Origin of the sequence: uncultured Psychroserpens sp. (genome assembly GCF_947501425.1) — a bacterium.
Taxonomy (GTDB): Bacteria; Bacteroidota; Bacteroidia; order Flavobacteriales; family Flavobacteriaceae; genus Psychroserpens.
Genome location: NZ_CANMVN010000001.1, coordinates 461,370 through 519,040 on the forward strand (window position 1 = coordinate 461,370; position 57,671 = coordinate 519,040).

Annotated in this window: 41 protein-coding genes and 1 tRNA gene (1 of these 42 only partly in view); 18 read left to right on the plus strand and 24 right to left on the minus strand. The window is 35.4% G+C overall.

Going from position 1 to position 57,671, the window contains the following annotated elements; genetic code table 11:
- Positions 1–296: 296 nt before the first annotated feature.
- The gene (gene rpsI, locus Q0951_RS02085) at positions 297–683 is read right to left on the minus strand and encodes a 30S ribosomal protein S9 (RefSeq protein ID WP_230934934.1); all 387 of its coding nucleotides are present in this window, start codon (positions 681–683) and stop codon (positions 297–299) included.
- On the minus strand, positions 683–1,138 hold the full coding sequence (rplM, locus tag Q0951_RS02090) for a 50S ribosomal protein L13 (protein ID WP_230934935.1): 456 nt from the start codon (positions 1,136–1,138) through the stop codon (positions 683–685). Before rplM ends, rpsI begins: the two co-directional genes overlap by 1 nt.
- Positions 1,139–1,328: 190 nt before the next feature.
- On the opposite strand from rplM, the gene Q0951_RS02095 reads away from it, so the two are divergent.
- Positions 1,329–1,466 (plus strand): hypothetical protein, encoded by a 138-nt coding sequence (locus Q0951_RS02095; RefSeq protein WP_299333639.1) that lies wholly within the window; start codon positions 1,329–1,331, stop codon positions 1,464–1,466.
- Between the two features lie 17 nt (positions 1,467–1,483).
- Here Q0951_RS02095 and Q0951_RS02100 read toward each other — a convergent pair whose 3' ends face one another.
- Positions 1,484–2,179, minus strand: a complete 696-nt coding sequence (locus Q0951_RS02100) for a fibrobacter succinogenes major paralogous domain-containing protein (protein WP_299333642.1) — start codon at positions 2,177–2,179, stop codon at positions 1,484–1,486.
- A 175-nt stretch (positions 2,180–2,354) separates the two neighbouring features.
- A complete protein-coding gene (locus Q0951_RS02105; RefSeq protein ID WP_299333645.1) occupies positions 2,355–3,317 on the minus strand; it encodes an L-threonylcarbamoyladenylate synthase in 963 nt (320 codons plus the stop codon).
- 106 nt (positions 3,318–3,423) lie between these two features.
- Here Q0951_RS02105 and Q0951_RS02110 point away from each other — a divergent pair, with 106 nt between their 5' ends.
- Positions 3,424–5,382 (plus strand): YgiQ family radical SAM protein, encoded by a 1,959-nt coding sequence (locus Q0951_RS02110; RefSeq protein ID WP_299333648.1) that lies wholly within the window; start codon positions 3,424–3,426, stop codon positions 5,380–5,382.
- Between the two features lie 9 nt (positions 5,383–5,391).
- Here the strand turns inward: Q0951_RS02110 and Q0951_RS02115 are convergent, their stop codons facing one another.
- From Q0951_RS02115 to Q0951_RS02155, 9 genes are all read right to left on the minus strand, one after another.
- Positions 5,392–8,757 (minus strand): DEAD/DEAH box helicase, encoded by a 3,366-nt coding sequence (locus tag Q0951_RS02115; protein ID WP_299333651.1) that lies wholly within the window; start codon positions 8,755–8,757, stop codon positions 5,392–5,394.
- Positions 8,741–9,148, minus strand: coding sequence for a (deoxy)nucleoside triphosphate pyrophosphohydrolase (locus Q0951_RS02120; RefSeq protein ID WP_299333654.1), 408 nt, complete (start codon positions 9,146–9,148; stop codon positions 8,741–8,743). Before Q0951_RS02120 ends, Q0951_RS02115 begins: the two co-directional genes overlap by 17 nt.
- A gap of 10 nt (positions 9,149–9,158) precedes the next feature.
- Positions 9,159–12,023 carry a DNA polymerase I gene (gene polA / locus Q0951_RS02125; protein WP_299333657.1) on the minus strand — a complete coding sequence of 955 codons (2,865 nt, stop codon included), beginning with the start codon at positions 12,021–12,023 and terminating at the stop codon, positions 9,159–9,161.
- A gap of 143 nt (positions 12,024–12,166) precedes the next feature.
- On the minus strand, positions 12,167–12,706 hold the full coding sequence (locus tag Q0951_RS02130; protein ID WP_299333659.1) for a cupin domain-containing protein: 540 nt from the start codon (positions 12,704–12,706) through the stop codon (positions 12,167–12,169).
- A 119-nt stretch (positions 12,707–12,825) separates the two neighbouring features.
- The gene (locus Q0951_RS02135) at positions 12,826–15,096 is read right to left on the minus strand and encodes a hypothetical protein (protein ID WP_299333662.1); all 2,271 of its coding nucleotides are present in this window, start codon (positions 15,094–15,096) and stop codon (positions 12,826–12,828) included.
- A gap of 56 nt (positions 15,097–15,152) precedes the next feature.
- Positions 15,153–15,947 carry a T9SS type A sorting domain-containing protein gene (locus Q0951_RS02140; RefSeq protein ID WP_299333665.1) on the minus strand — a complete coding sequence of 265 codons (795 nt, stop codon included), beginning with the start codon at positions 15,945–15,947 and terminating at the stop codon, positions 15,153–15,155.
- Between the two features lie 14 nt (positions 15,948–15,961).
- Positions 15,962–17,119: a hemagglutinin protein gene (locus Q0951_RS02145; RefSeq protein WP_299333668.1), complete on the minus strand. Its 1,158-nt coding sequence runs from the start codon at positions 17,117–17,119 to the stop codon at positions 15,962–15,964.
- A 9-nt stretch (positions 17,120–17,128) separates the two neighbouring features.
- Positions 17,129–18,601 (minus strand): SUMF1/EgtB/PvdO family nonheme iron enzyme, encoded by a 1,473-nt coding sequence (locus Q0951_RS02150; RefSeq protein WP_299333671.1) that lies wholly within the window; start codon positions 18,599–18,601, stop codon positions 17,129–17,131.
- Between the two features lie 161 nt (positions 18,602–18,762).
- Positions 18,763–22,776, minus strand: coding sequence for an ATP-binding protein (locus Q0951_RS02155; protein WP_299333674.1), 4,014 nt, complete (start codon positions 22,774–22,776; stop codon positions 18,763–18,765).
- A 153-nt stretch (positions 22,777–22,929) separates the two neighbouring features.
- On the opposite strand from Q0951_RS02155, the gene Q0951_RS02160 reads away from it, so the two are divergent.
- Entirely contained in the window at positions 22,930–23,859 is a 930-nt protein-coding gene (locus tag Q0951_RS02160) for an isoaspartyl peptidase/L-asparaginase family protein (protein ID WP_299333677.1), read from the plus strand.
- Here Q0951_RS02160 and Q0951_RS02165 read toward each other — a convergent pair whose 3' ends face one another.
- Genes Q0951_RS02165 through Q0951_RS02175 form a run of 3 tightly spaced genes read right to left on the minus strand, consistent with a single transcriptional unit; the run spans position 23,860 to position 26,201 of the window.
- Positions 23,860–24,972 carry an HTTM domain-containing protein gene (locus tag Q0951_RS02165; RefSeq protein ID WP_299333679.1) on the minus strand — a complete coding sequence of 371 codons (1,113 nt, stop codon included), beginning with the start codon at positions 24,970–24,972 and terminating at the stop codon, positions 23,860–23,862.
- Complete coding sequence (locus Q0951_RS02170; RefSeq protein ID WP_299333682.1) at positions 24,954–25,295, minus strand: hypothetical protein; 342 nt, start codon at positions 25,293–25,295, stop codon at positions 24,954–24,956. The genes Q0951_RS02165 and Q0951_RS02170 overlap by 19 nt, the downstream gene beginning before the upstream one ends.
- 42 nt (positions 25,296–25,337) lie before the next feature.
- Positions 25,338–26,201 carry a cyanophycinase gene (locus Q0951_RS02175; protein WP_299333685.1) on the minus strand — a complete coding sequence of 288 codons (864 nt, stop codon included), beginning with the start codon at positions 26,199–26,201 and terminating at the stop codon, positions 25,338–25,340.
- A gap of 97 nt (positions 26,202–26,298) precedes the next feature.
- Between Q0951_RS02175 and cphA the strand changes: the two genes are divergently transcribed.
- Positions 26,299–28,938, plus strand: a complete 2,640-nt coding sequence (gene cphA, locus Q0951_RS02180; protein WP_299333688.1) for a cyanophycin synthetase — start codon at positions 26,299–26,301, stop codon at positions 28,936–28,938.
- Between the two features lie 61 nt (positions 28,939–28,999).
- On the opposite strand, the gene Q0951_RS02185 is transcribed toward cphA, so the two are convergent.
- A complete protein-coding gene (locus Q0951_RS02185; protein ID WP_299333691.1) occupies positions 29,000–29,272 on the minus strand; it encodes a hypothetical protein in 273 nt (90 codons plus the stop codon).
- 172 nt (positions 29,273–29,444) lie between these two features.
- On the opposite strand from Q0951_RS02185, the gene Q0951_RS02190 reads away from it, so the two are divergent.
- Positions 29,445–30,857, plus strand: a complete 1,413-nt coding sequence (locus Q0951_RS02190; RefSeq protein WP_299333693.1) for an aldehyde dehydrogenase family protein — start codon at positions 29,445–29,447, stop codon at positions 30,855–30,857.
- Here the strand turns inward: Q0951_RS02190 and Q0951_RS02195 are convergent.
- The 3 genes from Q0951_RS02195 to Q0951_RS02205 are packed head-to-tail and all read right to left on the minus strand — an operon-like array spanning position 30,844 to position 36,137.
- Entirely contained in the window at positions 30,844–31,866 is a 1,023-nt protein-coding gene (locus Q0951_RS02195) for a N(4)-(beta-N-acetylglucosaminyl)-L-asparaginase (RefSeq protein ID WP_299333696.1), read from the minus strand. The two genes, Q0951_RS02190 and Q0951_RS02195, sit on opposite strands and share 14 nt — an antisense overlap.
- Positions 31,863–33,170, minus strand: coding sequence for a sugar MFS transporter (locus Q0951_RS02200; protein WP_299333699.1), 1,308 nt, complete (start codon positions 33,168–33,170; stop codon positions 31,863–31,865). The genes Q0951_RS02195 and Q0951_RS02200 overlap by 4 nt, the downstream gene beginning before the upstream one ends.
- Before the next feature lie 15 nt (positions 33,171–33,185).
- On the minus strand, positions 33,186–36,137 hold the full coding sequence (locus Q0951_RS02205; RefSeq protein ID WP_299333702.1) for a GH92 family glycosyl hydrolase: 2,952 nt from the start codon (positions 36,135–36,137) through the stop codon (positions 33,186–33,188).
- Positions 36,138–36,248: 111 nt separating this feature from the next.
- Here Q0951_RS02205 and Q0951_RS02210 point away from each other — a divergent pair, with 111 nt between their 5' ends.
- Positions 36,249–37,475: a metallophosphoesterase gene (locus Q0951_RS02210; RefSeq protein WP_299333705.1), complete on the plus strand. Its 1,227-nt coding sequence runs from the start codon at positions 36,249–36,251 to the stop codon at positions 37,473–37,475.
- 144 nt (positions 37,476–37,619) lie between these two features.
- Positions 37,620–37,916: a co-chaperone YbbN gene (locus Q0951_RS02215; protein WP_028871703.1), complete on the plus strand. Its 297-nt coding sequence runs from the start codon at positions 37,620–37,622 to the stop codon at positions 37,914–37,916.
- Here Q0951_RS02215 and Q0951_RS02220 read toward each other — a convergent pair.
- Together Q0951_RS02220 and Q0951_RS02225 are read right to left on the minus strand one after the other, a co-directional pair.
- A complete protein-coding gene (locus tag Q0951_RS02220; protein ID WP_299333708.1) occupies positions 37,913–38,566 on the minus strand; it encodes a polysaccharide deacetylase family protein in 654 nt (217 codons plus the stop codon). The genes Q0951_RS02215 and Q0951_RS02220 overlap by 4 nt on opposite strands.
- Before the next feature lie 5 nt (positions 38,567–38,571).
- Positions 38,572–41,895, minus strand: coding sequence for a DUF2723 domain-containing protein (locus tag Q0951_RS02225; protein WP_299333711.1), 3,324 nt, complete (start codon positions 41,893–41,895; stop codon positions 38,572–38,574).
- A 150-nt stretch (positions 41,896–42,045) separates the two neighbouring features.
- Here Q0951_RS02225 and Q0951_RS02230 point away from each other — a divergent pair.
- Positions 42,046–42,118 (plus strand) — tRNA-Gln (locus Q0951_RS02230).
- 162 nt (positions 42,119–42,280) lie between these two features.
- On the opposite strand, the gene Q0951_RS02235 is transcribed toward Q0951_RS02230, so the two are convergent.
- Positions 42,281–43,105 carry a universal stress protein gene (locus tag Q0951_RS02235; RefSeq protein ID WP_299333714.1) on the minus strand — a complete coding sequence of 275 codons (825 nt, stop codon included), beginning with the start codon at positions 43,103–43,105 and terminating at the stop codon, positions 42,281–42,283.
- A gap of 153 nt (positions 43,106–43,258) precedes the next feature.
- Between Q0951_RS02235 and rimP the strand changes: the two genes are divergently transcribed.
- The 3 genes from rimP to infB all read left to right on the plus strand — a co-directional run bounded on the left by rimP (position 43,259) and on the right by infB (position 47,748).
- Positions 43,259–43,723 (plus strand): ribosome assembly cofactor RimP, encoded by a 465-nt coding sequence (gene rimP / locus Q0951_RS02240; protein WP_299333718.1) that lies wholly within the window; start codon positions 43,259–43,261, stop codon positions 43,721–43,723.
- Between the two features lie 9 nt (positions 43,724–43,732).
- Complete coding sequence (gene nusA / locus Q0951_RS02245) at positions 43,733–44,965, plus strand: transcription termination factor NusA (RefSeq protein WP_299333721.1); 1,233 nt, start codon at positions 43,733–43,735, stop codon at positions 44,963–44,965.
- A gap of 65 nt (positions 44,966–45,030) precedes the next feature.
- On the plus strand, positions 45,031–47,748 hold the full coding sequence (gene infB, locus Q0951_RS02250; protein WP_299333724.1) for a translation initiation factor IF-2: 2,718 nt from the start codon (positions 45,031–45,033) through the stop codon (positions 47,746–47,748).
- 67 nt (positions 47,749–47,815) lie between these two features.
- Here infB and Q0951_RS02255 read toward each other — a convergent pair whose 3' ends face one another.
- Positions 47,816–48,196, minus strand: a complete 381-nt coding sequence (locus Q0951_RS02255; RefSeq protein ID WP_299333726.1) for an SPOR domain-containing protein — start codon at positions 48,194–48,196, stop codon at positions 47,816–47,818.
- A 244-nt stretch (positions 48,197–48,440) separates the two neighbouring features.
- Here Q0951_RS02255 and Q0951_RS02260 point away from each other — a divergent pair, with 244 nt between their 5' ends.
- The 7 genes in view from Q0951_RS02260 to Q0951_RS02290 are tightly spaced (at most 31 nt apart) and all read left to right on the plus strand, a layout consistent with a single transcriptional unit that may run on beyond the window.
- Positions 48,441–49,742 (plus strand): c-type cytochrome, encoded by a 1,302-nt coding sequence (locus Q0951_RS02260; RefSeq protein WP_299333865.1) that lies wholly within the window; start codon positions 48,441–48,443, stop codon positions 49,740–49,742.
- 31 nt (positions 49,743–49,773) lie between these two features.
- Positions 49,774–52,914, plus strand: coding sequence for a TAT-variant-translocated molybdopterin oxidoreductase (locus Q0951_RS02265; RefSeq protein WP_299333728.1), 3,141 nt, complete (start codon positions 49,774–49,776; stop codon positions 52,912–52,914).
- A gap of 30 nt (positions 52,915–52,944) precedes the next feature.
- A complete protein-coding gene (nrfD, locus tag Q0951_RS02270) occupies positions 52,945–54,681 on the plus strand; it encodes an NrfD/PsrC family molybdoenzyme membrane anchor subunit (protein WP_299333730.1) in 1,737 nt (578 codons plus the stop codon).
- A 9-nt stretch (positions 54,682–54,690) separates the two neighbouring features.
- A complete protein-coding gene (locus Q0951_RS02275; RefSeq protein WP_299333731.1) occupies positions 54,691–55,221 on the plus strand; it encodes a DUF3341 domain-containing protein in 531 nt (176 codons plus the stop codon).
- Positions 55,222–55,230: 9 nt separating this feature from the next.
- Positions 55,231–55,791, plus strand: a complete 561-nt coding sequence (locus tag Q0951_RS02280) for a cytochrome c (RefSeq protein WP_299333733.1) — start codon at positions 55,231–55,233, stop codon at positions 55,789–55,791.
- 24 nt (positions 55,792–55,815) lie between these two features.
- Positions 55,816–57,195, plus strand: coding sequence for a quinol:cytochrome C oxidoreductase (locus tag Q0951_RS02285; protein ID WP_299333734.1), 1,380 nt, complete (start codon positions 55,816–55,818; stop codon positions 57,193–57,195).
- A gap of 27 nt (positions 57,196–57,222) precedes the next feature.
- A protein-coding gene (locus Q0951_RS02290) for a cytochrome c oxidase subunit II (protein ID WP_299333735.1) crosses the window boundary here: on the plus strand, positions 57,223–57,671 show its 5' portion. 613 nt of this gene lie beyond the right edge of the window; 449 of the gene's 1,062 nt are visible here — the first part of the coding sequence; its start codon is at positions 57,223–57,225; its stop codon lies beyond the right edge, outside the window.

The following is a 57,671-nucleotide window of genomic DNA, read 5'->3' on the forward strand; positions in this document are numbered from 1 at the left end:
TTAAATTAGCAATGGTTGAGTGGTTGCTCTCGATAATCGAGGTTTAATTACTTCTTAAATTATTTCAAAACCTTAAGGTTGTTTTTTTTAAACATTCTCAATGTTTTATCTAAAGTAACTCGCTCGCCTTAACCATTTAGATGCTAAACTGTACCTGAACTCGTTTCAGGATTTTTTTAATTGTTGCTGAATGCAAATTCAGCGGTTTTAATTTAAAGCTGTTCTGATGGTTGACCAGAACAGCTTTGAGATTTTTATATTCCGAAGAAAATTCAGAATAATAAAAAAGGATAGGATTAACGTTTCGAGAACTGGAATTTCTTACGCGCTTTCTTCTGTCCGAATTTCTTACGCTCAACCATTCTAGGGTCTCTTGTTAATAATCCTTCTGGCTTTAATATTAGTCTGTTTTCTGCATCAAGCTCACACATAGCGCGAGATAATGCTAAACGGATCGCTTCGGCTTGGCCTGTAATACCTCCACCGTAAACGTTTACTGTAATATCAAAGTTGCCATCATTGTTAGTCATAGCTAAAGGTTGGTTTACCTTATACTGCAATGTTGCAGTAGGAAAATAAACCGCCATGTCTTTTTTGTTCACCGTGATGTTCCCTTTTCCTTTGGCAACATACACACGAGCAACAGCCGTCTTTCTACGGCCAATTTTGTGAATTACTTCCATTAGTTAACTTTGTTTAAGTCTATTGCTTTTGGCTTTTGAGCTTCGTGTTTGTGCTCAGAACCAACAACAACATTTAAATTACGGAATAAATCTGCACCTAATTTGTTTTTAGGGAGCATTCCTTTTACTGATTTTTCTACGATTCTTGCAGGATCTTTTCCAAACAATTCATTCGCAGTTAAACTTCTTTGACCACCTGGATAACCTGTGTGACGAATGTACGTTTTGTCATTCCACTTGTTTCCTGATAAGTTGATCTTCTCTGCGTTGATAACAATAACGTTATCTCCACAATCAACATGTGGTGTGAAGTTAGGCTTGTGTTTACCTCTTAAAAGTATTGCTACTTTAGAAGCTAAACGACCTAGCGTTTGATTTTCAGCGTCAACTAAAACCCACTCTTTATTAACAGTAGCTTTGTTTGCTGAAATCGTTTTGTAGCTTAATGTGTCCACACTTATTAATATTAGTTGTCTGTACACGACAGACGGTTAAACTTTCTCTCTCGAAAAGAGTTTGCAAATTTACGATTAAATATTTGATTACCAAATCCTATTTATGCATAATTTTAAGTATTGTATAAATTAGTTTTGTTTTCCTATTCCCTTGGCGATTAAGGAATTCGTTAAATTTTTCTGAAACATCATGTTAGACTCTAACAATCTGTCTAATTTGAAGTCTTTACAACACGAACTCATCAATCAAATTAATGGGTATGTTCTTATTAATCAGAAACCTGAAAACACATTTTTAATTAAAGCAACCTATCGCTTTGTACTTTAAATTGAGATCAATGGCAATTAATCAAGTACACATCGACAAGGTAGTCCATCGTTTTTAGATGCTGTACCAGTAGAAGTTTCAGTACCTGAAGACACTTTTAAATAATTAGCTCGAGTATCATCATTGCTGTCTTCTGTGGAAGTAAAAAACCATACATTTTCTCCCATTCCTAAGAACCCACCAAAAATATCTCTATTTCCTGATGGAACAACAGAAAGTCCACTACTATTGGATGCATTGTCAGGGGAATTATTCCAACCCGTTGTAAATTTCATAGCCTCACCAGCAATAGAAGCTCCTCCAAGATTGTTTACAAGGGTATTCCACTCATTAGAAGATGCTACATGCCATCCTTCAGGGCATAATTGTTCTGTTTCTATGGCAAACCAATTGTAGAGTTTTCCATGAGCAACCCCAAGTGTAATATCATTATTGTAATAGGACCAAGCACCTTCAGTAGTATTGACCCATTCTGTTTGATCTGTAATGTTTGGTATCATAGAGCCGTCATTATATTTAGAAACGTCTAAATTCTGAACAGTCCAACATTGTCCATCAATATTAACAGTGCTATAGGTATTGCCATCTACATCAACAATGGAGTCACCACAAGACCAGGCATTTGTAGTATTATTGTCGTCACTATCACTACATGAAAATAAAGCTAAAGTAGCCATAAAAATGATTGTGAAATATACGGTTTGAGTTTTCATAGTGTGGGGATTTTAAGTTTTAATATTTGCTAAATATAAAAAAAATGATAACTCATGTATTAATAAGCAGGTTATATTTAGGTATTACATCTTTAAATGGTAAGATATAATCACTTAATAGCTGTCTGCACTTCGGCATTTAACCTTTTGTAGTTAGTTTTTTGAAAGACAAAGACTAACTACTAACAGTAGCACGCTGAAGCCTATCATTAATCGATGTTCCTAATCCAACATCAGGACAACGTTCAGCAATGATGATGTCTAAATCTTGCTTGTCTAATTGGTGTAAAGCATCATAAAGTTTTGACGCAGCTTCTGATAAATCGTTAGCTTCAGATAATACAATTTGAAATGTAATCGCATCGTGTTTATGAGCGTTCTGAAATGCTAAAACACCAATACGTTTATCTTGATGTAATTCAATAGCTTCGGAAATATCAGTCGTCAAGATGGTTAAGGTTGAAGGTGCATAATGTCTGTCAAGCATACCAGGTGCATCTGGCGCAATCTCTTTCTTATTTTTAATGTCAACAGGACCAACAATCGCTTCAATGGCTTCAATGGAAGTGGATCCTAAACGATAGATAACGGGCTCATCGCCTTCAAAACCAATAATTGTAGATTCAATACCGCGTTGACAAGGGCCACCATCTAAAACCATTTGAATTTTTTCTTTGAAATAGTCGTCGACGTGTTGTGCAGTCGTCGGACTGATACTTCCAAACGGATTGGCGCTTGGTGCAGCCAACGGAAAATCTAAAGCTTCCAGTAATTCTAATGTGGTTGGGTGATTTGGCACGCGAACAGCAACCGTATCTTTTCCAGCAGTGATCAAATCAGGGATTCTGGAATTCTTCTTTAGAACCAAAGTCAGAGGTCCAGGCCAAAACGCATCAGCAAGTTGTGTTGCTTTTTCAGGAACATAACTCACAATATTTTCTAACGCTTCAACAGATGGGATATGTACAATCAACGGATTAAAAAACGGACGTTGTTTCGTCTCAAATATACATTTGATCGCTTTTTCAGAATAGATATTTCCTGCTAATCCATAGACCGTTTCGGTTGGAATAGCGACCAATTCTTCCGCAGTTAATAAGTCGGCAGCTTTTGATATGTCTTTTGAAATGATACTCATATAAGGTTACAATGTGCAATATTACTTCAAAAAATTAATATAAGTCATATGTTGATATCTCTGATATTGCTAGAAGCACAGCAATTTTAGTTACTTTTGCAAAGGTATGAGTGAATTAAGACTTTCAGATTGGTTGCCTACTACGAATAAAGAGGTTAAAATTCGTGGATGGGATGCGCTAGATGTTATTTTGTTTAGTGGTGATGCCTATGTAGATCATCCAACCTTTGGTCCTGCCGTTATCGGACGACTACTTGAAAGTATGGGATTACGTGTGGCTATTGTTCCGCAACCTAATGTGAATGACAATCTTCAGGATTTTGTAAAACTTGGTGCACCAAAATTATTTTTCGGTGTGACTGGAGGCTGTATGGATCCTATGATTAGCAATTATAACGCTAATAAAAAGCGTCGTGATAAAGATGCGTATACACCAAATGGTGATATCGGATTTCGACCTGATTATGCTACTACAGTATATTCCAATATTTTAAAAGACAAATGGCCTGATGTGCCTGTGCTGCTGGGTGGAATTGAAGCCTCATTACGTCGTGTGACGCATTACGATTATTGGAGTGACAAATTAATGCCTACCATTTTAGAAAGCTCGAAAGCCGATTTGTTAGTGTATGGTATGGGAGAACAGCCTTTAAGAGAGGTTGTTCGTTTAATGCAGAAAGGGGTACCGTTTTCGAGCATTACTACAGTGAAGCAAACTGCTGTGCTTTTAGATAGAGATGCTAAAATTCCGAAGAATAGTAATTGGGATGATGTGGAAATTGCATCACATGAAGTGTGCTTAAAAGACAAGAAAAAATACGCGTCTAACTTTAAAATCATTGAGCAGGAATCTAATAAATTGGCAGCGCGACGTATTTTTCAAAACGTTGGAGATAGAACCTTGATGATTAACCCGCCGTATCCAACCATGACTGAGAAAGAAATTGATGCCTCTTTCGATTTACCTTACACACGATTACCACATCCAAAATATAACAAGCGTGGACCAATTCCTGCTTATGAAATGATTAAGACTTCTATCAACATTCATCGTGGATGTTTTGGAGGTTGTAGTTTTTGTACTATTTCGGCACATCAAGGAAAATTTATAGCAAGTCGTAGTAAAGAATCGATATTAAAAGAAGTTGATAAAGTGGCGAATATGCCAGATTTTAAAGGCTATTTATCTGACATTGGTGGACCAAGTGCTAACATGTATCAAATGAAAGGGAAAGTCCAATCTATTTGCGACAAGTGTGTGGCGCCTAGTTGTATTTCGCCAGTGATTTGTAGTAATCTAGATACGTCGCACAAACCCTTAACCGAATTGTATCAGGCTGTTGATAGTCATCCGAAAGTCAAGAAATCCTTTATTGGTTCTGGAATTCGTCATGACATGCTCGTGCCCGAATTTAATAAAAATGCAGATCCAAAAGAATTAGATGATTACACCGAAGAAGTGATGACCAAGCATGTGTCTGGGCGACTCAAAGTAGCGCCAGAACATACGAGTGATCCTGTATTGAAACTTATGCGGAAACCATCGTTTTCGTATTTCCATAAATTTAAAGAGCGCTTTGACCGAATTAATATTAAGAAAGGCTTAAAACTACAATTGATACCTTATTTTATTTCCAATCATCCAGCCTGTGAAGTGGAAGATATGGCCAATCTCGCTGCCGAAACCAAAGATATGGGCTTTCAGTTAGAGCAGGTACAAGGGTTTACACCAACACCTATGACGGTTGCGACGGTGATTTATTACAGTGGCTATCATCCATATACTTTAAAAAAGGTCAATACGCCAAAAACACGTAAAGAAAAAGATGAGCAACATCGTTTTTTCTTCTGGTATAAAAATGAAAACAAGGCCTGGATTAAAAAGACCTTAAATAAACTCGGTCGTCAAGATCTGTTGGATGTTTTATTACCTAAGAAAGACGAAAAGTGGCGCAAGAACAAACCGAAAGGTGAAGCTAAAAACACCTTTAATGATGCGGTGCCTTTTAATCAGCGGAAGACTAAGGTGACGTTTAAGAAGGGGAAGAATAAAAAAAGACGATAATTATTTTAATTAATTTTCTAAAACTTTTACAAATTCTCCAATGACTCTCATTTCTTTACTGTTTTCTTTATCAAGAATTATACTTTCAAAACTTTTATCATAAGAGTTAGGTTTCAACATTATAGAATTATGCTGATAGCCTTCTTCTGTTACAGTTTTATCACTTACATATGTTTTCACAGTAAATGCTGAATTGAAATCTGGGTCATAAGTATCTCTGTTTTCTATGAGAAGAATTTTACCGCTACGAGAACCTGCATAATACTTTTTGAATATACAAATTGAATTATTGGGAATTACCTTATTCATTGATTCGCCAATTACTTTACAAGCAAAATAATCGTCATTAGCATATCTTTCAGGAACATTTATTAGCTCATATTCTTTTTCATCTTGCATTTCACTGAAGCTTCCAGCAGCTGCGTAAAAGTCGTATAAAGGAATTCTGAATTTAGTTGTTTCTTCAACATTCTCTGTTAATTGTATTTCAGACTTAAGATTTATTTGAGGTAGTTTTTCTCTATTAACAGCAGTTATATAATTATATAAATCATCTTTAACCGGTTGTTCTAATTGAAATTTAAAATGAACGACTGGTTTGCCAGACTCAGGCATTTCTGCTTCTTGGATTGAATTTTTTATTATTGATGCGTCACCCATGTAATAAAAGTCTGTACCTTCAGCATCTTCTTTTTTTACAAAAAGTAATATGCGTTTAGAATTAATTACATTTTGAATCTCAGGACTATTTAATTTTCTATTAGACCTAGATTCCCAGGCAAAAATTGAAGGTGAAATAAAATGGTCGTTGTATTTAATAGTATCATCAATGTCATCTGACTTATGATAAGTTACAAAACAGGGAGTTACTTCATTTCTGGTTCTGTAACCGTAAACTGTGCTGCTGATATCATTCTCCCAGTTCAATAATCTACAAACATCTTTTCGACTATATTTATTAAAAAGCAATAGGCCGTCTTTATAATTTTTTTTGTTAAAAGTACTGTCGAAGGTATATATTGAATAATTTATTGAATCAAGTAGAAAATCTTTGAAGATATCATTTTCAAGTAATTTTATAAATTCATGATGGAATTTGAAAGAATTATTTTCCAAGTAGATAACTTTCTTTTCCTTTCTAATAAAACTAAAATTAATATTAGAAATACTAGATTCTATAGTTTCTGTACTTGGAGTGTAATTATACTTTTTAAAAATTAATTCATTAAGTTGAGAAATGCTTAATTCATTATCGCTTAATAATTCCTTTAAAATTAAACTTTCTTCGATTCTTTTAGAATTGTTTATTTCCATTGAAAAAAGTTCTAATAAACTTGATAAATTTTTATCTAAAACTTTATCAAAAGTATTATCAACTTTATTAATAAAATTAAAATAAGACTTTGAATAATCAACGAATGAGAATGGGTCTCTTGCATTATTTTTAACAAAATCCATCATCATTGGTATTCGACCAAGTCTACTCTTTAAATTATTATAGTCAATCTTTAGGTCTGTAAGCAATTGCATGTTAGCAGAATCAATTGAAGTGTATATTCTTTCTTTTGTAATTTCATCAAAGTTAATAGTGGATTCGCCGGGTATCATGCTACTGCCTTCAGAAATTAACTTTCTTATTTTGTCCTTATTGAAGGAAGTATCTCCATATAAGGCAATAGGAATCAGATAATTGTTTTTGTAATTACCAATAAAATCAATGACTGTTAAATAGTGTTTTTCATTAGTTTTTCTCAATCCTCTTCCTAATTGCTGAATGAAAATAATAGCAGATTGTGTTGGACGTATCATTACAACTTGATTAATTTTAGGAATATCTATTCCTTCATTAAATATATCAACAGTAAATATGTAGTCTAATTTTATTGATAAGTTGTTACTCTCTAATTTTTCAATGGCTAATGCTCTTTCTTCTTCTGAACTGTCTCCAGTCAAAGCAACAGTATTGTAACCTCTTTGATTAAATTTATCAGATAATTCTTTTGCTTCTGCTTTTTTTGAACAAAAAATCAAACCTCTGGTTATCCCATTATCGGAACCATAAAATTCAATTTTTTCAATGATTTTTTTTACTCTTTCGTCAGCAGTTAATAACCTAAAGTCAGATTCATTTTCAAGTATTTCATCATTAACAGATAAATCTGTAACACCATAGTAGTGAAAAGGAATAAGCATGTCTTCTTCCATAGCTTTACTTAATCTAATTTCATAAGCTATGTTGTGGTCAAATAGGCTATAAATATCATTTCCATCAGTTCTGTCAGGTGTTGCAGTCATGCCAAGAAGAAACTTTGGTTGGAAATAATCTATTAATCGAATGTATGATTCAGCTCCAGAGCGATGAGATTCATCGATAATGATATAGTCAAAACAAGCTCTGTCAAATTGTTTTAAATGAGTTGATTTAGATATTGTTTGAACGGTAGAAAAAACAAAGTCACAATCTAATTCTCTTTTGTTACCAGAGTACAAACCCATTGTTTTTGTGTTACCAAAAATTATTTGGAACGTCTCCATTGCTTTTTTTGCAATGTTTAATCTATGGACTACAAATAAAAGTTTTTTAGGATTAAATGCTTTTGCATCAAAAGCGGCTAAAAATGTTTTTCCTGTACCTGTTGCAGAAATTATTAAAGCTTTGTTATTATTTACCCTTATTACCTCTAAGTTTTTCAATGCTTCACTTTGCATTGAGTTAGGAGTTATTTCTAAAGGAAGCTCTTCAGATAATTCTTCCTGACTTTTTCTGTAAACGAGATATTGCTTTTTATAAACTTCTTCATATTTTTTTATGTAAGCTTCATTTACAATTTCTCCAACACTAAAATCACTCTCAAATTCATTGATTACTTTATTTACAATCGAACTAGAGTTTCTAGCCGAAACTTTCATGTTCCATTCTTTATTTGTCGATAATGCTGATGAGGTTAAATTACTACTTCCAACAATTAAATTATAATATTCAGAATGTTTAAAAATGTAACCTTTAGAATGTGAATTTTCTTTTGTTATTATTTTTAATTCAATGTTTTTGAATTGTGATAATCTTTTTAAAGCTTCAGGCTGTGTAAAATTAAGATATTGGGAAACAAGAATTTTACCTTTTATTCCATTTTCGTCAAGACTTTTGAAAGTATTTATTAAAGTAGCTACACCATTTGTGGTAACAAAAGCAACAGATATGTAAAAGCTTTCACAGGTTTCTAATTCCTTTATAATTGTGGATAGTACTTTTTTTCTTGGTATTTTCCTATTAACAAGTAATTCAGGTTGAAATAGAGAATCTGATTCTAATGACTTATCAACGAATCCTGTTAGTATACTATCTTTAAAATTATCGTTAAACGATTTCTCCATCCTCAATTAATCTATTTACTATTGGAATATCTGCCTCAGCCCAATCAAGTTTACTTAAGTCCTTTATTGTTAGCCATTCAGACGATATGTGTTCATTTAATTGAATGTCTTTAGTTTTAGCATAACATTTAAAGCAATGCATAGTTAATTCAAAGTCAGGATACCTATGAACAACTGTTAGAAATAAATCGCCAATTGCAGTAGGAACAAAATTCAGCTCTTCAATTAATTCTCTTTTTAAAGCATCTTTTTTAGATTCTTCTTTTTCAATCTTACCTCCTGGGAATTCGAATTTTTCCGAAATATATGTCAACTTGTTTTTAGGTCTTTGAACACATAAAATTTCATTTCCAAAATATATTATTCCAGCAACAACTTCTATTTTTTTCATAATCGAAATCTTAATGCGCCTCCAACCAGTTATCACCAATATCTAAATCGACATCTAGAGGGACTTCTAGTTTATAGGCATTTTCCATTTCCGTTTTGATAAGCGATTTCATGGTTTCTAGTTCTGGTTTATAGATATCAAATACCAATTCATCATGCACTTGTAACAGCATTTTTGATTTGTAATTGCCTTCCTGTAGCTTATCATAAATCTTAATCATGGCAATTTTAATGATATCAGCTGCGCTACCTTGTATTGGTGCATTGACCGCATTTCGCTCGGCAGCGCCTCTAACCACTGCATTACGAGAATTGATATCTTTTAAATAACGTCGTCGTCCTAAAACGGTTTGTACATAACCGTTATCTCTGGCAAAATCGACTTGCTCATGAATGTAACTGCGCAATTTCGGATAGGTGGCATAATAGGTGTCAATAAGCTCTTTGGATTCAGAACGTGATAAGTTGGTTTGGTTGCTTAATCCAAATGCAGATACACCATAGATGATTCCGAAGTTAACCGTTTTGGCATTACTACGTTGCTCACGAGTGACTTCAGAAATAGGAACATTAAAGACTTTAGAAGCAGTAGAGGCGTGAATATCTTCACCATTCTTAAAGGCTTCAATCATGGTTTCTTCTTTACTCAATGCTGCTATAATACGCAGTTCTATTTGTGAATAATCGGCAGCGAGTAAAGTGTAGTCGTCGTTTCTCGGCACAAAGGCTTTACGCACTTGTCGTCCACGCTCAGTACGAATTGGAATGTTCTGCAAATTCGGATTATTACTACTGAGTCGTCCTGTAGCTGCAACGGTTTGCATATAATCGGTATGCACACGTCCTGTAGATTCATCGACCTGTTGAGGTAAAGCATCTACATAAGTACTCTTCAGTTTTGCTAGTCCGCGATATTCCAAAATATTACGAATAATCTCATGGTCTTTTGCTAAATAGCTTAAGACATCTTCCGAAGTAGAGTATTGACCAGTTTTTGTCTTTTTGGGTTTGTCTACCAATTTCATTTTTTCAAACAAAATGATTCCCATTTGTTTCGGTGAAGCAATATTGAATTCTTCACCTGCAGCTTCGTAGATTTTTTGTTCAAGACTAGCAATGTCTGAATTGAGCTGTTCAGATAAGGAATTTAAAAAGTCTTTATCCAAATTGATACCTTCTAATTCCATGGCTGCTAATACACGAAGCAGTGGGATTTCAATCTCGTCAAATAATTTTTTGGTATTGGCTTCTCCGAGTTCCTTTTCGAAATGTTCTTTTAATTGAAGCGTGATGTCTGCATCTTCAACAGCATATTCAGTTTGTTTCTCGAGTGGAACGTCGCGCATGGAGAGCTGATTCTTTCCTTTTTTACCAATCAATTCCGTAATAGAAATTGGTGTATAGTTCAAATAGGTTTCTGCCAACACATCCATATTATGTCGCATGTCTGGATTAATCAAATAATGCGCTAACATGGTATCAAAAAGTTTGCCTTTGACCTCAACATTGTATTTAGCAAGAACTTTAATATCGTATTTTAAATTCTGACCGATTTTTTCAATGGCTTCATTTTCAAAGAATGGACGTAAGACTTCAATAAGCTCTTGTGCTTCGTTTTTATCTTGCGGAAATGGGATGTAAAAGCCTTTGCCAGCTTCCCATGAAAACGCTATGCCAACGAGTTCAGCGGTTAACGGATTTAATCCAGTGGTTTCCGTATCGAAACATACCGACGTTTGATGCATTAGGTTCTTGACAAACAATTTTGTGGCCATTCCGGAAGCCACACTTTGATAAAAGTGCGATGTGGTTTCGGCCGTTTTTCTAGTATATTCTGAAACGGTTTCAGAAGCATCTGAAGGGTCGCCTCCAAAAAGCGAGAATTGTCCAGCTCCAGCTGATTTAGCATCCTTAGCTTTAGCGCTGGATGTTTTTTGTTCTTTTGGTGTCGGTTTATTGTTATTATTAGCTGTCGCTTCAGGTGTTTCAGTTTCCGAAGGGAATGCTTTTAAGAAGTTATCAGTGAGTCGTCTAAATTCTAATTCCTGAAAGATCTCCTTTACTTTTTCTACATCTGGATGGTTTAATTCAAAATCGGTGGCATCAAACGTTACAGGCACATCCAACATGATCTTGGCTAACTTTTTAGACAATCGTCCAAGATCGGCATTGGCTTCTACTTTTTCTTTCATTTTACCTTTGAGCTGGTCTGTATTGGCAAGCAAACCTTCCATACTACCAAATTGCTTAATGAATTTTTTAGCTGTTTTTTCACCTACGCCTGGAAGTCCTGGAATATTATCTGAAGCATCTCCCATCATGCCTAAAAAGTCAATGACCTGATCAGGTGTTTCGACTTCGAATTTTTTCTGAACTTCAGGAATTCCCCAGGTTTCATAGCCACCACCAAAGACAGGTCTGTATATGAAAATATTATCAGTTACCAGTTGTGCAAAATCCTTATCAGGAGTTACCATGTAGGTCTTGTAACCTTCTTTTTCTGCCTGACGAGACAATGTCCCAATAACATCGTCGGCCTCATAACCTTCCTTTACCATAATAGGAATATGCATGGCTTTTAGAATATTGTAGATGTGCGGAATGGCTGTTCTAATCCCTTCAGGAGTTTCATCGCGATTGGCTTTATACGCTTCAAATAGTTCCACACGATCTGCACTTCCGCCTTTATCAAAACAAACGGCTAAATGATCAGGACGTTCACGTTTTATGACATCCAATAAAGAATTCATAAAGCCCATGATGGCTGAAGTGTCTTCGCCTTTGGAGTTAATTCTAGGGTTTTTTATAAAGGCATAATATCCACGAAAGATAAGAGCATAAGCATCTACGAGGAATAAACGTTTTTGGTCTGACATTGTTATCAAATTTTGAAGTTTATAAAACTACAAAACTTAAGACTTCAAACGAAGTATAAGCGCTTTAAAAAATTAACAAAAAAGAAAAGCCGCTCCCCACGAACGGCTTTTCTACTCAAAAACATAGTTATTACTAAATTTAACTATACTATAAATGTGATACCATATTTGCCACATATTTCGGCTACTTTGTTAAAATCTGGAGGGCCTTGAGGCAATTTGTGAAGCTCATTAAACATAAACTCTATTCCAGCAGGAAAGGCAGTAGTTATCATTTGTGCTTTTTCAACACCTACGACTTTCCATGAATGTGGTATGTTTTTAGGAGCAAAGGCTGTGTCGCCAGCTTCTAAAACAGTGATTTTATTATCTATCATTAGTTCAATTTGTCCTTTTATAACTCTAAAAATTTCATCCTCTTTCGTATGAACATGAGGTGGTATTCCAACACCTGGTTCTACGTTATCTACCCATTCTACAATTTGATTATTGGTGTCACTTCCAACTAACTTATGCGTTTGTATATCACCAATTACATTGAGTAATTTCCCGTCATTTTTTCTAATAATCTTTGGTTTTAAATCTTTTAAAAATGTTGTTATAGTTCTGGCAAATGTGTTTTGCGGTATTAATGATAAGATCCCTAATCCGGTTAATGATTTAATAAAATGTTGTCTCTTCATAATTTTAAAATTTTAATGTGCTTACAAGGCTAATTTTTGGTTTACTTTTTTCAGTTCTTGAATAGAAAGTCAATACCAACTTTTCTACTCAAAGCATAGTTAGCACTAAATTTGACTAGTTATCTAATGCGTTCAACTTCGAAGGACGTTCTTGTATTATTACTAGTTATGGTCATGGCGCCATTGACAAAGACATAAATTTCAACGTAATCATTTGCAGAGAGCTCTTGGATTGAACTCACTGATAGATTGAGTATTCCAGAGCCACTATGATTTTCTTGAGTAGTTTTAACGATTACTCCATTGACTCGTATTTGAATTCCAAAAACAGAGGTCGATGTATTTGTTAAATCACATAGGCTTGCATCTATTCTGTAGTATCCTGCTTGAGTTACTTCGAAACGATCAAGTGTTGTATTGAAATTGGAGTTGGTGTCAAATTCTACAGTATCAAAGTTTACTTTATTACTTGCACCTATTATTGCTGGTACCTGATCTGCCGACATACGTATTTTCGCAAGCGCAAAATTATTCACATTAAAAGAGAGGTTTGAAAGGTCTACCGTTTGAACAGGTTGACCATCGTCTTCTATTGAAATTCCAATGGTATCACCAATAAGTCCGAAAGTGTCTACTGTTTGATCGTCAGTTCCTATTCCATCGCCTACACTATTTTGAAACGTTATATTTCCAGCGCCATCGGTTGTCATAACTTGGCCAGACGTTCCATCTAATATAGGTAAGACATAACCTGATAGTATTGGATTTCCTATTTGAAGTTCGCCATTAACACGTAACATGTTACCAATAGTTGTATTATCGGAACCGAAATCGCCATAGATTAATGCATTATCTTCATTTGCATCTGAATTTTCAATAAAAAGCTTGTTATTAACAACAGCTTGATTAAAACCTGAATTTGCTCCCAAAAACACGTTGCCTGTACCTCTAGCTTGCCAACCAGCATAAAATCCTACAGCTGTATTATTATCTCCTGTATCATTTGCTAACAATGCATTTCTCCCAATAGCCGTATTATTTATGCCAGTAGTATTGCCACCTGCACTTAGATAACCAATGGCTGTATTGCTATTCGCAATATTTGCTGAAAGACTTCCCCAACCAACAGCCACGTTTAAAGTGCCTGAAATATTTGAGGTTAGTGCGTCATAACCAATACCTACATTAAAATTATTAGAGCTGTCATCTGAAGCACCAGCATTCAAGCCAAAGAAAATTGAAGAACCATCGTCTGTTCCATCACTATCTGATTTAGCATCTATTAAATCGTCAATTTTTTCGACTCCTGTTGGAATAGAAGTAAAACTTAGTTGTCCGAAACCATCTGTAGTGATGACTTGATTTGTTGATCCATCTTGTGTTGGCATGACATAGCGATCAATACCTTCGGTTCCAAAAGAGACACGGCCTCTGAAGTAAGCAGCAAAACCAGATACGTTTCTTACGTCACTAAATATGCCATAGTGAGTTCCTCCAGCAGTACTACTAATATCTACAAAATAACCGTATTTATTACCAGACCCTAAACCTGCGAGTTCGGTTCTAACACCATAATGTTGACTATTTCCATTAGATCTTATATTATTATTAATGCCATGCACTGTGCCAGTAATACTCCAAGCAGCAGGCATGTTATTATCTAAGCCAAATACAGTGCCATTACCACCTTCAAATCGATTATACACCCCTTTCTTATTACCATTAGGAGCGCTTAAATCAAATTCATTATATAACCCTACTTTTTCTCCCGTACCATTATTAATAAAGAAATTTTCAAATCCGTAATGTGCTGCGTTATGAGTACCACTATTGATATTATAAAAGTTCGAAAAACGAATGGCGTTTGAAATAGTAGATTGGTTATAAATTCCATAGCCTATTTTTCCTGCATCACTTCCTGAATGTAAAAGCTCAAGACCTGTAAAGTTTGAACTTAAATCACTTGTTACTCTAAGGCTTGAGGTATTTGTAGCACTAACACTCCCAATTTGGACTTGGCCAAGGGTGTAAATATTGTCGGTAATGTTATTTGCTGGTGCTCCTGTTCCAGATCCTAGCCAATCTGTATCTTGAATTCCTTGAATGTTTACCCAAGATGTCGTTCCATTATTCCAATAATAAAAGCCTTTTGCAGGAACTCCATTTCCTGTAACAAATACCATCATTCCATCTTGATCTGTTCCAGGATTTGTGCTTGGGAAATTATCTATTTTCGGAATCAGTAAACCGTCTGTATTTGAAGGGTTAGTCATATCACTTGAAGCGACATCTAGACTAGCCTTAGGTTCGGTTGTCCCTATACCTACTTGAGCTGACACCCAATGTATAGCAAAAGAAAATATAATCACAAATAGTAATTTAGTCTTCATTTTTATAGTTTTTGAGAGTTTAAATGTTCAGATTCTTCAAATCATTATGTTAGGGTTTAATGTTTAATAATAGTTTTCGTTATTTGAGTATCTTCTGTACTTATCTTTAGGATATACATACCATTAGGTAAATTATTAACAGGGATTGTACTTTTCATTGAGAACGAAAGTACTTTCTTCCCCAAGACATCATAGAGGTCGATACTTGTAATCTGTTTTGAAGATTTAATTGAGATGTAGTCTTTAGCTGGATTTGGATACACAAGAATAGTATTACTCCCATTTTCAATTTCTGGACTGCTTAGCGTTTCCAAAGAAAAACTGTCTTGACCAGAAATGAGTCCGCCAAAATAATTTTGTGTTGAGGTATTATCAATATTAGCATTAAAGAAGCCATCAACAACGCCACCTAAACCAATGGCAATAGGATCTGTATTACTTAAAATTTCTAAAAGACCAGAATCAGGCATATTTGTTAATTCAAAACTTAGGAGTGTAATGCTCGAACCATCGGCATGTGAGAGTATGGTTTGACCTGGAGGTAAATTCATAGCAAATGCATCACGAGAACCATCACCTAATCCAAGACCAGACAATTGGGCTGCAGAGACTTCGGTTAGTGACCATGGACGGCCATTAAAGCTTGTAAGGTTGCTAATATTAACGTCACCAGCAGGTAGCATAAGTGCAAAACCTACATCGGAAATATCTACATTGCTTGCATTAAAATTTGGAACTGCTATGACAGAAAAACTATATCCGCCATCATGCACCAAACCAAATTGATAGTTCTGAGACCAGGTAAGTGATGAGAACATTAAAAATAAAAGAAAAGTGTAAATATGTTTCATAGTATACATGAGATTTAATTATTTGGAAGTTGTTCGGTTATTATAAATGTGGATAAGCCAAGAAAGTTTCCTGGATGACTAAGTATGTTGTCTTTAATTGGGTTACTGTCATTTGGAGCTCCTGAAAATCGAGCTGTACCATTAAGGTCAATATCACCATTGAGGTATCCTGAGGAAGAAAAGGTGATAAAATTTAAAACATTCAGAGGATCAGACAGAATAGAATCTTTAATGGCGTTGGTATCGTTATTAGACCCTGAGAATTTTAAAGATTTATCGCTATTCACATCACCAGTCCATAGTGCCATTTTACCATTCCCTAAAGACACTCTTGCGTTTGAACCGTAGGTGTTAAAATTACTGCTGATGAAATTGGCGTCTCTGGTCTCTTGAGATAGAAATGTTGAACTTGCTGTCATGACGCCTAAGTGGTTGCGATGCCTTATCGCAACATAATATTCTCCTGGAGTAAACGGAATCACTAAATCAGAGACCCCATCGATATCTACCACATCACCATCACGTTGTAATAAAGCTGATTTTGAACTATCAATACTACTTGCGTCACTAAAGTTGCGAAGTTCTACAAATACCCAATCTACAATATCATCATTACTAAGTCCGTTGCCATTGCTTCCGCCAGTGTTAAAAACATCTGCCTGACAAGTTGTGCCATCACCATAAGGCGAAGTGGTTGGTAAATAATTGTTGATACGAAGATTATCTCGCATCAGATTGTTTTCTCCAGGGTTAGGATTAAAAGTAGCACCTTGTAAAATGACATTAATGGCCAATTTTATTCTTGGGAAGTCATCTAGAATAACTGGGTCTGCAATATTCGTGTCAAATCCATCACCCGCACCTCCTTGATATAGGATAGATAAATCTGTATTGTTAAGTGTTGTTTGAGCAAGACTTGAAAATGCAAACCCATCACCAGCACCTCCATTATATGCTACAGATAAATCTGTATTGTTAAGTGTTGTTTGAGCAAGACTTGAAAATGCAAACCCATCACCACCGCCTCCGTTATAAGCTACGGATAAATCTGTGTTGGTTAAGGTGGTTTGGGCTGTCCCATCATAGGCAAATCCATCACCAGCACCTCCATTGTATTGTGCGGTAGCTTTTAAGGAAAAAATAAAAATGAGTATGACTGCAATTTTTTTCATAGACATTTTTTAATCTGCTGTACGAACACCACGTCCTCCAATATAGTTTTGTCTTACATTAACGCCTCCACCAAATCCACCACCTCTAGTTCTATCAGCTATAAGCAATAAATTGGCATCATCAATCCAACTCCCTCCTCTAATGGCATAAATCAATAAATTAACAAATGTTCCAGGACCATAATCACCTATAATGCCATTACCGTGGATTCCTTGATATCCTCTTTCATTTGGTGAGCCCACAGATATAACCCGTTCTGCTAAATTGCCCGACAATTCCATAACTCCATAATAACTTGCTCCTGCTTTTTCTCTTGTTCCGGTTGTGCCATAAGAGAACATGCCACAGCGAACTGGTCGCGGATACAAAGTGTTGGTTAAATTATAATTTGCTCTTCCTAGATTTGCGGCAGATCCTGAACTTATGTATTCAAGGCCTGTGTCGGGTGACCAAAGATTGTAAGGGGTATCAAGAATAAACTCTGTTCCCCAGGCATACACTCCTGCTACAGGCGTACCTGGACCTCTGGCTACTTTTTCATATTCTAATTCTGTCATAGGGCGCAATGCAGCCCAATGCAAGTATCCAGTAACATCAGTGCCTGATAAAAAACTACAAGCTCTATCAGGAGTTAAAGTTGTCATTTCGTTACCTGGACCATCCCATGCAATGGTATTGCCATCAACCTCATCGTCGGTATCCTTACCATAATTATTTGTAATGTCCCTATCTTCCTGTTGCTCAATGTTTAGTGTGTTAAAAAATGCAGCATATTGTTCTTCGGATATTTCATATTTCATACAATAAAAAGCATTATAGCCTTTTGGAAAAGCATCAGGAACAGGACCTAGCCCGTCACCTGCATAAGAACTATTGTTATCGTAATTAAGCTGTGAAAAACTGGTATTGCCAATCGCTATCTCTGCTTCTGATGCAACTAAATATTCACTGTAGGCTGTATTGCCTTTTTTAAAAGCATCTGTTTCAGGTCCTGAGCCACCATTACCTATATAAAAAGCGCCTTGTGGCACGTAGACCATTTCTATGGCAAAAACCTTTACCTCTATGACATCGTTTATGGTAACACCATCGGTTTGATAATTCCAGGCTAATTGAGCATTGTCTATTATTGTATTACCACTTCCCACGTCAGATTTGTAAAAGAAAGCTCCTTTACCATCACTACTCACATCAAATACGGCTATGGAACTCCAGACATCGGTATTTGTAGGATCTAAGGTGGCATGTAGCCAGGGTCCTCCATTGGCTCTATATTTTACAAAGACCCAAGCAGCATCCCAATTACTTGGCCCTGTATCTAAACGCCAGGAATGATTCCAGCTAATATCACACTGAACATGTACCCAACCTTCAGATTCATTAAAGTTTTCAAGGCTTACATCGTTTACGGATATACCACTGGCATATATAGTTTCTATAGCTATGAGACTACAAAGCAATAATATTAATTTTCGTGACATAATTATTTTGGGTTTAAAACTGTTTTACAAGAATTCAAAACTATAAACCGGTACTAATATGAAGAGGGAGTATTTTGTCAAAAGCAAGGAGTATTTTGTCAAGATGAAGAAAAATGACAAGTAGTATTTGTTCAAAATACAAATAAGAATATGAAAATCAGTTAATTACGAAATTCAGAAGGGCTTTGTTCAAATGCTTCTTTAAAAGTCTTACTAAACCAATTAGGATCGTTAAATCCTATCGCATAAGCAATTTCTGAAATGGATAAATCTGTAGTTTTTAATAATTCTTTTCCTTTTTCGAGACGTACTTTTCGAATAAAAATTGCAGTACTAGAATTTGATATAGCTTTCAGTTTTCGGTACAATTGCGAATCGCTCATCGCCAAGGTTTTTGCTAATTGTGTTGCATTAAATGACGAGTCTTCAATATGTTCGTGGATAATTGCAATGACCTTATTCAAAAATACCATATTCTTATCGGGTACTTCTTGAGCGGTTCTATTTTTAATGTTATCAATTGCGTATGATTTTTGTAAACGTTCACGCTTTGAAATTAGCATTTGCATACGCAATAGTAATTCTTGTTTTTCAAATGGTTTGGTCAAATAAGCATCTGCACCACTGAATATGCCTTCCATTTTATCATCATGTGTAGCTTTTGAAGTGAGCATGATAATTGGAATATGATTAGTGGTCAACTGCGATTGGAGTTTTTGAGTCAATTCAAATCCGTCCATTACAGGCATCATGACATCAGTTATGATGATATCTGGAATGAGTTGTTGTGCCTTTCCAAAACCCTCTAAGCCATTTTTAGCAAAAGATACTGAATACTGAGGCTGAAGGCAGGATGCGATATAGCGAGCCATATCTCTATTATCTTCTACAATAAGTACAGAGTTGGTATCCTCTTGTGTAATGACATCGTCTGTTTCAGGAACAAAAGCACTACTGGTTTTAATATGGTGTTCTAAAAACTCAAGAGAGGTTTGTTCAGCAGAATTTGTGATAGGAAGCTTAATAGTGAAGGTGGTTCCTTTATTAACTTTAGATGTTACAGTAATTGTTCCATTTAATACATTTACTAATTCTTTAGTGAGTGCTAAACCAATACCAGTGCCTTGTGATACTTTATGACCTTGATTTTCTACCTGAAAAAAGCGATCAAAAATGTGAGGCAACTCTTCCTCAGAAATACCAACACCTTGATCTTCTATACTAATGAAAGCTGTATCTTTTTCTCTTTTCAGATGAATAGTGATAGTAGAGTTTTCCGAAGAGAATTTAATAGCGTTTGAAATGAGGTTTGAAATGATCTGACGTATTTTTTCAACATCAAAATCCATGAGCAATGCCTCTTCTTCTGATTCAAATTTTAGAGCTATGGATTTTTCATTTGTGATACCAGAGAAACTATTAATTAAATGTTTAACATAATTTACTATGTCATTTTGAATCATATTAATTGATAAACTCCCTTGTTCCAGTTTTGTAAGGTCTAACATTTGATTGACCAAATTCAGGAGATTATTACTGTTCTGTTCAATGGTTTGAAGCGACGTATTAATATCATCTTTATTAGAAAAACGTTCTTTTAAATTTCCGAGATATCCTAGAATTATAGTAAGCGGTGTTCTAAATTCGTGAGTGATATTAGTAATTAAACGAGATTTTAAATCATCTAAATCTTTGAGACGTTTTGATTCTTGCCCAGCAATTTGACGCTGCAAACTAATGGTATAAAACGCATAGACAATAGCAAGAAACAGAAGCAGGTAAATAAAATATGCCAAGTTACTTTTGTACCATGGTGGTATCACATTAATATCTAATTCTAAAGGTGGTTTCTGCCATAAGTTGTGTCTTGATTTACCTTGAATTTTTATGGTATGTCTACCTTTAGGTAAATCCAATAATGGAATTTCTCTTGAATCTGTTAAATTATTCCAATCGGTATTATTTAACGAATACACAAACTGATTATTTTTAGTTGGACGTAAATCTAAATCTGAAAAGGAGATATAGCATGGGAAATCTGTGTGATTGAGAGTGATTTCATCAGTTTTGGTAATACTCTGTTTAATTATCTCATAATTTATTGCTGGATTTACGACTCGATCTTTTATCCTTAACGATGTAAATGTGAGGTTTCCAGCTAAATCGAGTTGCGGTACTTTTCTTGGATTGAAAATATTGAATCCGTTAATTCCACCAACATAAATTTCATTGGTGTCTTGATTGTAAAAATGTGCACCAAGGTTAAATTCTGAACTTTGTACTCCATCACTTTGGTTATAGTTGGTAAATTGTTCAGTAATTTTATTAAATCTAAAAAGTCCACTGTTTGTTGTGAGCCATAAATCATTATCCTTATCTTCAGTAATGCTATAGACAAAAGTATTTGTAAGTCCGTCTTCTTTGCCATAACGGGTAAACGTTTCATCTTTTGAATTAAATTTATTAAAACCATCTTGTGTTGCCACCCATAAGACTTTATTAGCGTCATGCCATGTGTGCAACGTTGTATTACTGCTCAAACTTGTTGAATCGTTTTTGTCGTGAAAGTAACTTGTGAACTTGGGTTTTTGGTAATTAGAAGCTTCAAACTGTAGTTTATTTAAACCATCCTCAGAAGTAATCCAATAATTTAAATCCTTGTCTTGTGACATATTGTATGTGAAATCAGAACTAATGGAATGGGTATTAGTTTTATAGTGTTCAAAAGTTATGATGTTGTTCTTTATATCACCTGTAAATCGATTAACACCACCTCCATAAGTCATAATCCAGACAGTTCCTTTATGGTCAATAAATACACCACGAGTTGCATCAGAACTTAATGATTTAGGATTATTACTATCATGATAAAAGCTTATGACTTTTGGAGACTTAGGGTTAAAGTTATTAAGATCAATTATTGAAGCTCCTTTTATAGTACCTATCCATAAATAATTATTTTTGTCAACACTCATGCTTCTAATAACATTAAATGCTAAGGCCTGCTTAGTATTTTCTTTGGTAATGTATGTAACTTCACCATTAGGTTCAATACAATTGATGCCTTTTCGTGTACCAACAAAAAGGTAATCATCTTTTTTAGCGAATGATAAAATAAAGGCATTATTAAGTGCAATAGAGGACGTAGTATTAATATTTTTAAAAACAGGTTCGGTCAAGGTTACAACATCAAGATTATTGGTGCCAATCCAAAGTAAATTTCCATCAGTAAAGGTGTCATAAACACGATTAGAAGTTATAGAATTACTGTCGCTTTGTTCACCTTTATAGCTAACGATTTTCTGGAATTCAAGGTTGTCTTCATTAAAATAGTTTGCAACAAAAAGGCCATCATAGGTGCCAATGTAAAACGTATCATTGTGGATATTGATGGACGAAATATATAAACTTTCATATCTCTCATTTTTTTCTTCTAATAGTATTTTAGAAAGTTGTTTTTTGTTAGTGTTAAAGACAAATAAACCATTTGAAGTGCCTAACCAAATATTATCATTATACACAAAAAGCGTGTTAATACTCCGAACGGAATTATCTAGTTCAATTTCAGTGAATGTTATGTGATCGCTCAAAACACTTCTAGAGATAAATAGGCGTCCATCTTGTGTGCTTACGTACAAAATATCATTTTGAACAAAAGTCTTGTTAAACTTCAACTTTTCACCATTGATTTCAGTAATTTTTCGATAAGAATAATTCTCTCCTTTCTTATCAAAAACAACAATGCTTTCGTTTAATATAGTTGCTATGATAGTTCCCGTTGAAGTCTTGAATAAGCTGCTGCAATTTCCTGTCCTAATGGCTGTTGATTTAAAGCTATTAATCTGAGAATCATAAATAGAAATGCCATTGTCATTGGTGCCAATCCAAATGTTACCATCATTATCTTCTGTAAGTGTATTTATAAAATTACCAGAGATGGTTAAGCTGTCTTTTTTTTGATTTTTGTATACTGTAAATGAAGTGCCATCAAATCTGTTTAAACCATCTTGTGTACCCAGCCATAGAAAACCGTTGGAATCTTTTAATATGGTTCTTACAGTTTCTTGAGACAATCCATCATCCAGTCCATAATGATAAAAGGTGAAGTTTTGGGCCTCAATAAATGCAAGTCTTAAAACTATAACTAAAATTAAAAGAAAATAGTTACGCCTCATGAAATGATTTGATGGTTAGTTTTAATTAAAAATACAATATAATTCTTTTCTGTAAAAGAAAGACTTTGTGCTTAAGTCATAACTTTTATTAATTGTAACGGCTTTCCAATGAAAATTCAAAAATGTATTTTTGAATTTTAAAAATCAAGAATAATGAAAAAATTCTCAATTGCCATTCATGGAGGTGCAGGAACCTTAGTTAAAGGTTTGATGACTTCAGAATTAGAAGCACAGTATAAAAACGCATTAAAACAAGCGTTACATTTAGGATATGAGCTTTTAAGAACAGGTGGAAGTGCTGTAGATGCTGTAGAAATAGCGGTAAAATCTCTGGAAGATACTCCTTTGTTCAATGCAGGAAAAGGTTCTGTATTCACTGCTGAAGGCACTCATGAAATGGATGCCAGTATTATGGACGGACAAACATTAAATGCAGGATCTGTCTCGCTGGTTACTGGAATTAAAAATCCAATAGCTCTGGCAAGAGATGTGATGGATAAAAGTTATCATGTGTTCTTAGCTGGTGAAGGTGCTATGCAATTTGCTAAAGGGCAAGGTTATACGATTGAATCTCCTGAGTATTTTTATGATGAGGTGCGTTATCAGCAATGGCAAGGGATAAAAGACAGCGAAACGTTTCAGTTAGACCATAGTGTGAAAAAAGATGGGAAGTTTGGAACTGTAGGTGCTGTAGCTTGTGATCAGGATGGAAATGTTGCTGCAGCGACATCCACAGGAGGCATGACCAATAAAAAATGGGGTCGCGTAGGTGATAGTCCTATGGTAGGTGCTGGAAATTATGCGAATAATAAAACCTGTGCTGTAAGTTGCACTGGAAGTGGAGAGTTTTTCATTCGAGGTGTAGTAGCTTACGATGTGTCGTGTTTAATAGAGCATAAAGGGATGACTTTACAAGAGGCTTCAGAAGAAGTCATCCACAAACGTATTCTCGATATTAAAGGTGATGGAGGGCTAATTGCTGTTGATGCTCAAGGTCATATTGCGATGCCTTTTAATACGGAAGGGATGTATCGTGCTTGTAAAACTTCAGAAGGTGAAGAAATCATTGCGATTTATAAATAGTTATTTAGTCTTCAATTTAGACCATCTAACACGAAAAAAATAAAAGATCATACTCCAAATGAAAATGGCATTAACTACAAATAGTGCTGTTCTATGATTGTAAAGAATGATATAGATCACGATATCTATAAACATTAAAAGCATAAAGAAATTAGGCGTGTAGAGTAAAATATCTTTTAAGGCATTGTGATTATACAAGGTTTTATCTTCAGTTTTTAAACTAAGCCAGTGAGGGTTTTTAGCTGGCATCTGAGTCCAGATTTGTTTTTTGTCAAAATCTAATAGATTAAAAAAACGTTTTAATGTATTTGAACGTTTTGCGTTGTAATGAATATGTAATTTTGTCTTCGGAATGCTTAAAAAAGCCAATAGAATTATGGCAAGTGATTCTATAAAATGTCCAAACCTAAAAGCAGTAAGTGTGAATAATGTGGTATGGAATATAATAATGAACCAAAGCGTTAAATTTCGTGTTCTTTTAAATAAAATTAAAACAGCAATTGCAAACTCGGTAAGCATAGCGATATAGGACAATAATTTTGCTAAGACCAAATCTGGTAAAAATTGAGCCACATATAGATAGACAGGGTTCTCTCTGGCATCTCCAAGCCAGGTATCCATAAATGCACCAGACCACCAATCGGGTTCTAGAAATTTGTTGATTGAAGCACCAAGATAGACCAGACTTATTTGTAAAAACAAAAGATAAGGCGGTTCTCTATCATTGGTTAATCCTGCCAGAAATAATGCACATGCACAAATAACCACATGATTAAAGAATAAAGGGATGGAAGCCAATACGCTCAACAAGACCACACTACCAGTAACAATACTTGCGGTTCTTACTTTAATGTTAAAAAGCAAAGCAAACGCACCTAGCACATATAAAGATCTCAAAATGTATTTAAAGACATTTGGATACTCGTTGAAGATATCCAAAGCAGGAATAAATGGAATAAATGGATCGTCTATTTTGAAAAAGATATGGTGTACTGTGAGTAAAATGACAGTTAATTTGCACATCAATAAAACATTAGGATGCATTTTAGTGCCTTCAAACTGAAACAATCGCGATATGAATTTTATACTGTTATTCATCGCTGATATGTCCATTCTTTTTCTTCATGACCATTGGTAGCATATTTTACAACAACAGTTGCGTTATCATCTTTACCATAAGTACTTTCATACTGAGATATGATTAAGAAAATATTGTCAATAGAGCGTTGTTCCCAGCCTCTCATTTTATAGTTGTAACGTGCTTCAGCTTCTTGTTGAGATAATGTTTTTCCGTCTATAGTAACAAAAGTTTCAAATAGAGTATGACTGTCATAAGGCGCCCAACAAAAAAAGCGTTCAGGAATAAAACGAGCATAGATAATAGATCCTACTTGGAGCAAGAGAAATAATATTCCTATGTAAAACCTAGTCTTCATAAGATTGAAATCTAAAAGAAATTGACTTGGTTGTCAAAAAAATTAGATAAAAGGAGCTTCAATAGGAAGAACAGTAACTTTTCTGTTTTTGATGTCGTATTGATCACCATTAGACAACACATGAACTGTTAGATTAGCCATGGTCATTGGTGTGCCTTCTGGCAAAACCTTTTCGTTATTATGTGTGAGTTTACTTCCGTCGAAAACAATAATCATTCCTGAGCCAATTACAGTACAATCATTACCATTTTTAATGATAATACCTGTGTCTTCTGCAAGACCAAATCCGATTAAATTAGGATGTTTCGCAATCGCTTCACTTTGTCTTCCAAAACGTCCTCTTCTGATAAAATGAGTATCGATAACTAAGTTTGGAATTAGACCAAGTCCTTTATACATCACAACGGCACCTTTTACAAATGCTTCCGATGCACTTCCTCCAGCAATCATTTCGTCAGACATGGCCATAGCACCAGCGCTAGTTCCGGCAATCACAAATCCTTCTTCGTTCTGGTAGCGATCCTTTAGTATGTTATGAATGGTAGTGCCTCCAATCTTATCAGTGATTTTTGATTGATCTCCTCCGGAAAACATGATACAATTTGCAGATTTAACCGTAGCAATAGCCTCTTCTTTTTCAGAATCTTCTTTGGTCTTTATATCAAGAATAGTCACATTTTTACAGCCTAAAGTAGAAAAAGCTTCTAAATAATTTTCACCAACTTCTTCAGGAATACTCGATGCAGTAGGTATAACTACAATTTTTGCATTGGTACCTCCCGCTTCTTTTACAACATGATATAAAATGCCTTCTTCAATAAACTCTAGGGTGTATTGCTCATGATCTTCTATACCTTTATCTTCATTTCCACCAATAGGGATTAATGTGCCTTTTGCCATCTGCATAAATTTCAATCTAAATTTTGAATCTTGGGCAAAAATAAGCTAAATTTTCTATTGAAAATGTCTATATTTATAATCTTTCACCTAAAAAATCAACCAAATGGAAATACGCAGTATAAATGCAATGCGAGGGCCTAACTACTGGTCTGTTAGACGACACAAATTAATTGTAATGGTTTTGGATCTTCAGGAGATGGAAGAACGACCATCAAACAAAGTAGATGGGTTTTATGATCGCCTCAAAACTATGTTTCCTGGAATGTATGAACATCGCTGTTCTGTAGGTGAGCCTGGCGGATTTTTTCAACGTGTTGATGAAGGTACATGGATGGGACATATCATTGAACATATTGCTTTAGAGATACAAACACTCGCTGGAATGGATGTAGGTTTTGGAAGAACCAGAGGTTATGGAGAAGAAGGGGTTTACAATGTGGTTTTTGCTTACATGGAGGAATCTGTTGGACGCTATGCTGCAAAAGCCTCAGTGAGAATATGTGAAGCCTTAATTAGCGGTGAAGATTATGATTTGTCTGATGATATTCAGGAAATGCGGGAACTTCGTGAAGCTGACCGTTTAGGTCCAAGTACTGGATCTATTGTTGCTGAAGCTGAAGCACGAGGAATTCCTTGGATTAGATTAAATAAATACTCGCTGTGTCAATTGGGTTATGGTGCAAATCAAAAACGAATTCAAGCTACGGTTACAAGTGAAACGAGTAGTATAGGTGTTGAATTGGCTTGTGATAAAGAAGATACCAAATACCTATTAGAACAAGCTGAAGTAGAAGTTCCTAAAGGGGATATTATTCGTCGGGAACGCAGCTTGGAAGAGGCCTGTCGCTATGTTGGCTATCCGTTGGTGATAAAACCAATTGATGGTAATCATGGTCGCGGCATCACTGTAGATATACAAAATTACGATGATGCGCTTGTGGCTTTCAAACATGCTAAAGACAGTTCTCGCAGTGGTGCTATTATCGTAGAAAAATTTATCACTGGCGATGATTACAGATTATTGGTCATCAATAATAAATTGGTCGCTGCTGCTATCAGAACACCTGCTCATGTTATTGGTGATGGTACATCAACAGTACAAGAATTGATTGATGAGGTCAATAAGGATCCGAGACGTGGTTATGGTCATGAAAAAGTACTGACTCAAATCACCACTAATGAACTTACAAAAACGATCATAAAAGATGCAGGCTATACGTTAGATTCAGTACTTCCTGATGGAGAACGACTCGTTTTAAAAGATACAGCTAATCTAAGTACTGGAGGAACTGCTGAGGATGTTACAGATATTGTCCATCCTGCAAATGTATCCATGGCTGAACGAATTTCAAAGATCATCGATCTAGATATCTGCGGAATAGATATTATGACCACTGATATTACCAAACCTCTATCAGAAACAGGAGGTGCAGTTTTAGAGGTTAATGCTGGTCCTGGTTTTAGAATGCACTTGGCACCAACTACAGGATTACCCCGAAATGTTGCAGCACCAGTAATAGATAAATTATTTCCACAAAAAGGTGACACAGGACGAATTCCTATTGTTGCCATTACTGGAACGAACGGAAAAACAACAACGTCAAGACTCGTATCACACATTGCAAAAATGAAAGGTTATCGTGTAGGTTATACGACTAGTGATGGTGTGTATATTCAGAATAGATTATTGATGACAGGCGATTGTACTGGTCCTTCCAGTGCAGAATTTGTACTTAAAGATCCAACGGTCAACTTTGCAGTTTTAGAATGTGCCAGAGGAGGTTTACTTCGAGCAGGTTTAGGATTTAAAAAGTGTGATGTGGCTATTGTTACTAATGTTGCAGCAGATCATTTAGGTCTAAAAGGCATTCATACGGTTGAACAATTAGCTAAAGTGAAAGGTGTTGTTCCTGAAACGGTACTACCAGATGGATACGCCATCTTAAATGCAGATGATGATCTTGTGTATGATATGCGTAGAAGTGTAGACTGTAATGTTGCCCTATTTTCTATGGATGAAAATAACCCAAGGGTTAAAGCGCTCCAGCGACTTCATGGAATTACTGCTGTTTACGAAAATGGTTATGTCACTATTTGCAGAGGGGAATGGAAAATGAGAATCATGAGAGCTGAGGAGATTCCATTAACTTACGGTGGAAAAGCAAAATTCATGATTCAAAATGTACTGGCAGCTGTATTAGCAACCCATGTTCAAGGCATTAGTATTGAAGATATGAAAGCTGGTTTAGAAACCTTTATTCCATCTGCATCACAAACACCTGGACGATTGAACTTATTTGAATTTAATGACTTCAATATCCTATTGGATTATGCGCATAATCCAGCTGGAATGCGTGCTTTACAGAAATTTACAGATGAGTTAGAAGCGACAGTTAAAGTTGGAATTATTGCAGGAATAGGTGATAGACGAGTAGAGGATAACAACGAAATGGGAGCTATTGCTGCAGAGATGTTTGATGAGATTATCATTCGTCAGGATAAACGTCTGAGAGGAAAAACTGAAGAAGAATTGATAAAGATGTTAGATGATGGTATTAAGATGAAAGACCCTAACAAGAAAACAACAATTATTCCTTCGGAAAAAGAAGCCATCACTTACGCTGTGAAAAATGCTGTAAAAGGATCTCTGATTATATTGTGTAGTGATGTGATACCAGATGCACTTGATCTTGTAAAGCAATTTAAAGAACAGGAAGCTAGAGGTGAATTAAGTTTATCGTAGTTTGATTGAGATATAAAAAATCCGAAACGTTAGTTTCGGATTTTTATTTATGTGTTGTCGATTAACAAAGTTTAATCGTTTTTACTTTAATCTGTAAACTTTTTCTGTAAGCTTTAATGCTAATGATCTCAGAACTTTTCTTTCTGTTGATCTTTAATAATTGAGCTTTTGCTGCAGAATTAGAAGTAGTTTCCTTTTTAATGTTTTGAGTTTCTGTTGTCTTTTCGATTACAGTTTCAACAGTATCATTATTTTTGATATCCACATTGGTGTCCTGACCTACTGATAGTAGAGGTAACATTGTAAAGGCTAATATTGTTAATACTTTTTTCATAATCGTCGAGGGATTTTGTTTTAAACTCAGTTCAAAGAAACACAACTTATAAAGTGATTATGAATATATTAGACAAAACGGATGATTATTAGATAAGATGAAGTTGTTCGTAAAAAACATCGATGAAATGCACAAAATCGGCTCGCAGCCCAATAAAAACGTTAAGGATTAAATGATAAATTATTCAGATAACAGGTATTCGAAATTGTTTGATAAGCAAAAAGCGAATCAATTTCACATTGGAAATACAACTTATAAAGCACGTCTTAAAAAATTGAAAGCGCTAAAGTTAGCTTTAGAGAAAACTTACAAGAATAAATTGAGAGAGGCGCTTTATAAAGACTTTAAGAAGCCTAAATTAGAAGTCGACCTCACTGAGATTTATCCTGTTATTGACGAGATCAACTTTGTGTCAAAGCATTTAAGGTCTTGGTTAAAGAAGCAAAGGGTCGACACACCAATAGCTTTGATAGGAAGTTCATCTTGGATAAAAAACGAAGCTAAAGGCGTGTGTTTGATTATTTCGCCATGGAATTTTCCGGTCAATCTCACATTTGGTCCAATGGTGTCTGCAATTGCTGCTGGAAATACAGTGATTTTAAAACCTAGCGAAATGACACCTCACACGTCTAAAGTGATGAAAGATATTGTCAATGATCTCTTTGATGATAATGAAGTTTCGCTTGTAGAAGGCGAAGTTGAGGTTGCACAAGAGCTCTTAAAGCTTCCTTTTAACCATATCTTTTTTACAGGATCTCCACAAGTGGGAAAAATAGTGATGAAAGCAGCGTCAGAGCATTTGACTTCAGTAACTTTGGAGTTAGGCGGAAAGTCGCCAGTCATTATCGATGACACATCTAATTTGGATAAAGCGGTAAAGAAGGTGGTCTTCGGAAAGTTTTTAAATGCAGGCCAAACCTGTATTGCTCCAGATTATGTATTTGTTAACGAAAAGATCAAATCTGAGTTTACCTCTGCTTTCAAAAAGTATATTACTGAATTCTATTCTGAAGACCCCAAAACTTCAGATTCATTTTCAAGGGTTGTAAATCAGAAACATTTCAAGCGTTTAAAAACCTATTTGGAAGATGCTGCTGAAAGGAATTCGAATATTGTGCTGGGAGGAGTAACTGACGATACCGACAACTTTATTTCGCCAACTCTGGTGTTTGATATTTCCGAAGAAAGTGAACTCATGCAAAATGAAATTTTTGGACCAATACTTCCTGTAAAAACATATCAATCGACTGATGAGGTTATCGATTATATCAATTCAAGAGAGAAACCCTTGGCACTTTACATATTCAGTAAGAATAAAAAACGCATCAATGAGATTTTAAATAACACAAGGGCTGGAAGTACTTGTATCAACCATAATCTGCTACAGTTTTTAAACCATAATTTACCTTTTGGAGGTTCTAATAATAGTGGGATAGGAAAATCTCATGGGTATTTTGGATTTCTAGAATTTGCCAATCAGCGCTCTGTACTAAAGCAACATACCTTCGGTGCAGTAGATCTGTTAATGCCGCCTTACAATAACTTTAAGCAGAAGATTGTTAACGCGACGATTAAGTGGTTTTAGTCTTATTGAAATAATCCGACTGGATTTGCTCATTAACTCCATTCTGGAATTTAGTCATACTAAACCATTGATGAATGGAATAACTACCCGTTTCTCCTTTTTTATTCACAGCAATATAACCAACCTGAAAATCTTTATAGTTGCTATTGGGTTTGTTGACAATTCTACTTATTGCTTCTTCACAAGCGTCTTGAGGTGACTTTCCTTGACGCATCAATTCTACAACTAAAAAACTACCAACAGTTTTGACGACTTCTTCTCCCAAGCCAGTTGCAACACAAGCGCCTATTTCATTATCTACAAAAAGACCAGAGCCAATAATAGGAGAATCACCTACACGTCCACCCATTTTATAAGCCAGTCCACTTGTGGTACACGCACCTGAGATATCACCATTTTTATCTATGGCCAGCATGCCAATGGTATCATGGTTTTCGATATTGATAATAGGTTTATATTTTGCTTCGATTTTCCATTTTTCCCAGGCCTCTTTTGAAGCTTCAGTAAGCAAATCTTCTGGTTTAAAACCTTTGGATACAGCAAATTGTTTAGCACCTTCACCAGCAAGCATAACGTGTGGCGTGTCTTCCATCACTTTACGCGCTACAGAAACAGCATGTGTAATATTCTGAAGATATACCACAGAACCACAATTTCCATGCTTATCCATTATACAAGCATCTAAAGTAACATTACCATCACGATCTGGTAATCCGCCTTTACCAACAGATTGCCCTTTTTCATTAGCCTCTTCTACCATGCAACCTTGTTCTACAGCATCTAGAGCATTACCTCCAGCTTGTAAAATCTCCATGGCTTTTGCTGTAGCATCTTTAACATGCCAAGTGGCAATAACCAAAGGTAGTGTTGCCTTTTTATCATCACTTGATGCTATTGTGGTGGATGAAGTTTTCTCTGACGTGTTCTCTGCACAGCCCACAAGGGTGCTTCCTACAGCTAAACCAACACCAGTTAAAGAAGCGTTTTTAATAAAGTGTCTTCGTTTCATGAGATAATTTTTTTAGAGTTGTTATAACCATACCATAATATATAGGCATAGCAAATTATGATAAAAAACAGTGCTGATTTAAAACCTATTTGGTCAGTAAAATAACCATAAAGAGGAGGGATTAGCGCACCACCAACAATAGCAGTACATAATAATCCAGAGCCTTTAGGTTTAAGATCACCTATGCCATCTATTGCTAGAGTAAAAATAGTTGGGAACATGATGGAGTTAAACAAACCAACCGCAAGAATACTCCACATACTCACTAATCCTGAGGTACTAATTGAAATCACAATTAAGGCAATAGCTATAGTTGCAAAAACACCTAAGACTTTCCCTGGCTTCATGATTTTAGTGAGATAAGAACCAACAAAACGGCCAATCATAGCACCAGACCAATAAAAAGTTACAAATACACCTACTATAGCTTTATTATCGTTATCTGTAAGTCCGGAGTTAAGAATCCCTTCGGCAATAGTAGTCATAATCCCATTTTCTTTAATGACTTCCACGAGATTCATGTCTAAAAAGTAGTTGACTAAGTAACTACCTATAGCTACTTCGGCACCAACATAAAAGAAAATGCCAAGGACTCCTAGCATTAGATTTTTTTGTTTAAAGGCTTCTGAATATGAGCCTTCTGATGTTTCACTTATTAATTTAGGAAGTTTTGCAAATAAGAAGACACCAGCAATAAACATGATAAATAAAGCCAATCCAATGAACGGTTTTTGTACTGCGGAAGCTTCGCTAGCTAAATAAGATGCTTTGGCTGTTTCGGATAGTGCTGCAATTTCATCAGTGGTTTTTATTTTATCACTAAGAATGAATAAAGCGCCTACAGCAGGTGCAATTGCAGTTCCTAGAGAGTTAAAAGCTTGAGAGAGGTTTAATCGGCTTGAGGCTCCATCTTCTGAACCTAAAACTGCTACATAAGGGTTGGCAGCCACCTGTAAAATGGTCATGCCTCCTGCTAAAATAAAATAGGCCAACATAAACACCCCAAAAACTCTATAGGATGCAGCTGGATAAAACAATAAGCAACCTAAAGCCATGGTAAATAGACCTAATATGATACCGCGTTTGTATCCTATTTTAGACAGAATATAGCTTGCTGGTATAGATAGTAAAAAGTAAGCGCCAAAAAACGCAAACTGAACCATTCCAGCCTGAAAATAAGAGAGTGTAAACAATTCACGTAAACGCGGAATTAAAGAGTCTACCAAAACGGTAATAAATCCCCAAAGAAAGAATAAAGTTGTGAGTAGAATAAAGGAGGAGCGATAAGATTTTTGTTGCGTCATAAGTTTAGTTAGTATTTATTTAATCGAAATTTCATCCACAAAGATCCAGCTTCTTCCATCATGTGCATGGCCTAAATGCCATTCAGGTAACTCTCCCATTTTTTTGGCGATGATTTTAATATATCTAATTTTATGATTAGATGGAATATTGAATGCTATCGTTTTAATTTTGGAATTTTCAGAAGGAATAGTGTTCTCCATTGTGACGTTTTCAATAGTCTTAAAATCTTTACCGTTTACAGAGTACAAGCACTCTACACTATTTGGCAAGAAAATCCAACTTCTTTGATCTTCTAGAAAGTTAATCTTGACTTGCGAGAATGGTTTTATGTTTCCAAGGTCAACTGTTGCAATGACATCTTCGTTCCAATAGCCTTGCCAGGTGCCTGTTCTGAAATCCTGAGTGCCAAAAATACCATCTATGAGTGCATCATTTCCGCCAGCATTGTATTGATTGGCATATTCTGTATCGAGTTTAATAGAAAGATTAGGATCGATTTTATAAAAGATAGTTTCTACAGTAGCACTTTTGCGACCATTTTTTTCAGCATAAACAGATAACGCAATGGCCTTATCTATGTTAAAAGGTTGATCATATTTTTTAAAACCGCCTTTGTAGCCAAGTCTGTAGTAAATCTCAGCATCATTATCAACATTGGCTAATACCACTTCAGTTTCTGATTTAAATGCGACATCACCTTTGGCTATAAAAGGCACAGGAACAATCACATGTTCATTAATCTCAGTTTTAGGTTCTTGTCCTTCACGACTACCCCAAACCGCAGGATTATCAGTCATCGTAAATTCCAGAGATCCGCCTCTCATGATGTCTTCATGAGTAATATAGGTCTTATCTAGTGATATTCCGTTAAGGTAGGCAGATTTAATATAGATGTTTTTATCACTTAAATTATGAGCTATAATAGTAAATTGATTTCCGTTTTCCAGATGTATTGTAGCTTTATCAAATAAAGGTGTACCAATTATATATTGATTTGAAGCAGGTGTTACAGGGTAGAATCCCATAGATGAAAAGACATACCACGCACTCATTTGACCACAATCTTCATTGCCAGAAATACCATCTGGTGCATTAGTATACAATTCAGTGAGTATCTGGTGTACTTTTTCCTGTGTTTTATGTGGCGCATTGACAAAGTTGTAGAGGTAAGCCATGTGATGACTTGGCTCATTTCCGTGTGCATATTGTCCTATAAGTCCTGTGATATCCGCTTGATTTCGTCCAGAAGTTTCAGCATTGGCAGTAAATAATTCATCTAATTGTGCTTCGAGTTTATCTTTTCCGCCAAGAAGCGACATAAAACCAGAGATGTCCTGAGGGACATAAAAGCTATATTGCCATGAGTTAGCTTCGGTGTAATTAAAATTGACTTCGTAAGGATCAAAAGGCGCAAACCATGTATTTCTAAAGCGACCTCGCATGAACTTGGTTTCAGGATCGTAGATGTTTTTATAGTATTGCGCTCTTTCCGAATACAATTTAAAATCATCCTCCTTTCCCATAGCTTTCGCCATTTGTGCAATGGTCCAATCGTCATATGCATACTCTAAAGTTTTAGATACTGACTCACTTTCTTCTTCCACTGGGATAAAGCCAAATTGTTTATAGGATTTAAGTCCTAATTTATCTCTTGTAGCTGAATGCTTCATGGCCTCAAAAGCTTTTTCAACATCGTAGTCTTTAATGCCTTTCATATAAGCGTCAGATATTACAGGAACAGCGTGATAACCAATCATACATCCTGTATAACAAGCGGAAAGATCCCAAATTGGCATAATGCCACCTTCAGCATATTTGGCTAGAAACGTATTGATAAAGTCGTTAGTTCTGTCTTGTTCAATTATGGTGTAAAGCGGATGTGCAGCCCGATAGGTGTCCCAAAGTGAAAAGACCGTGTAATAGTCAAAATCTTTGGTCTGATGAACCTCCAAGTCCATACCACGATAGCGACCATCAACATCCTGATAAAGATTAGGAGCAATCATGCTATGATATAATGAAGTGTAGAAGTTTGTTTTGTAATCTTCATTTGATGATTCTATGACTATTTTTTCGAGTTGCGTTTCCCAAAGGTTTTGGGCTTTCGATTTTATATCTTCAAATGAACTGTTACCAATCTCCTGATGTAAGTTGTTTTTAGCACCTTCATTATCAACTGCTGAAATTCCAACTCTAATATAAATCGGCTCATTGTTTGGGTTATCAAATTCTACAGCCGCTTTTTTGCTTTGGTATTTGTAGTTTTTAGAGATTGCAGTACCCTTTTCCTCGTAAGTCATATTTTTAATGGGCTTTGAAAACTCAATATGATAAAATAAGCGTTGATCGGTAGCCCATGCTTTAGAATGTCTAAAACCTGAAATGGTAGAGTCGTTAATTTTTTGGATTTTGTAATCTAAAACTTCATCACGATGCTCCAGATCTAAAATTACGTATTGATTTTTAGCCGAAGGAAATTGATATTTATGAATACCACTTCTATTAGACACTGTAAGTTCTACATCAATATTGGTTGAGTCTAGATGTACTTTGTAGTAACCAGGTTCTGCTGTTTCGTTATTGTGAGAGAAATGATCTCGATAGCCTTTACTGTTATCACTACCGTTGTTAAAATAAACGCCATTAGTTGGCATGAGTAGTATGTCTCCATAATCGCTTACGCCAGTTCCACTAAGGTGTGTATGAGAAAAGCCATAAATGTATTCATCACTGTAATGATAACCAGAGCAACCATCCCAACCGTCTAGTCTTGTGTCTGGACTTAGTTGCATCATTCCAAATGGCATAGTTGCCCCAGGATAGGTATGTCCATGTCCACCAGTACCAATAAACGGATTTACATGTGTAATAAGAGGCTTATCTTTTTTAGCAATTTCTATTGATGGGTCGGGTTTGCAGCTAGTTAGAATTAGAGCTATCAAAACAATAGAACATAGATATTTCATAGAGGATGTCTTTATTCGATCCAAAAGATACTAAATCTTAACGTATCGTTAAATATATTTCAACGAGTTACTTCCTTTTCAAAATGCCGTATCTTTGGAAAAACTTCACCTATGCTTCGTTGGATTATATTTATTTTAATCTATAGTTTTTTTTCATTTTACGGATTTCAAGCTGTTAAGACGGTTACTAAAGCCACATGGTTACATTATCTATTCATTACAGTTGCTGTTATTATTGCAGGAAACTTCATCTATCAAATATCGTCTGGTACAGAGGGTCGTGTTCTTAATCCAGCTAAAAGTTATGCTTTTGGATTTCTGTTAGCATTTATGTCCTTGAATTTGATTACAGTACCTGTATTACTTGGTGAAGATATTATTAGAAGTGTTTTAGGCTTATATGATAAATTGGTGACCAAAGAAGAATTCTATCTGCCATCAAGACGAAAGTTTATAAGTCAAATAGCACTTGGCTTGGCTGCTATTCCGTTTACATCTTTACTTTACGGAATGTACAAAGGCAAATATAAGTTTAGAGTTTTGGAGTATGTCCTTCATTTTGAAGACCTCCCTGATGCTTTTGATGGGTACAAGATTACTCAAATAAGTGACGTACATTCAGGAAGTTTTGATAATGCTGAAAAGATAGCTTATGGTGTTAATCTCATCAATGAGCAAGAGTCAGATGCTATTATGTTTACAGGTGATTTGGTTAATAATAAGGCTTCTGAAATGCTTCCATGGAAAGATCTGTTCTCTACTTTAAAAGCTAAGGATGGCGTGTTTTCGGTTTTAGGAAATCACGATTATGGCGATTATGTCAATTGGGAATCTGATGACGCATATAGACAAAATCTAGAAGATCTTAAATCCTTACAGAAGGAAATGGGCTATGACCTGCTACTTAATGAAAGCAGATATATTGAGAGAAATGGACAACGAATAGCTGTTGTAGGTGTTGAGAATTGGGGAAAAGGCGGATTTAAGAAGGCAGGAGATCTTAGAAAAGCTACAGAAAGTATCCATGCTGATGACTTTAAAATATTAATGAGCCATGATCCAAGCCATTGGGAGGAATGCGTCATTCATGATGATTACCATTATCATTTGACCTTAAGTGGTCATACTCATGGTATGCAATTTGGAATAGAAATACCAGGCTGGATTAAATGGAGTCCAGTAAAATGGCGTTATAAGCATTGGGCAGGAATTTATGAGCAACTAGGACAATACCTTAATGTAAATCGCGGATTTGGTTATTTAGCGTATCCTGGTCGAGTTGGAATTTGGCCTGAAGTTACAGTAATTACCCTTAAAAAAGGTTCAAATACTGTATAATGACATGGAAATGTTATATTTACTTTGAAATTGTTTATTTTTATAAACATGTCAGAGTGAACCTAATGAGTGATACTATTTAAAGTATTACCAAAAAAATTATGTAGGTTTGTATATACATATTTGATTTAAAAGTTTAAACGTATGTCAAAATTTGGGGAACTTATAGATGTGGATATTCCTGTTCTGTTGGATTTTTTTACAGAATGGAATGAACAATCTACTGCAATGCATCCAGTAATGCGAGATGTTGCTGCTGCTTTAGGTGACAAAGCTAAAGTCATCAAAATTGACGTTGATAAAAATAAAGAGCTAGCCGAAGCATTACGCGTTAAAGGTCTACCAACACTCATTATTTATAAAAATGGAGAGATGAAATGGAGGCATAGCGGTGAGCAAGATGCCAATACATTAATTGGTATTGTTCAGGAGTATATCTAAACGTCAAGTGTCTTAAATTCAAATCCCTTTTTGCTAAAGACTTCTAATACCTTTGGAAGCGTATATTTCATATTTTTTGATGCTTTAACACTGTCGTGAAAAACAATGATACTTCCTTTTTTTGCTTTTGAAATTACATTTTCTAAACATTTTTCTTCGGAAATATCTTGCTCCCAATCAAAAGATAGCACATCCCACATGATAATTTTATAACCTAGTTCTATTAGTTTTTTCCCTTGTTGAGGTTTTATTTGTCCGTAAGGTGGACGAAAGAGTTTGTCGTGAGATGTATTTAAAGTTTTAATTTGTTGATCAATAATAGACTGAGCTTTATCAATATCTATCAAATAATCTTTAGTCTTAGTTTTCCAGCCCTTGACATGATGTTGAGTGTGGTTACCAATTAGATGACCCTGACTAAGAATATCTCGAAAAATTGCAGGATATTTTTCAATATTAGACCCAATACAGAAAAAGGTAGCTTTTGCATTGTATGCTTTTAGTGTCTCAAGAGTCCATGTTGTTATCTCTGGAGTTGGACCATCATCAAAAGTGAGATATAACTCCTTGTTTTTAGTAGAAACATCCCAAATATAATTTGGGAAAAGCTTCTTGGCAACTAATGGTGTTTTTATAGGAGCAATTTTCAAAACGTCTATTGTTGAATACCTAAAATGCTATCTATAGTATCTTTGGGTATGTCTCTATCTTCTCTTACAGGTTTTGATTGTGTGTCTTCATCACTTATGAAATGCGTAAAAAGCTTGAGATAGTTATTGAATTTTTCAGTTTCCTGAATAGCAAACTCCTTATCGTTATATATCACGAGGATATCTACTAAATTCCTGTACCATTCAATATCTGTAACAATCTCGTCGAGATATCTGGTTTGGTTTTCAATGGTGAGTCCACTCCAATAGGTTAGTTTTTCCTGATAAACCCTAGACACCTCAGTGTAAAGTTTTCTGGCTTTTTCTTTATTGCCTATTTCATAGTAACCACTAATATACGGATCAAGAAGTGTGTAATAACCAAATTTGTCTACTGGCATTTTTTCCATTGCCAGATCGGCGACATTTTCTGCTTTGTCAAGTTGATCCTCATTAATTAATAGTTCCATCAGTCTGGCGAGATTACCTCTGTAAGTAATTCCATTTTTTCGAGTTTCTACATCGTGATAAATCTCATCACTACCACTGTTACCCCAATCCCAAGACATTACTTTTTCATACATGAGTTCAGAATCAATTCGACCCATATCAAAAGGATTTGCTCTATCTACTGGTGTTTTTATTGGTACAAGTTTGTAGCATAAACCATCTAATTGTAAATAGTCTTTCATCCATATATAATCCTCATCACTAAACGCTCCGCCAGTAAAATAAATTGGACGTTTCCATTCGTTATTGGCAATGATATCAAGCATTAAGAGACGATTTTTGTATAAGCCTCCATTAGTGATTTTTATGTCTAGATATGGCTCTATATTATCTTCGTCTTTTGGTTTTACTATTCCACTTTCACGAACATTCGCTTTATTAACCGGAACGCGTACATTGCTTGTTGGAAGATAATTGGCGTTTCTTAATTGTTTAGGATAGCCCGATGGGTCTTCCCCTGTTGCTCTTAAAGCATAGGCAAGTTTATATTTTGGATCATCATTTGAAATGAAATCAACAAAGTCTTTGATTAGAAATGTGTCTTTGGTAATCTCATTTTTCATGATGTAATCACGAGTGCCATATTTATATTGATCATGAGTTAATTGTGACGGAATTGGATCACTCTCATAAGCCTTGCGTTTCATTTGATCTATATACCAATCTGTTTGAAATAAACTAGTATTCACTACTCTAACATCTGTTCTAACCCCTTCAATTTCTTGAAGGTACCACAATGGGAAACTATCATTGTCACCAATGGTAAATAATATGGCATTTGGAGCACAGGATTCTAAATATTTTCTGGCCATTGCTTGAGCTGTATATTTTTCAGACCTGTCGTGATCATCCCAATTTTCAGCTGCTAGAATTCCAGGAACTAAAACCAGGCAAACTAAGGTTACTGCAGGAGCTAAAAATTTGGAGTTGGCATATTTCCGAAGAAGGTCAAAAATAGCATACACACCAAAGCCAATCCAAATAGCAAATACGTAGAAAGAACCAACTACAGAGTAATCTCTTTCACGAGGCTCAAATGGTCTTACATTGGTATAAAACTGTATGGCTAAGCCTGTCATTAAAAAGAAAACAAGTAATAACCAAAAGCGTTTTGGATCTTTTGAAAGCACAAATAAAAATCCAAAAATTCCAAGAATCAATGGAAGCATGTAGTAGGTGTTTCTTGCTTTATTGTTGGCTACATCACTAGGTAAATTATCTTGAGACATACCTAAATGAATTTCATCAATAGCTTTTATTCCAGTAATCCAATTCCCATGTAGATCGTTATATTTTCCTTGAATATCATCTTGTCTTCCAGAGAAATTCCACATAAAATAACGCCAGTACATATATCCAAACTGATATTCCATCATATACCACAGATTATCTCCAAACGATGGCTTTTCAACGTCGAGAAAGTCTCTACCAAATTGTTTCAGAAAGCTATTGTAGTCTTCATAATCTATTTTTCCTTGAGCAACCTCATTCCTAAAGTCATTAACTAGCGTTCTTACCTGATTTTCCATTTGGTATTCAGGTTTAATTTTGAAATCCAACAACCCTGTAAACATCATGTAGTTTTCAGCATGCTCAAAACTCCACATTCTTGGTAATGCCGCAGCATGTTTAGAATTGTAATTTTGTTCGGCGTTTTCCCAATCATTTACAATTATATATTTGCCTTTTTCATAGTCTTTTTCATATTTAGGCTTGGCATCTGTATAAGGATCATTTTCATCTAACCCAGAGTATTGGTCTGTAAATAAAGGACCATAAAACAAATGAGTTTTTGGGTATTGTTCAAGGTTATAATACGCTAGAAGTTCTCTTGCACTAGAAGGATTATTCTCATTGATAATAACATTAGCATTGGCTCTAATAGGTAACATGATCCATGACGAGAATCCAATGAAAATAAAAATCAAACACAATGTGAGTGTGTTAGCATATTTATAGCCTTTTTTTCGAGTGTGTTTTAAACCGAAGTAAAATGCAGCAATAACAACTACTCCAGCAATGATAGATCCAGAATTAAATGGCAGACCAACAGTATTGACAAAGAAAATTTCCGAAACACTAAATAGTCTAAGTGCATTTGGAAGTAGTAATTTGAATATAAAAAGTAATATAGCAGCTGAAATTACGTTGGCAAGAATGAAATTTTTAACTGTGATAGTTTTGTAATTCTTAAAGTAATAAATCAGTCCTAAAGCAGGAATTGTGAGTAATCCCATAAAGTGGACTCCAAAAGATAAACCAATTACAAAAGCAATAAGAATCAGCCATCTATGACCTCTCGGTTTGTGCATATCCTTTTCCCAACGTAATCCTAGATAGAAAAGAATAGACATGATTAGGGTTGCCATGGCATAAACTTCAGTTTCTACCGCATTGAACCAAAATGAGTCAGTAAACGTAAATGCTAAGCTACCAACGAGTGCACTACCTAAAATAGCAATAGAGGCATTTGTTGATAATTGATCATCTTCTTCTTTGACGAGTTTACGCAATAGTATTGTGATGGTCCAAAACATGAATAGTATTGTAAAAGCACTTGAAACAGCACTCATCATATTCAACATAGCACCAATTTGAGCTGGCTCTAGGGCAAACATTGAAAAAAATGCACCTAACATTTGAAATAAAGGAGCTCCAGGTGGATGTCCAACTTGTAATTTAGATGAGGTTAATATATATTCTCCAGCATCCCAGAAGCTTACCGTTGGTTCTATGGTTAACGCATAGGTGATTAAAGCAATCGCAAAAGCGAGCCATCCTAAGATGGTATTCCATTTCTTGAAGTTGAAATGTGTCATAAAACTAGTCTATTTAATGCGAGCGAATTTAGTAATAATTATGATAAACACTACAGATTTTAAGTAAACGTTACCATTTTTTGATTATTTTATATAAAATTATTTGTGCAAATAAAACTTTGTACTAAATTTGCATCCTCATTTAGAGAATGGCCTATGGTGTAACTGGCAACACGTCTGGTTTTGGTCCAGAAGAGTCTAGGTTCGAGCCCTAGTAGGCCAACTAAATACAAAAAGTCTTTGCTTTCACAGCAAGGGCTTTTTTGTTTTCTAATAGTTTTTCATGGCGAGAAGTTCATACCGAAAAGAATTTCGGTAAGCCCTAGTAGGCCAACAAAAAGTCTTCCAGCACTGGAAGACTTTTTCTTTTTATGGTTTTTTAATCCTAGATTTTAAATGTAATTACGGGTCGATTTGCATGATTTACAAGATCCTCACTAATACTTCCATTGAAGAAATGTGCAATACCTTGTCTACCGTGTGTACTGATACCAATAAGATCTGCATCAATTTGTTTTGAAAAATTAAGCACTCCCTTTTCTATAGATTCATCATTGTAAATATTTACCGTGTAGTTTTTAAAACTATAATCTTCAATAAATTTACTAATCCTATCATTAGCTTTAGCTGTAGTTGTAAAATTACTAGCTGTATTAACCATCAGTAAATGTATTTGAGCTCCAAAGGCCATGGCAAATTCAGTAGCTTGCCTGTAGGTTTCTTTATTGTCTTTTTTGAAATCAGATGCAAAGACAATGTCATCAACACTAAAATCGTCATGATCATTTTTAATCACTAAAACAGGGACATCAGAGTTTCGAACTGCTTTTTCAGCATTAGACCCAACAAACATCTCTTTGATACCACTTGCACCATGAGAACCCATTGTAATCATGGTAATACCATGTTCTTTACAGATGTTTGAAATTCCGTTAAAAGACCCATCAGGCTTTACAATTTCATGTACGGTAAGTCCTTTTAAATACTCACTGTTCATTATGTCTTCAAATTTTTGATGTGCCATTTTCATGAAAAACATAACTTCAGGAACATCTGCATGAGTACTTACAGCATCAATTTCCTGCAATGGAATTTCCAGCATGTGCAGCAAGTAAATTTCACTGCCATGTTTTTTCGCGATTTGTGAAGCCACTTTTAAAGCATTTTCTGCTTCTTGTGAAAAATCTGTTGGAACTAATATTTTTTTCATTTGATTGAGTAGTTTAGTGTTCTATAAATTTAATAATAAAAATCGAAACCTGCACACTTGTGAAAATCAATTAAAATGTTGTATATTTGCAGCGTTGTTTGAAGAAAAAAGAATAATGAGCGGACGGAAAGTCCGCTCTTTTTATACTAGTAAATGTTTAGAGATACCGTAAAAAAATTATTAGACGAAGGTTTGAGCCAACGCGAAGACCTGTTTTTAATTGATTTTGATGTACTAAGCGATAACACAATTAAGGTGGTTATCGATGGTGATAATGGTGTTTTGGTAGAAGATTGCATGTTTATAAGTCGTGCCATAGAACACAACTTAGACAGAGAGGAGCAGGATTTCTCTTTAGAAGTGTTGTCTGCAGGAGCAACTGCGCCTTTTACTAACAAAAGACAGTATCAAAAGAATATTGGTAGAACACTTAGTGTGAAAACAGCAGAAAACGAAACGTTTGAAGGGACTCTTACTCAGGCAAATGAGGATAAGATTCTTTTAGAGTGGAAAGCAAGAGAACCTAAACCAGTTGGTAAGGGAAAAGTAACCGTAAAAAAGCAAGCTGAAATATCGTATGATTCGATATCAAAAGCTCAAGTTGTAATAAAATTTTAATTCATAGTTATGGAAAATATTGCGTTAATTGATTCTTTTTCAGAATTTAAAGACGATAAATTAATAGATCGTGTAACATTAATGGCGATTTTAGAGGATGTATTAAGAAATGCACTGAAAAAGAAGTATGGCGATGACGATAATTTTGATATAATTATTAATCCAGATAAAGGAGATTTAGAAATTTGGAGAAATAGAATTGTAGTTGCTGACGGAGAGGTAGAAGAGCCTAATCAGGAAATAGAATTATCTGAGGCACAAAAAATTGAACCAGATTTTGAAGTAGGTGAAGATGTTGCAGAAGAGGTGAAGCTAGTAGATTTAGGGCGTCGTTCTATTTTAGCATTACGCCAAAACTTAATTTCTAAGATTCACGAACACGATAACACTAATATCTACAAGCAGTTTAAAGAACTTGAAGGAGAGATTTATTCAGCTGAAGTTCACCATATTCGTCATAGAGCAATTATTCTACTTGATGATGAAGGCAATGAGATTATCCTTCCAAAGGATAAGCAAATACCATCCGACTTTTTTAGAAAAGGAGAAAATGTTCGTGGTATTATTGAAAGTGTAGAATTAAAAGGAAATAAGCCTGCAATTATTATGTCTAGAACTGCACCAGCATTTTTAGAGAAATTATTTGAGCAGGAAATACCTGAAGTATTTGACGGTTTAATCACCATTAAAAATGTGGTAAGAATACCAGGTGAGAAAGCAAAAGTAGCTGTGGACTCTTATGATGATAGAATTGATCCTGTTGGTGCATGTGTTGGTATGAAAGGATCAAGAATTCATGGCATAGTTCGAGAGTTAGGTAATGAAAATATTGATGTTATCAATTACACCAATAACTTACAACTGTTTATCACTAGAGCCTTAAGTCCAGCAAGAGTTACATCTATAAAATTAGATGAAGAAAACAAGCGGGCAGAAGTTCTGTTAAAACCAGAAGAGGTTTCTAAAGCCATTGGTAGAGGCGGACACAATATCAGATTAGCTGGTAAGCTTACCGGTTATGAGATTGATGTCTTTAGAGAAGGTGCAGAAGAAGATGTTGAGTTATCAGAATTCTCAGATGAAATAGAAGGCTGGATTATAGAAGAATTCAGTAAAGTTGGTTTAGATACCGCAAAAAGTGTACTCGAACAAGATGTAGTAGATCTTGTAAAACGTACCGATTTAGAAGAAGAAACAATTTTAGATGTTATAAGAATTCTTAAAGAAGAATTCGAAGAATAATACCAGCTTAACAGTAAAAAGTTAATTTGGTAGAATAGATTTTTAAGTTATATTACAAGCAATTTATGGCTCAAACTAGATTAAATAAAGTATTAAGGGAACTAAATATCTCTATAGATCGCGCTGTTGATTTTTTAGAATCAAAAGGTGTCGAAATAGAGAAGAGTCCTAATACGAAAATATCAGAAGAGGTTTACACAATTCTTTCCAACGAATTTCAAACTGACGCTAGTAAAAAAGTAGCTTCTTTAGAAGTTAGTGAAGCAAAGTTAAAAGAAAAGGAAGAGTTGCGTGAACAACGTGAGCGTGAATTGGAAGAAAAAGCTCAAAAAGAGGCTAAGAGTCGAGAAATTGTAAAGGCCAAAGCAGAATTAAGCGGTCCTAAACAAGTTGGAAAAATTGACTTGAATAAGGAGAAAGAAGTAGAAGCTAAAACTGAAGAGGTAAAAGCTGAAACGCCTAAGCAAGAGGAGACACCAAAAGAGGAAGCGCCTAAGGTTAAAGAAACACCTAAAAAGCCTTCTGTTAAAAAAGAGGTGAAAGCGGTAGAGAAAACAAAACCTAAAGTAGCTCCTAAAAAAGAAGTTGAGACTCCTGCTGATCAGGAGCCAGCCGAAGAAACCCTGAAAACACAATACAAGAAACTTTCAGGTCCTAAAATTGCTGGAGACAAAATTGATCTTTCTAAGTTTAATAAGCCTAAAAAGAAAAAAGAAGAGAAAAAATCTGACTCAGATACCGATAATAAAAAGAAAAGACGTCGTATTAGCAAAGGACCATCATCAGGTGGTGATAATAGATCTAACAATAGAGGCGGAAACCAAAGAGGTGGATATAAAGGAAAAGGTCAAAAACGTACTGTAGTTAAAGAAGAGCCTAGTGCTGAAGAAGTACAGAAACAAGTACGTGAAACCCTAGAGAAGCTTCAAGGAAAATCCAGTAAAGGTAAAGGAGCTAAATATCGTAGAGAGAAAAGAGAACAGCATAGAGAACAAACAGAGAAAGATCTGCAAGCTGAAGCAGCAGAAAGCAAAATCCTTAAGGTAACTGAGTTTGTTACAGCAAGTGAAGTTGCTACAATGATGAATGTATCTGTTACTGAAATTATCTCAGCATGTATGTCGCTTGGTATGATGGTTACCATGAATCAACGTCTGGATGCTGAAACTTTATCTGTTGTAGCTGATGAGTTTGGTTATGAAGTAGACTTCGTAACTGCTGATATCGAAGAATCTATTGAAGAAGTAGAAGATAAGCCAGAAGATTTAAAACCTCGTGCACCAATCGTAACTGTTATGGGTCACGTAGATCATGGTAAAACATCACTTCTGGATTACATTCGTAAAGAAAATGTTATTGCTGGAGAATCTGGTGGTATAACACAGCATATTGGCGCTTATGGTGTTCAATTAGATAACGGACAAAAAATAGCGTTCCTAGATACTCCTGGTCACGAGGCCTTTACAGCCATGCGTGCTCGTGGAGCTCAAGTTACAGATATAGCTATAATTGTTATTGCTGCCGATGATGCAATAATGCCGCAAACAAAAGAAGCAATTGCACACGCTCAAGCTGCAGAAGTACCAATTGTTTTTGCAATTAATAAAATTGATAAGCCTGGAGCAAATCCTGATAAAGTAAAAGAAGGATTAGCTAACATGAATTTATTAGTTGAAGATTGGGGAGGAAAAATCCAATCCCATGATATTTCAGCTAAAAATGGAACAGGTGTTAAAGAATTATTAGAAAAAGTATTGCTTGAAGCCGAATTATTAGAGCTTAAAGCTAATCCAAATAAAAATGCAACTGGAACAGTTGTGGAAGCTTTCTTGGATAAAGGACGTGGTTATGTGTCAACAATTCTGGTTCAGGCTGGAACATTAAAAGTTGGGGATTACGTTCTCGCTGGAAAGAATAGTGGTAAAGTAAAAGCCATGCATGATGAACGCGGAAAAGAAGTTGTTGCTGCCGGACCGTCGACACCTGTATCTATTTTAGGATTAGATGGTGCGCCTCAGGCAGGTGACAAGTTTAATGTGTTTGAAGATGAACGTGAGGCTAAACAAATTGCTGCAAAACGAACGCAATTGCAACGTGAGCAATCTGTTAGAACACAACGTCACATTACTCTAGATGAAATAGGACGTCGTATCGCTTTAGGTGATTTCCAAGAATTGAATATCATCCTTAAAGGTGATGTGGATGGTTCTGTGGAAGCCTTAACCGATTCGTTCCAGAAGCTGTCTACCGAAGAAATACAAGTAAATATTATACATAAAGGTGTTGGTGCCATTACTGAAAGTGATGTATTGTTGGCAACAGCATCAGATGCGATTATTATCGGATTTAACGTAAGACCAATGGGTAATGCACGTCAAATTGCTGATAAGGAAGAAATCGATATCAGAATGTATTCCATTATTTATGATGCCATCAATGATCTTAAAGATGCAATGGAAGGCATGTTGTCTCCAGAGTTGAAAGAGGAAATTACTGGTACTGCTGAAATTAGAGAAACATTTAAAATCTCAAAAATCGGTACTATTGCTGGTTGTATGGTTACTAACGGAAAAATCTACAGAAACTCAGGAATTCGACTTATTAGAGATGGTGTGGTAATTCACACAGGAGAACTCGTATCATTGAAACGTTTTAAAGATGATGTTAAAGAAGTTTCAAAAGGGTATGATTGTGGTATGCAACTTAAGAATTATAATGACATCCAAGTTGACGACGTTTTAGAAGCCTTTCAAGAAGTTGAGGTTAAGAAAAAACTTAAATAATTATAAGACCAAAAAAAGCGACTCAAACGAGTCGCTTTTTTTTGGTCTGTGTATTTAAGATACCTTGTTATTTATCCTTTTTTGGTTCGAAAACCATAGCTTTTGAGAACTTCTTTTTGATTTTTAGAAGCGCAATATCTGCCTCTAGTCGCGTACTAAAATTTCCAACCCAAACTTTGTAATTAGGCGTTTCATAAACAACATCAGTAGGCCATTGAGAAAATGTATTTAGAAACTTTTGTTCTAATGCCATTGCTTTAGATCGTGAACCAAAATCTAATTGTATTCTGAATAGATCAGTAGTTTTTACATCTTTTTTGTATTCCAGAAGTTTTGTGATGTCGCTATCTTGCTCAATGGTAACAACGCCTTCTTGGGCAATTGCTTGATTAGCAATACTAAAGAATGCTAAGACAGCTATGACGATTTTCAAATTATTTAGTTTCATATTTTTTGAAATTTGATACAAAGAAAACAAATTTTTTTATGTCTTGTTTTGTTAATCTTTATTATTAACTAAATTAGGTGTTAACTTATTATTTAGAATCCTTATAAATTAGCAATTAACACTTATCTAACATTTATAAAATGGACTTTAAGTATTATTTTTGCCTGAGATTTTACAAACGTTTTTTTCAATAGCAATACTGAAAAAATCATACCAAAGTTTAGAAGATAATTCAACTAACAATATGATACAGGTGATTTACCGTCAATTAGCCTCAAAGATTCCTTACTTAGGACTGGTTATTTTACTTACGTTTACTACTTCACTTACTGCCCAGGAAGGCGATCCTGCAAAAGGAAAAACACTATACAATACCAATTGTGCTGCTTGTCATCAACTTGATAGAAAAATGACAGGTCCCGCATTGCGTAATGTAGAAGCAAGATTGGCAGAAGAACAAGGGTTAGACCGAGAGTGGTTAAACAAATGGATTAGAAACAGTGCAGGTTTAATCAAATCTGGAGATGCTTATGCTAATCAGATTTACAATGAGTACAATCAGGTAGCAATGACTGCATTTCCGCAGTTGTCTGATCAGGATATTTCTGATATTTTGGCATACACAGCTGAGCCAAAAGCTGAGCCTGCTCCAACTCCAGGTCCAGATACAGGAGGAACTGGTGGTCAAGTAGAAGGAGGAATTTCAAACAAATTGATACTTGGTGCTTTAGCCATCTTATTTGCGTTATTAGCTATTGCTTTAGTTTTAGTAAGACAAACCTTAAATCGTTTTGCTGAAGAAAAAGGTGTTGAGATTGCTGCGCAGGATAAAGGGCTTCCAATCTGGAAAGCTTTTGTTAAAAATCAATTCTTGGTTTTAGTGTCGGTCATTTTCTTAATGTTGGCAAGTGCATATTTTGTCTATGGTTATTTGTCTCAAATTGGTGTAGATCAAGGTTACGAGCCAGTTCAACCAATTCATTACTCTCACAGAATTCACGCAGGTGAAAATGGTATCGATTGTAAATACTGTCATTCATCAGCAAGAGTAAGTAAGCATTCAGGTATTCCTTCATTGAATATCTGTATGAATTGTCATAAATCTATTTATCAGGTTGCTGAAGAAACACAGCAAATGGGGATTGACGAATATGGTGTAGATTACAATGCTGAAATTCAGAAGTTATACAAAGCCGTTGGATGGGATGAAGACGAGCAACAATACACAGGAGAAACTCAGCCAGTTAAATGGGTGAGAATACACAACCTTCCAGATTTTGCTTATTTCAACCACTCACAACACGTTTCTGTTGCAGGTGTGCAATGTCAAACATGTCATGGTCCAGTTGAAGAAATGGAAGTAATGTATCAGCATGCGCCATTAACCATGGGATGGTGTATCAACTGTCACAGAGAAACAAATGTTAAAGTTGAAGATAATGCGTATTACACAAAAATACACGAGCAATTATCTAAGAAATATGGTGTAGATAAACTTACAGCTGCTCAAATGGGTGGATTAGAATGTGGTAAGTGTCACTATTAATATTAATTAAGAAGTAATTCAATTATATAATATGTCATCAAACAAGAAATACTGGAAAAGTGTTGAAGAGCTAAACGAAAATAGCTCTATTGTTGAGACGCTACAACAAAATGAATTCGTAAACGAAATACCTACGGATGAATTTTTGGGTAATAAAGAGTCTTTAGAGGCTTCTTCTACTACGCGTCGTGACTTTTTGAAGTATGTTGGTTTTAGTACTGCTGCAGCATCTTTGGCAGCTTGTGAAGGACCAGTAATTAAATCAATTCCTTACGTAGTTCAACCAGAATCTATCATTCCTGGTGTTGCTAACTACTATGCAACAACTATTGCTAACGGATTTGATTTTGCAAGTGTTTTAGTTAAAACACGTGAAGGTCGTCCTATCAAAATTGAAAACAACAACTTAGCAAAAACACATAATGGCGCTAATGCCAGAGTTAATGCTTCTGTTTTAGGATTGTATGATAGTTTGAGAGTTAAAAGTGCGATGAAAGATGGTAAAGACATCTTATGGTCTACTTTCGATACTGAGACTAATCAGAAGTTAACAGATTTAAAAAATGCTGGTAAAGAGATTGTCTTACTAACACAAACGTATGCCAGTCCTTCAACGTCTAAGTTGATTTCCGAATTCAAAGAAGCTTATGGAAATGTGCGTCATGTTGTGTATGATGCTGTTTCAGAATCGGCAACTCTTGATGCTTATGAAGCGAAGTACAATGTTCGTGGAATGGCAAGTTATGATTTCTCTAAGGCAATGACGATAGTCTCTGTTGGAGCAGATTTCTTAGGAGATTGGCAAGGTGGAGGATTTGATGCAGGATATGCCCAAGGACGAGTTCCTAAAGACGGTAAAATGTCACGCCATATTCAGTTTGAATCTAACATGTCGTTATCTGGTGCCAATGCTGATAAGCGTGTGCCTTTAACACCAAGTCAACAGAAACAGGTATTAGCAAAATTATATAGTTTGGTTGTAGGTGGATCGGTTTCTACAGATTTACCACAACATATAGATCAGGCAGTTCAAAAAGCTGCTTCAGAATTAAAAAGAGCAGGAAGTAATGGCGTTTTAGTTACTGGTATTCAAGATGTCAATGCACAAACAGTCGCTTTAGCCATCAATGAGTCATTAGGAAGTAAAGCATTTGACCCTTCTACGCCAATCTTAACAAGACAAGGTAATAATAATGCAGTTGCTAAATTAGTAGCTGATATGAAAGCTGGACGTGTTGGTGGTATCATCATGAGTGGTGTCAATCCATTATATACACTTCCAAATGCTGCTGATTTTACTGAAGGGCTAGAGAAAACAGAATTATCAATTTCATTTTCAATGAAAGCGGACGAAACATCGTCTGCAACACAATATATAGCTGCGGCACCTCACTATTTAGAATCATGGGGAGATGTTGAGCTTAAAAAAGGCCATTACAGTTTAATGCAGCCTGCAATTCGTACGTTGTTTGATACACGTCAATTTCAGGAAGCATTATTAAAATGGACTGGTAACGACATGAGTTACCGTGAATATATAAAAGAAACCTGGGGAACAGGAATTTTATCCGGATCTTCATTCAACAAAGCGCTACAAGATGGTGTTTATGTAGGAAGCATTGCTACTGAAATAGAAGATACAGCTGATGCTGTAGATGCTTCTGAAGTGTCAGACGAGCCTGCACCAGCAACTTCTGCAGGAAGTGCAGCTAGAGCTTTAGCATCTTCTGCAAAGTCGGAAGGTATGGAGCTTTCTTTGTATACCAAAGTTGGAATGGGAGATGGTCAACAAGCTAATAACCCTTGGTTACAAGAATTCCCTGATCCAATTACCAGAACATCTTGGGATAACTACCTAACTATTTCTGCTGCAGATGCAAAAGATTTAGGATTAGTAAACGAATATGAAGCCACTGGAGCTTTAAACGGGAGTTATGTAGATATAACTGTTAATGGTGTTACTGTTAAAAATGTGCCAGTAATCATTCAGCCAGGACAAGCAAAAGGATCTGTTGGATTATCTTTTGGATACGGTAGAACTTCTGGTTTAAAAGAAGAAATGATGACTGGTATTAGTGCTTATCCATTATATCAGAATTTCAATACAGCTCAAAGTGTATCTATCACTAAGGCAGCAGGAATGCATGAATTTGCATGTGTTCAGTTGCAAAACACGCTTATGGGTCGTGGTGATATTATTAAAGAAACCACTCTAGAGATATTCAATACTTACGATAGAGAAGATCACAAATATGGCTGGAATAAAGTTCCGAAGGTATCATTAAACCATGAGGAAACACCAGTAACATCTCCTGAAGTTGATTTATGGGATGAGTTTGATCGTTCAATAGGACATCATTTTAACTTATCAATAGACCTAAACTCTTGTACAGGATGTGGTGCATGTGTTATAGCATGTCATGCTGAAAACAATGTACCTGTAGTTGGTAAAGAAGAAATTAGACGTAGTCGTGATATGCACTGGTTACGTATTGATAGATATTATTCTTCAGAAGATACATTTGCTGAAGATGATACGAAAAAAGAAGAATTTTCTGGGCTTACTGGAGATAAAGGATCACTTGGTGGTTTTGCAGAATTAGAAATTGCTGCTGATAATCCTCAAGTTGCTTTCCAACCAGTAATGTGTCAGCATTGTAATCACGCACCTTGTGAAACAGTATGTCCTGTGGCAGCAACATCACATGGTCGTCAAGGTCAAAACCACATGGCGTATAACCGTTGTGTAGGTACACGTTACTGTGCAAATAACTGTCCGTACAAAGTTCGTCGTTTCAACTGGTTCCTGTATGCTCAAAATGATGAGTTCGATTACTACATGAATGATGACTTAGGAAGAATGGTATTAAATCCAGATGTAACAGTACGTTCTCGTGGTGTGATGGAAAAATGTTCTATGTGTATTCAAATGACACAAAAAACAATTCTTGATGCAAAACGTGATGGAAGAGTTATCAAAGATGGCGAATTTAAAACAGCTTGTTCTGCAGCTTGTAGTAGTGGAGCAATTAAATTTGGAGACATCAATGATAAGGAAAGTGAAGTTGCAAAACTTAAAGAAAATGATCGTATGTATCACTTATTAGAAAGCGTAGGTACTAAACCAAATGTTCAGTATCAAACTAAAGTGAGAAATACAACCGAAGCATAAAAATTAATTAAGAAACAATTATAATAGATTATGGCGTCTCATTACGAAGCACCTATTAGAAGACCCTTAGTTACAGGAGAGAAATCATATCACGATGTATCGGTAGATGTGGCAGCACCTGTTGAAGGAAAAGCAAATAAAGCCTGGTGGATTGTATTTTCAATTTCATTAGTCGCATTCCTTTGGGGAATTGGGTGTATTATCTATACAATTTCTACAGGTATTGGAACTTGGGGTTTAAATAAAACCGTTGGTTGGGCCTGGGATATTACTAACTTCGTTTGGTGGGTTGGTATTGGTCACGCAGGAACACTGATTTCTGCTGTACTGTTGCTATTCCGTCAAAAGTGGAGAATGGCAATTAACCGTTCTGCTGAAGCTATGACAATATTCTCAGTAGTGCAAGCAGGTTTATTCCCAATCATTCACATGGGTCGTCCATGGTTAGGATACTGGGTATTACCTATACCAAACCAATTTGGATCATTATGGGTAAACTTTAATTCTCCATTACTTTGGGATGTATTTGCGATCTCTACATATTTATCAGTTTCATTGGTATTCTGGTGGACTGGTTTGTTACCTGATTTTGCGATGATTCGTGACAGAGCAGTTAAACCTTTCCAAAAGAAAATCTACTCTTTATTGAGTTTTGGTTGGTCAGGACGTGCTAAAGATTGGCAACGTTTTGAAGAAGTGTCATTAGTACTTGCAGGTTTAGCAACACCATTAGTACTTTCTGTACATACTATTGTATCGTTTGACTTCGCAACTTCGGTGATACCTGGTTGGCATACCACAATCTTCCCTCCATACTTTGTTGCTGGAGCGATTTTCTCTGGATTTGCTATGGTGAATACACTTCTTATCATTATGAGAAAAGTATGTAATCTTGAAGATTATATTACGGTACAGCACATCGAGTTAATGAACATTGTTATTATGATTACGGGTTCTATAGTTGGTGTGGCTTATATTACTGAGCTATTCATTGCATGGTATTCTGGAGTTGAATACGAACAATACGCATTCTTGAATAGAGCAACCGGACCTTATGCATGGGCATACTGGATGATGATGTCATGTAATGTATTCTCACCGCAGTTCATGTGGTTTAAAAAATTAAGAACAAGTATTATGTTCTCATTCTTTATCTCAATTGTGGTAAATGTGGGAATGTGGTTCGAGCGTTTTGTAATTATTGTAACATCATTACACAGAGATTATTTACCATCATCATGGACAATGTTCTCTCCTACCTTTGTAGATATTGGAATATTCATTGGAACTATCGGATTCTTCTTTGTATTATTCTTATTGTATGCCAGAACATTCCCTGTGATTGCTCAGGCTGAAGTAAAAACCATCCTGAAATCTTCAGGAGAACGTTACAAGAATATCAGAGAAAGAGGTGATAGTTTAGTTGGAACTGGTGCAGATGCAAGAACATCAGGAGCTGCTGCTGTAACAAGTACTGTTTCCGAAGTATCGGCATCAGAAGAAGATAATTCAGCAAAAGTAAACGACCTTTTAGGTAGTATTGGAGCATTCGATTCTAACACGCAAACTGCTGATGATTTGAAACAGATTAATGGTATCGGTCCAAAAATGGAAGAAGTGCTTAATAGCATTGGTATCTATACCTTCTTACAGGTAAGTAAGATGACGAAAAGAGAATATGATTTGCTGGATTCTATTACAGGTTCTTTCCCAGGAAGAGCAGAACGTGATGATTGGTCTGGACAAGCTAAAAAATTAATAAACTAAGAATAGTACATGGAAGCTTCAAAAGTAATTCACGCTATTTATACAGATGATGACGTTTTAATGGCTGCCGTTAAAAAGGTAAAGTCTGCACATCATCATATTGAAGAAATATACACGCCTTTTCCAGTTCACGGACTAGACAAAGCGATGGGATTAGCTCCTACAAGAATAGCCATTACATCATTTTTATATGGTTGTGTTGGTCTAACAGTCGCAATTGTTATGATGAATTTCATTATGATACAAGACTGGCCTCAAAATATTGGTGGTAAACCAAGTTTTAGTTATATCGAAAACATGCCGGCTTTTGTTCCAATCATGTTTGAGCTAACTGTATTTTTTGCTGCTCACTTAATGGTAATCACGTTTTATTTAAGAAGTAGAATGTGGCCATTTAAAAAAGCAGAGAATCCAGATCCTAGAACAACAGATGATCATTTTTTAATGGAAATCCCTGTTCATAATAACGAAAAAGAACTCTCTGATTTATTAAAAGAAACTGGAGCAGTAGAGATTAATTTAATTGATAAAGCGCATTAATTTATACAGATGAAAAGCTTATTTAAAATAGTAATAGTATTAATGGTATTTGCAAGTGTTGTTTCTTGTCAGAAGAATTCAAGACCTAACTACCAATTTATGCCAAATATGTACGAGCCAGTATCATATGAAGCTTATCAGGAATCTGATGCTTTTCCGGGAGGAGTAGAAGCTCAATTACCTGCTGAAGGTTCAATTCCTAGAGGCGATCATATGCCTTTTGAAATTGAAAATACAAATGCAGGATATGAACTTGCAAAAGCTACGTTACAAAGTCCTCTCGATTCAACACAGATTGACTCACCAAGAGGTGGTCAACTATATGATATCTATTGCGGAATTTGTCACGGAAGAAACGGTAAAGGTCAAGGAACTTTGGTGAAAAGAGAAAAAATACTTGGTGTACCTAGTTATGATGATGCAGGAAGAGCAATTACAGCAGGTAGTATTTACCACACTATTTACTACGGAAAAAATGCAATGGGTTCATATGCTAATCAATTAAATGAAGAAGAGCGTTGGCAGGTTGTAGATTACGTGCTAAAGTTAAAAGCAGACTTAGAAAAATAAGATAGATAAAGATTATATATAGATATGTATACATTTTCAAGTAAATTAAGAGTAGTAGCAATAGCCCTTATTATAATAGGAGCCATTGGTGTTGCTTATGGTTTTATGACATCTCACAAATCTTTAGATGAAGTAAAAGAGATGATTGCTCATGAGGAAGCTGGACATCATGGAGGTGGTCATGAAGCAAATTCAGATACACATTCGGTAGCTGAAGCTCATGAAGGGACTCACGATGAAGGAGCAGATTCCCATGCAGAAGCAGGTGAGCATCATGGTGACGAGCATGCAAAACATGTACAACACCAATTAGAAAACAGACCATGGTCTGCATTATATGTAGCCGCTTTTTTCTTCTTTATGATTGCACTGGGAGTGTTAGCATTCTATGCCATTCAATTCGCTGCACAAGCAGGTTGGTCACCAGTTCTTTTTAGAGTTATGGAGGCAATTACGGCTTACGTATTGCCCGGAGCCTTAATTGTATTAGCTATTGCTGTGGCTTCTGGAATAATCGGACATTACAATATCTTTATCTGGATGGACCCTGATATGGTTGATCCTACAAGTGAGAAGTATGATGCATTAGTAGCTGGTAAATCAGGATTCTTAAATATGACAGGTTTCATCATTAGAGGTTTAATTTTTATTGCTGGATGGAGTTTATATAGACATTTTGCGCGTAAATTTTCTATTGCACAAGACAATGCCGATGATAATAGAAATTTCAAGAAGTCATTTAGAATTGCAGCTGGATTTTTAGTATTCTATATATACACAGAATCTATGATGTCTTGGGATTGGATAATGAGTGTTGACCCTCACTGGTTCTCTACTTTATTTGGATGGTATGTTTTTGCTTCTATGTTTGTAAGTGGTATTACTGTAATTGCAATGATGACCATGTATTTAAAATCTAGAGGCCATCTACCTTTTGTTAATGATAGTCACTTACACGATTTAGCAAAATTCATGTTTGGTATTAGTATTTTCTGGACATATTTATGGTTCTCTCAGTTTATGTTAATCTGGTACTCTAATATTCCTGAAGAAGTAACTTACTTTGTGACAAGATTCCAAGATTATCAATTACCGTTCTTAGGTATGGTAGTGATGAACTTCGTATTTCCGTTATTAGTATTAATGAACAGTGATTATAAACGAATTCCTTGGTTTGTTGTTATGGCAGGTATAGTAATTCTTTGTGGACACTACATTGATGTATTTAATATGATTATGCCAGCAACTGTTGGAGACAGATGGTTTATCGGAATTCCAGAAATAAGCTCAATTCTTTTATTCGCAGGATTATTCATATTTATTGTCTTTACTGCTTTGACAAAAGCACCATTATTGGCAAAACGTAATCCTTTCATTAAAGAAAGTGAACATTTCCATTATTAATAAAATATATAAAGAACAGAAACAACAATGACTGCTTTTTTAACAATTATAATAGTACTTTTCATAGCTGTTGCCATCTGGCAAATGGTTAAAATCTTTGATTTAGCTCAAGTAGGTGCGTCAAACAATCAGGTAGCTACAGATAAAGACAACAAAATCAATGGATATTTGATGATGGGATTCTTGGTCTTTATATATGTCATAACTATACTTAGTTTTTGGTATTTAGGAGATCTTCCATTAGTGTCAAATTCAGCTTCAGAGCATGGACCACAAATTGATAACTTGATGATTATATCAATGGTTATCATTTTTATTGTTCAAACATTTACTCAATTCTTATTGCACTACTTTGCTTATAAATACAAAGGTGAAAAAGGACGTAAGGCTTTATTCTATGCTGACAATAATACCTTAGAAGCTATCTGGACATTCATTCCTGTAATTGTTCTAGCAGGTCTAATTATTTATGGATT

What these genes read in the sequence shown, in the direction of transcription:
- Q0951_RS02260 (WP_299333865.1), top strand. Translation starts at nt 48,441, where the DNA reads ATGATACAGGTGATTTACCGTCAATTAGCCTCAAAGATTCCTTACTTA.
- Q0951_RS02215 (WP_028871703.1), top strand. Translation starts at nt 37,620, where the DNA reads ATGTCAAAATTTGGGGAACTTATAGATGTGGATATTCCTGTTCTGTTG.
- Q0951_RS02255 (WP_299333726.1), bottom strand. Translation starts at nt 48,196, where the DNA reads ATGAAACTAAATAATTTGAAAATCGTCATAGCTGTCTTAGCATTCTTT.
- Q0951_RS02115 (WP_299333651.1), bottom strand. Translation starts at nt 8,757, where the DNA reads ATGGAGAAATCGTTTAACGATAATTTTAAAGATAGTATACTAACAGGA.
- Q0951_RS02280 (WP_299333733.1), top strand. Translation starts at nt 55,231, where the DNA reads ATGAAAAGCTTATTTAAAATAGTAATAGTATTAATGGTATTTGCAAGT.
- Q0951_RS02155 (WP_299333674.1), bottom strand. Translation starts at nt 22,776, where the DNA reads ATGAGGCGTAACTATTTTCTTTTAATTTTAGTTATAGTTTTAAGACTT.
- rpsI (WP_230934934.1), bottom strand. Translation starts at nt 683, where the DNA reads ATGGAAGTAATTCACAAAATTGGCCGTAGAAAGACGGCTGTTGCTCGT.
- Q0951_RS02120 (WP_299333654.1), bottom strand. Translation starts at nt 9,148, where the DNA reads ATGAAAAAAATAGAAGTTGTTGCTGGAATAATATATTTTGGAAATGAA.
- Q0951_RS02190 (WP_299333693.1), top strand. Translation starts at nt 29,445, where the DNA reads ATGATAAATTATTCAGATAACAGGTATTCGAAATTGTTTGATAAGCAA.
- Q0951_RS02200 (WP_299333699.1), bottom strand. Translation starts at nt 33,170, where the DNA reads ATGACGCAACAAAAATCTTATCGCTCCTCCTTTATTCTACTCACAACT.
- Q0951_RS02165 (WP_299333679.1), bottom strand. Translation starts at nt 24,972, where the DNA reads ATGGACATATCAGCGATGAATAACAGTATAAAATTCATATCGCGATTG.
- Q0951_RS02275 (WP_299333731.1), top strand. Translation starts at nt 54,691, where the DNA reads ATGGAAGCTTCAAAAGTAATTCACGCTATTTATACAGATGATGACGTT.
- polA (WP_299333657.1), bottom strand. Translation starts at nt 12,023, where the DNA reads ATGTCAGACCAAAAACGTTTATTCCTCGTAGATGCTTATGCTCTTATC.
- nusA (WP_299333721.1), top strand. Translation starts at nt 43,733, where the DNA reads ATGGAAAATATTGCGTTAATTGATTCTTTTTCAGAATTTAAAGACGAT.
- Q0951_RS02140 (WP_299333665.1), bottom strand. Translation starts at nt 15,947, where the DNA reads ATGAAACATATTTACACTTTTCTTTTATTTTTAATGTTCTCATCACTT.
- Q0951_RS02170 (WP_299333682.1), bottom strand. Translation starts at nt 25,295, where the DNA reads ATGAAGACTAGGTTTTACATAGGAATATTATTTCTCTTGCTCCAAGTA.
- Q0951_RS02150 (WP_299333671.1), bottom strand. Translation starts at nt 18,601, where the DNA reads ATGTCACGAAAATTAATATTATTGCTTTGTAGTCTCATAGCTATAGAA.
- Q0951_RS02145 (WP_299333668.1), bottom strand. Translation starts at nt 17,119, where the DNA reads ATGAAAAAAATTGCAGTCATACTCATTTTTATTTTTTCCTTAAAAGCT.
- Q0951_RS02265 (WP_299333728.1), top strand. Translation starts at nt 49,774, where the DNA reads ATGTCATCAAACAAGAAATACTGGAAAAGTGTTGAAGAGCTAAACGAA.
- cphA (WP_299333688.1), top strand. Translation starts at nt 26,299, where the DNA reads ATGGAAATACGCAGTATAAATGCAATGCGAGGGCCTAACTACTGGTCT.
- Q0951_RS02225 (WP_299333711.1), bottom strand. Translation starts at nt 41,895, where the DNA reads ATGACACATTTCAACTTCAAGAAATGGAATACCATCTTAGGATGGCTC.
- Q0951_RS02285 (WP_299333734.1), top strand. Translation starts at nt 55,816, where the DNA reads ATGTATACATTTTCAAGTAAATTAAGAGTAGTAGCAATAGCCCTTATT.
- nrfD (WP_299333730.1), top strand. Translation starts at nt 52,945, where the DNA reads ATGGCGTCTCATTACGAAGCACCTATTAGAAGACCCTTAGTTACAGGA.
- Q0951_RS02105 (WP_299333645.1), bottom strand. Translation starts at nt 3,317, where the DNA reads ATGAGTATCATTTCAAAAGACATATCAAAAGCTGCCGACTTATTAACT.
- Q0951_RS02100 (WP_299333642.1), bottom strand. Translation starts at nt 2,179, where the DNA reads ATGAAAACTCAAACCGTATATTTCACAATCATTTTTATGGCTACTTTA.
- rimP (WP_299333718.1), top strand. Translation starts at nt 43,259, where the DNA reads ATGTTTAGAGATACCGTAAAAAAATTATTAGACGAAGGTTTGAGCCAA.
- Q0951_RS02110 (WP_299333648.1), top strand. Translation starts at nt 3,424, where the DNA reads ATGAGTGAATTAAGACTTTCAGATTGGTTGCCTACTACGAATAAAGAG.
- Q0951_RS02210 (WP_299333705.1), top strand. Translation starts at nt 36,249, where the DNA reads ATGCTTCGTTGGATTATATTTATTTTAATCTATAGTTTTTTTTCATTT.
- Q0951_RS02135 (WP_299333662.1), bottom strand. Translation starts at nt 15,096, where the DNA reads ATGAAGACTAAATTACTATTTGTGATTATATTTTCTTTTGCTATACAT.
- Q0951_RS02185 (WP_299333691.1), bottom strand. Translation starts at nt 29,272, where the DNA reads ATGAAAAAAGTATTAACAATATTAGCCTTTACAATGTTACCTCTACTA.
- Q0951_RS02175 (WP_299333685.1), bottom strand. Translation starts at nt 26,201, where the DNA reads ATGCAGATGGCAAAAGGCACATTAATCCCTATTGGTGGAAATGAAGAT.
- infB (WP_299333724.1), top strand. Translation starts at nt 45,031, where the DNA reads ATGGCTCAAACTAGATTAAATAAAGTATTAAGGGAACTAAATATCTCT.
- Q0951_RS02205 (WP_299333702.1), bottom strand. Translation starts at nt 36,137, where the DNA reads ATGAAATATCTATGTTCTATTGTTTTGATAGCTCTAATTCTAACTAGC.
- Q0951_RS02235 (WP_299333714.1), bottom strand. Translation starts at nt 43,105, where the DNA reads ATGAAAAAAATATTAGTTCCAACAGATTTTTCACAAGAAGCAGAAAAT.
- Q0951_RS02095 (WP_299333639.1), top strand. Translation starts at nt 1,329, where the DNA reads ATGTTAGACTCTAACAATCTGTCTAATTTGAAGTCTTTACAACACGAA.
- Q0951_RS02195 (WP_299333696.1), bottom strand. Translation starts at nt 31,866, where the DNA reads ATGAAACGAAGACACTTTATTAAAAACGCTTCTTTAACTGGTGTTGGT.
- Q0951_RS02160 (WP_299333677.1), top strand. Translation starts at nt 22,930, where the DNA reads ATGAAAAAATTCTCAATTGCCATTCATGGAGGTGCAGGAACCTTAGTT.
- Q0951_RS02130 (WP_299333659.1), bottom strand. Translation starts at nt 12,706, where the DNA reads ATGAAGAGACAACATTTTATTAAATCATTAACCGGATTAGGGATCTTA.